Raw genomic sequence first — 57,490 nt, 5'->3', positions numbered from 1 at the left:
CTGAATAATGAAATTACATGGCAGATGGTGATAATGCTCGATCCGATCATAAACAAGGCGCTTTCGATGATCGAAGCAGCGCTCAGTATACTACAGTTGTTCGTGATGATCAGGTTGATTTTTAGGTTTCGAAATTTGGGCGACAATTGGGCGATAACTTCAATGTAGTGGAATTTGGAATGCAGGAAAATCCTTGCTGCGCAAGGCCTTAACATAAAAATCGGGCGTCCCTTTCGGGACGCCCTTTTCATGGGAGAGGAGAAACCGGACGAAGAGCTTATGGGGAAACGTAAGTCTTCTCCGCGGTTGTCTACGGCATCTCGCGACGCCGATGATTTTATCATGTCCGCTTTATGGGGAAATATACATGGGATGAATAAGAAAAATTTTGATGGCGGCCCGAGGGCTATGCAACGCATATGTTTCGACAGTTATCGGCTTTATTATTAAAGGGTTTATATGGTACGATAGGCGGGAACGAGTGTGAAGGGGGCAATTGCAGTGAGAGTCATTGCGGGCGAGGCCAAGGGCCGCACGCTTAAGGCTGTGCCCGGCACGAATACGAGGCCGACAACGGATAAAGTGAAAGAAGCTATTTTCAGCATGATCGGACCTTATTTCGACGGGGGAATGGCGCTTGATCTGTTCGCGGGAACGGGCGGGCTCGGCATCGAGGCCTGGAGCAGAGGCGTAGAACGAACGGTGTTCATTGACCGGGAGAAGATCAGCATCGACATCATTCGCCAAAACGTACAAACGGCGAACATGGGCAGCGCGGCGGAAATTTATCGTAATGATGCAGAGCGGGCTTTGAAAGCGTTAGCGAAGCGGGGACAGCGGTTCCGGCTTGTTTTTCTTGACCCGCCGTACATAATGACGTCCATGGACAGCCTGATGGGTCAACTGGCGGAGAACGAGCTGCTTGAGCCGGAAGCGACCATCGTCGTGGAGCATGACGCCGCTCACCGGTATGCAGAGGAAATGGACGGTTTTAAGCAAATCAAGCATGCCAAATACGGGGACACAGCCGTATCGATTTATAAATACGACAACGAAGACAGCCCCGACGGGAGAGAAACCGATGACAACGAATAAACAAGAGAGAGTCGCCGTGTATCCAGGCACTTTCGATCCGGTGACTTATGGGCACCTGGACATTATCAGCAGGTCCGCCAAGCAGTTTGATCGGCTGATCGTAGCTGTTCTTAATAACACAAGCAAAAATCCGCTGTTTTCGGTCGAAGAAAGAAAGGAATTGCTAGCAGAGGTTACGCGCGGCATCCCGAATGTGGAGATTGACAGCTTCCGCGATCTGCTAGTCCGTTTTATGAAATCCAAACAGGCCAACGTCATTATAAGGGGCATTCGCTCCGTCACCGATTTTGAATATGAGCTGCAGCTCGCCTCGACGAATCATTTGCTGGATAATGAAATCGATACGATGTTCATGATGACAAATCCGAAATATTCCTACTTAAGCTCAAGTATCGTCAAGGAAATCGCTCAGTTTAACGGAGCCGTTCATGAGCTGGTTCCGCCGGCTGTCGAGCGGCGCTTAAGAGAGAAATATAACCCGCGTACATAACTGCAGCATGCATCGTTAGACGGACCGTCCCGTCCGCCTATAAGGAATGAGAACGGCTGAGATCATAAGTCCGATGAAGGCGAGCATAAAGCAGGCTGTCACGGAATACGGCCACAATAACGGCAAATCGCCGGCTTTTACGGTGACGGCAGCTGCCGCTTCCAGTTCGTATCCGTCTCCAGGTAGGAAGGCGGGTGCTGTTCCGGGAGGCAGAATCATACGCAGCAGGAGCGTGACCGGCTTCCACAACAGCAGCATGAACGCGAAGGCGTGCAGAGCATGCGCTGTCCGTATGGCGATGAACGGAAGCAGCTTCAGGTCTGTTCCCGCAATCGCGTATCCCGCCTGCAAAATACCGCTAAGCCCGCTCCATGCGAGCACGCCTGCTATAGCGGCGGCGTTGATGAGGCTGCCGGATCCCGGTCCGTCCCAGACGGCGGCGGCATAAGCGCCCAAATGGCCTTCGAAGAAAGCTTGAGTCAGGAAACTTAATCCGGAGACGGAGAGCAGCGGTCCGAAGACGGGCTCGGATAATTTTGCGATCACGGCTGCAAATATCATAAATCCGCCAATCATCATCAGCTTCTGAAAGCTTGCCGATACCGAATCGCCCAGCGCCTTGCCGAAGCTGCGCCCATCCTGTTCTCTTCCCCGCTGGAGCGCCTCAGCCGCTCGCTCAAGCAATCTCCGAATAGGCTCGTCTTCCTTGGCTGCCGGCGACTCCCGTTCAATCCGATCGCGGCTAAACAGTGTGACTGCCAGCATAAGCCAAAGCGACGATAACCAGACGGCTGCCGCAATCATGCTGCCGACAATAGGCTTATGCAGGAAGCCGGCGCCGATGACGACGAGCATGAACAGGGGATTAGGCATGTGGGCAAGGGCCAGCATCCGCTGGCCCTGTTGTTTGGTGACGAGCTTTCGCTTGCGAAGGGAAGCGGCAGCTTCCGCGCCGGCGGGATACCCGCCTAACCACCCAAGCACGATGCCAAGCGCAGCTTCGCCGGGCAGCTTGAATAGCCGGCCCATTGCCGGCTGCAGGAGAGTGCTCACGGCATGCGCCAGCCCGAAAGCGGCCATCAATTCAAATAAGACAAGAAACGGAAGCAGACCGGGGAATATGATATTCCACCAGACCGTCAGACCCTGCAGCGAGGATTGAAAAGCGGCATCCGGCTGGAGGATAATCGCCGTGACAAGCAGGATGGAAATAATAGCCAACATTACCGTTTTAGCCAATTCCGCTCAACTCCTGAATCCGTATAGGAGAATAATAATCTATCCTGCGATTACATGAATCGTGACTGGGAGAAACGGACAACCGTTTACGTTTATAGTACGCATGAGAGACGGCGGATAGACCAAGCATGTCCTTCCGCCCGTCATCGTTCATAGGAAACGCGGCATACCTTCATTGAATTCGGATTCGTAAGGGGGAGAATGGATGATGCGATCGAACCGTACGGAAGCGCGCCGGATTATTCTTATTATCGTGTTAACCGCTGCGGCGATGTGGGGTCTCTTGTATGCACCGACGCCTTACGTTGTATATGAGCCCGGCCTGGCCGTTCCCGTTCGGACGATGATTTCCGTCAACGGCGGCGACAGTCTGGGGGAAGGGGATTTTTTGCTTACGGCCGTTAAGCTGACGGAGCCGAATTTTGTCCATGCGATCCAGTCGATGTGGAGCGCGAGCAAGGACGTCTATTTGAAGCGGGATGTGTTCAGAGGATACTCCGGGCGGCAATATGCGGAACGGTTAAATGTCATTATGCAGGGTTCGCAAAATAATGCGGTCGAGGCGGCGTATCGTTACGCCGGGGTTTCCTACGCGAGCAAGGTTCAATCGATCGTCGTATCGGACGTCGCTTCTAGCGGGAATGCGCTTGTGAAGTCGTTTAAGCCGGGTGATAAGCTTCTTGGATTTAGCGGCGGCGATCGATTCGGAAGCATGAATGAGATGCAGAAGCTGCTGGAAGGCTTGGATCGGGGGAGAAAAGCTGCGTTCGAGGTTGATCGGGATGGAGCGGTGATTACGGTTCCGATCTATCCGGGCGCGTTCACTACCGCGATGGATGCGGAGCAGATGCTGAAGGCGCTCGGCATTATAAGCTTGACCGAGCTGCGCAGCCTGGAGCCGGCTGACGGCCGCAACCGGCTGACGATCGCGGCAGGGGAGATCGGCGGTCCTTCCGCCGGACTCGTCTTTGCGCTGCAGGCGCTGGATCTGATGACCGAGGGCGATTTGTCCGGCGGCCATCGGATAGCTGCGACCGGGACGATCACGGCGGACGGCAAGGTCGGGGCGATCGGCGGCATAAAGCAGAAGATCGTGATCGCAAACGAAGAAGGCGCACAGCTCTTTCTCGCGCCTTCGGACAATTATGAGGAAGCGCGTTCGCAGGCAAAATCGATCGGCTCGTCCATGCAGGTGGAGAGCGTCGATACGCTGCAGCAAGCTCTGGATCGCATTAAGCAATTTAATACAAAGCAGAAGCCATAGCAATGGAAATCGATCTCTAAGGGTGCGTCACCGGCTTATCCGTATAATCGCGGAACAGGCTGGCGGGATCGGCTTCTCGTGAACGCCCGAGCATAAAAACGCTGCTGGCTTGCACATCGAGCTCGAGGTACGCAAAAGGGCGGGGAGCCCTGGCTGCGCTCAGCAGCACGGGCAGCTTCGCAGAAACGCGCATACGTCGGAGAAGCTGCCTCCCCTTATCGGTAAAGCCGAGTACCCTTATATATTCAATGCCGGATGCGAGCTTCTCCGCCGTAAAATCCGCTTTCGCATGTCCAAGCAGGATGGCCAGAAGAGCGCGCTGCAGCTTTGTTCTTGTATAACGCTTTGTTTTCAGAGTTTGAAGCAGCTTCTCGAATAGCAAGCTGTCCAGCTTCGGCAGCGTCTGCAGGATACGGTGCTCCAACCCTTCATTAATCTCATGCAGTTCGGAGAGCATGGGCGCGGAACGGGTTACAATAGCATGGAGGAGAGGGTTCGTAAATTGTTCCCAGCTTACCGGACAACGGCCGGCAGCCCATTCCTCCTGAAGGATCCGGAAGGTCGATTCGGGAACAAACGAACGGACGGCATCCAGCTCGCGCTCCTCGAGCAGGAGCTTGCGGATCGCGGTCGCGCTTGCAATTTGGCTGTCGGTAACCTCGGCTTGATTATACTGCGCTTTCTCGCGAGCGATGGTATAGGGTCTCATTTTGCCGCCGATCCGGTTCAAGGCGAGTAAATAATGAAGCGCTAACGTATGATTTGGGAGCGCAAACGGGAAATTAGCCGCAGAGGCATATCCTTGCTCAGACAGATGAGCAGATATGGCTGCGCTGTATGCGCCCGGGTAGCTGATCCCCGACTGAAGTTCCCGCTTCAGGAGAGCTTTGAAACCCGGCGACTCGTGCGCCGTCAATTCGGCAGCCTGCAGAAGCGGCTGAAGCTCGCCGCTTTCCGTTCCGAAGCAGAAGCTGTCTACGACGCCCGTGGCTTCCAGCAGCGAGACGGCACCGTAGGCGAACCATTCGGCGGCTTGCGTCGCATAAGCGACGGGGAGCTCGATGACAAGATCGCAGCCGCCGCGCAGCGCCATCCTGGTTCTTGACCATTTATCCAGAAGGGCCGGCTCGCCCCGCTGCAGAAAATGACCGCTCATGACGGCTACAACGGCGTCGGCTTCCGTTATTTTGCGCGATTGTTGTAAATGATACAAATGTCCGTTATGAAACGGATTATATTCGACGATGAGCCCGACGGTGCGCATATGCCGCATCCTCTCCTTGTAAAATGTTGGCTGTTTTACTATAGCACAGGACGAGGCGCGTTTCATCGATTGCTTCCGGGTTGAAGGAAAACCGTGTGAAAATGTTGACAAAACGGTATTCTGGTAGATATAATAATCTTTGTTTGTTTGGGGTGATCAGATGCAGTTTCATATGCAAGAAACAATGTCCAAGGGTCTTAAAGCTGAAGTTAACGAACAGTTGGACGTCAGCGCCCTTTTCAAGGGACGACAAGATGTTTACCGTACAGGACCGCTTCATGTATCTCTTCAAGTAGCGGGGCACGAAGGTTTTATCGAAGTCGATGGCAAGCTTGCCGTCGATTTGGAGCTTGCCTGCTCGCGTTGTCTTGAACCGGTGCATGATCATATCGTCATTCCGTTCTCCGAGAAGTTCAAAGCCGCGACGTCCGTCGTTGAGAGCGACGAGTTCACGGAGGAAGAGATCAGTGACTTTATTGAAGTGAAGGCGGACAGACTGGACATGAAGCCTTATGTGGAAGAAGCGCTTCAGCTGTTCATGCCTTTTGCCCCGCTTTGCAGCGACGATTGTAACGGTCTCTGTCCGAATTGCGGACAGAATTTAAATGAGCACTCATGCAGCTGTGATACCGCGAAGGTTGATGTGCGTTTCGCAGCGCTCAAGGATTTGTTTAAGGAATAAGCGAATCGCCGATTGATTTTTTGAAGGAGGTGGGAAATATGGCAGTACCTCAACGTAGAACATCCAAAACTCGCCGCGACAAACGTCGTACGCATTTTAAGCTTGCAGTACCGGGCATGGTGAAATGCGAGCAGTGTGGAGAGCTTAAGCTGGCTCACCACGTGTGCAAAGTGTGCGGATATTACAAAACAAAAGAGATCATTTCCCAATAATGAGATGGTTTCAACAATAGCACTTCATCACGCGATGAGGTGCTATTTTTATGCCGCGGCGATGAAAGGGCGAGATCGCGGAAAGCCAAGCGCCGCATAGCTTTATGTTTCCGCATGACGCTTCGTTGCGTTTGCGCCTATTTTTTTATATACTTTATTAGTACCAGGTGATAATATCAAGCGATATACATATACTATCCGTATGCCAGGCGAATGCCGCACGCGGGGTTAAAATAATCCAACGGTCACAATACTGTAAAAGGCGGTGCCGATCATCGAACGAATGCAAAAGAGACAGCGGCATCAGCAGCTGGCCCGGTTAATTGAAGAGAATCCTTTTATAACGGATCGGGAGCTTACCCGGCTGCTTAAGGTAAGCATCCAGACCATTCGTCTGGACCGGATGGAGCTCGGCATTCCTGAGCTGAGGGAACGGCTGAAGCTGATGGCGGAGCGTTCTTACGACTCCGTTCGCTCGCTGCCGCTTCATGAAGTGATAGGCGATATTATCGATCTGGAATTGGACAAAAGCGGGATATCGGTATTTGAAATCCGGGAAGAGCATGTGTTCTCCAGGACAGGCATTGCACGGGGACATCATGTATTCGCTCAGGCTAACTCGCTCGCAGTTGCTGTTATAGATGATGAAATAGCGCTCACCGTGACGGCGGATATCCGCTTTATACGTCCGGTTCAGCTGGGAGAGAAGTGTATTGCCAAAGCTTACGTGAGGTCGATCTCCGGAGAGCGGAGCAAAGCGAAGGTTGAGCTCTTCACTTACGTAGGCGATGAAATGGTGTTCCAGGGCAACTTTGTGATTTACCGGTCCGCTGGAGACAATGGCAGTGGAGGAGGAGACGAACATGCGGATCGCTATTGATGCGATGGGCGGGGATCACGCCCCGGCCTTAATCGTGCAGGGAGCGCTCGAAGCTGCGGCGCAGTGGCCGGATACGGAACTGCTGCTGGTAGGCGATACGGCTGCGATCGAGCCGCTGATGAAAGGCCAACGGCCTGCCAACGTGAAGATTTGCCATGCCGATGAGGTGATTGGGCCTGACGATGAGCCTGTTAAGGCGGTGCGCCGCAAGAAGGGGGCATCTATGGTTATTGCCGGGCAGCTCGTTCGCGAGAAGCAGGCGGATGCGATGCTTTCCGCAGGCAATACCGGGGCGCTTATGGCAACCGGGCTTCTCGTCGTAGGGAGAATGGAGGGCATAGAGCGCCCGGCGCTTGCGCCGATGATGCCGACGATGGATGATATCGGCGTGCTCGCGCTTGACCTCGGGGCCAACATGGACGCAAAGGCCGAGCATCTTCAGCAGTATGCGATCATGGGCAGCATTTACCGCACGAAGGTGCACGGGCTGGAGAAGCCCCGCGTCGGTCTGCTGAACGTGGGAACGGAAGCGAAGAAAGGCAATGAAATGACGAAAAGCGCTTATGAGCTGCTGGAGCGGGCGCCGGTTCATTTTATCGGCAACGTGGAAGCGAGAGACGTGCTGACGCGGAATTGCGACGTGCTCGTATGCGACGGTTTTGCGGGCAACATTATGCTGAAGGCAATGGAAGGCGCGGCAGGCATGATTTTCTCATCGCTGAAGGGCGCTTTCGGCCAATCGCTGTTGACGAAGCTTGCAGCCGCGATAATGCTGCCTAAGCTCCGGACATTGAAGAAAAAGATGGATTACAAGGAGCACGGCGGAGCGCCCCTTCTAGGCTTGAACGGTCTTGTCGTGAAATGTCACGGTTCTTCCGATGCGGTAGCCGTGAAAAACGCGGTGCGTCAAGCGCGTATCGCGATCCAGGGGCAATTGATCGAATCGATCGCAGCTGAAATTAACGGGAAGTGAGTGTGTGAAATGAGTTTACATCCTGTAGGTATTATTGGAACGGGCAAATATGTCCCTGAACGTATTCTAACGAATCATGATCTGGAGCAAATGGTTGAGACCAACGACGAGTGGATTGTTACCCGTACGGGCATCAAGGAGCGCAGGCTCGCTTCATCCCAGCAAGCGACATCGGATCTGGCCTATCAGGCGTCGCTCAAAGCGATCGAGTCGGCCGGCATAACGGTCGAGGACATCGACCTCATCATTGTAGCGACCATTACGCCGGACATGTACTTCCCGTCTACGGCCTGCCTGCTTCAAGATAAGCTCGGGGCGAAGAAGGCCGCCGCATTTGATTTGTCCGCAGCCTGCTCCGGCTTCATCTACGGACTTGCGACTGGCTCGAACATGATTGCAGCAGGCATGTACAAGCATGTCCTGGTTGTCGGAGCCGAGACGCTATCCCGCATAACGGATTACACGGACCGCAACACCTGTATTTTGTTCGGAGACGGCGCCGGCGCCGTGGTACTTGGACAAGTGCCCGAAGGCAGAGGCTTCCGTTCGTTCGAGCTGGGCGCGGACGGCAGCGGCGGGGAGCTGCTTAAGGTTCACGGAGGCGGCTCGCGCGTGCCCGCATCGGAGGAAAGCGTACAAGGCAAGCAGCATTATATTCATATGGCGGGCAACGACGTTTTCAAGTTCGCCGTGCGCATTATGGGAAGCGCGGCTGAGGATGCTTTGCAGAAGGCCGGCATTTCGAAGGATGAAATCGACCTTCTTGTTCCGCATCAAGCGAATATCCGCATTATTCAATCGGCGCTTAACCGGTTGAGTCTGTCCGAAGAAAAAGCGATGATCAATCTGGATAAGTATGGCAACATGTCGGCGGCTTCGATTCCGGTCGCACTTGCCGAAGCAGCTGAGCAGGGCCGGTTGAAAGAAGGGGATTGCATCGTGCTTGTCGGCTTTGGAGGCGGCTTGACTTGGGGCGCTTCGGTCATCATTTGGTAAAATCATTACGTTTGCTTTTATGGAGGGGGAAGCTCGGTGAGTAAGACAGCTTTTGTTTTTCCGGGGCAAGGAGCCCAGGCCGTCGGCATGGGCAAGGATGCGTACGAAACATTCGACCGCTCGCGCCTGATCTTCGATAAGGCGGACGAGGCGCTCGGATTTTCACTCAGCAGCATTATATTTGAAGGGCCTGACGAAGCTCTTAAACAAACGGCCAATACGCAGCCTGCGCTTCTGACCGTCAGCATAGCGCTGCTAGAGGCGCTTGAAGGACGAGGACTGAAGCCGGATTTCGTAGCGGGCCACAGCCTAGGCGAATACAGCGCTCTCGTAGCGGCAGGCGTCATTTCGTTCGAGGATGCCGTTCGTACGGTTCGCGCGCGCGGACAGTTTATGGAACAAGCGGTTCCGAGCGGGCAAGGAGCGATGGCTGCGGTTCTGGGCGCTGAGCGCGAAGCGCTGGCGGCGCTGTGCTTAGCGATATCGGAAGGCGGCTCTGCCGTCGAGCTCGCGAATGTCAATTGTCCGGGGCAAATCGTCGTATCGGGCACGGCCGCAGGCGTGCAAGCTGTTGTAGAGCGCGGCAAGGATGAAGCGGGTGCAAAGCGGGTAATTCCGCTCGAGGTCAGCGGGCCGTTCCATTCCTCGCTGATGAAGCCCGCTGCTGACAATCTGCGGGCCGCGCTTTCCGGCCTTCAACTGAAGGATGCATCTATTCCCGTCGTTGCGAACGTAACGGCTAGGGTCGCGACAGCGGCGGACGAGATTCGAGGCTTGCTGGTGGAACAAGTATTTTCGCCGGTATTATGGGAAGACAGCGTTCGTTATTTGATCGAGCAGGGCGTGGATACGTTTGTGGAGATCGGTTCTGGAACGGTGCTTGCCGGCTTGATCAAGAAGATTGACAAAAATATTCGCGTCATTTCAATAAACAGCATCTCCGCGCTGGAAGCGCTGCAGATGAATTAACGCTAACTGGAGGGATTACGATGTTTGCCAGTCTGGAAGGAAAGAAAGCGCTAGTAACCGGCGCGTCGCGCGGAATCGGCAGAGCGATTGCGATTGCTCTGGCGGAAGCGGGAGCGGATGTTGCCATCAATTATTCCGGCAGCGAAGCGGCTGCGGCCGAAACGGCGCAAGCCGTTGAAGCGCTCGGAAAGCGCGCGCTTGTACTGAAAGCGAATGTCGGGAAAGCGGATGAATTTGACGCGATGGTGAAGGAAGTCGTCGACCAATTCGGCGCGCTTGATATTTTGGTGAATAACGCGGGCATTACAAGAGATAATTTAATTATGCGTATGAAAGAGGACGAGTTTGACCAGGTCATTGAGACAAACCTCAAAGGCGTGTTCAACGGCATTAAAGCGGTCACTCGTACGATGATGAAACAGCGCTCCGGCCGGATCATCAACATTTCATCGGTTGTCGGCGTGCTCGGAAATCCGGGACAAGCAAACTATGTCGCCGCGAAGGCTGGTGTTATCGGCTTAACGAAAGCCAGTGCGCGCGAGCTTGCCTCCAGAGGCATTACCGTTAACTGCGTGGCTCCCGGATTCATTCAGACCGACATGACGGACAAGCTTCCGGAGGAGATGCGTCAGAGCTTGTCCGGCCAAATCCCGCTTGCCCGTCTCGGCGATCCGGGCGATATCGCGAACGCCGTCCGATTCCTTGCATCGGGTGCTTCGGCCTACATGACCGGGCAGACGATCCACGTGGACGGCGGCATGTATATGTAATTGCCCAATTATTCCGCGCTTTGGAATTAAAACGGTTGCGTATGGCATTTTATCTTCAATTCTCGTATAATACCATGGAGGAGGTGAACCGGATGTCCGACGTAGTAGATCGCGTAAAACGTATCGTCATCGACCGACTTGGCGTGGACGAAGCGGAAGTAACACTTGAAGCTTCATTTAAAGATGACCTCGGCGCTGACTCTCTTGATGTCGTTGAATTGGTCATGGAGCTGGAAGACGAGTTTGATATGGAAATTTCTGATGAAGATGCAGAGACAATCACCACTGTGGGAGAAGTAGTTAAATACATACAATCTCATACGTAAGAAGGACAAGTCCCGTTCTAATCAACGGGACTTCTCTCCATCCAGAACGTTTTCATTAATTGGATTATGCAAAGCATGTAAGCTTTAATATAAAAGGAAGTACGGTTTCTATATTGCAGTCCGTTGAGGTGAATCGAATGAAACAAAGAGTTGTTGTGACCGGCATGGGGGTTATTACCTCGCTTGGCTCAGATCTGGAGCAGTTTTGGAGCAATCTGTTGGATGGCAAATCCGGCGTATCCCATATTGAGGCGTTCGATGTATCTGAATATCCGACACACATCGCCGCAGAAATCAAAAACTTTAATCCGGAAGATTACGGCTTGGATAAGAAAGAAGCCCGCAGAATGGATCGCTTCGTACAATTTGCATCGGTAGCCAGCCTGCTTGCGGTGAAGGATGCCGATTTGAAAATCGGAGAAAATGCCGACGCTGAACGCGTAGGCGTAATGGTCGGCTCCGGCATCGGAGGACTTGGCACGTGGGAGGATCAGCATAATATTTTGCTGGAGAAAGGCCCGAAGCGCGTCAGCCCGTTCTTCATTCCGATGATGATTGCGAATATGGCATCCGGTCAGATCTCGATGCTGACTGGGGCGAAAGGCCCGAACAGCACGGCGGTTACCGCTTGCGCGACGGGTACCCATTCCATTGGCGATTCGTTCAAAATGATTCAACGCGGCGATGCCGACGTCATGATTGCCGGCGGAGCGGAAGCGACGATCCGGCCGACAGGTATGGCCGGCTTCTGCTCGATGCGCGCCATGTCCGTCCGCAACGACGAGCCGGAGAAGGCCAGCCGCCCTTTCGATATGGACCGCGACGGCTTCGTCATGGGCGAAGGTTCGGGCATTCTCGTGCTTGAATCGCTTGAGCATGCGCAGGCGCGCGGCGCGAAGATCTACGCCGAGGTGATCGGCTACGGCATGAGCGGCGACGCCCACCATATGACGGAGCCGGATCCGGACGGCGCTGCCCGCTGCATGGCGAAGGCGATCAAGGATGCAGGCCTTGAGCCGTCCGATATCGACTACATTAACGCTCACGGCACTTCGACGCCGGTCGGAGACCGCTCGGAGACCACAGCGATCAAGAAAGCGTTCGGCGAGCATGCCTACAAAGTGGCTGTCAGCTCGACGAAGTCGATGACAGGTCACCTTCTCGGCGCCGCCGGCGGCGTAGAGGCCGTCATTCTCGGCCTGACGCTTAAGAGAGGCGTAATCGTTCCGACGATTAACTTGGATAATCCGGATCCGGAATGCGATCTTGATTATGTTCCCAACAAACCTCGCGAAGCCAACGTACAGACGGCTTTGTCCAATTCATTCGGGTTTGGCGGGCATAATGCGACGATCGTGATGAAAGTATATGAAGCCTGATTCCTTCATGGAGCTGCAGCAGCGGCTGCAGCTTAACTTTAAGCGGACGAAGCTGCTGAAGCAGGCCTTCACCCATACCTCATATGTCAATGAGCATAAGAGGGGGTCCGCGCAGGACAACGAACGGCTGGAGTTTCTAGGCGATGCGGTGCTTCAGCTTCTCGTTTCGGAATATTTGTTCGGAGCGTATCCGCAGCGGCCGGAAGGCGAGTTGACGCGAATGCGCGCTTCCATTGTTTGCGAGCCGTCGCTTGCCCAATTTGCCGAAAGGCTGGATCTGGGCGCACATGTCCTGCTAGGACGGGGCGAGGAGCAGCTGGGTGGCAGGCAGAGACAAGCGCTGCTGGCCGATTTGTTCGAATCGTTTGTCGGCGCGATCTTTCTGGATGCCGGCATTGAACGGACCAGGCAGTTTTTGAAGGAGCATATGTTCCCGTTCGTGAACTCGAATGATTTTGGCCTTCTCATGAAGGATTCGAAATCGAAGCTGCAGGAACGGTCGCAGCATCATGGGCTTGGTCCGGTCGAATACCGCATTCTCGAGGAGAGAGGGCCGGCGCATGACCGGGAGTTCGTCGTCGAGGTCTACCTTGGCGACGAACGCTTCGGCGTCGGCAGCGGCAGGACGAAGAAGGAAGCCGAGCAGCGGGCTGCCGCTGAGGCGTGGCGGACGCTATCGCAGGAGCAAGTATAAACGCTGGAGAGAGAGTATCCTGAGAGGCCTGACGGTCTGCGGGATGCTCTCTTTATTTTTGCGGATTGCCGCCGGCGGAATGGTTATCAAGGCCTATGAGTTGTGGTACAATGAGGGGTGAGGTGAAAACCAAGACATGTTTCTGAAACGTATTGAATTATCAGGCTTTAAATCATTCGCCGACAAGACGGAAATGGAGTTTGTAACCGGGATTACAGCCGTGGTTGGACCTAACGGCAGCGGTAAGAGCAACATTTCGGACGGGATCAGGTGGGTGCTTGGCGAGCAGAGCGCCAAGAGCCTGCGGGGCGGCAAGATGGAAGATATCATTTTTGCCGGCAGCGACGCCCGTAAAGCGGTGAACTACAGCGAGGTTTCGCTGACGCTCGACAACGGCGACGGCGCGCTTCCGCTTGAATATAACGAGGTTACCGTTACCCGCCGCGTGCATCGAAGCGGCGACAGCGAATATTTAATCAATAAGCAGCCGTGCAGGCTGAAGGATATTACGGAATTGTTCATGGATACGGGCATCGGGAAGGAAGCCTACTCCATTATCGGACAAGGCCGAATCGAAGAGATTTTGAGTACGCGCTCGGAGGACCGGCGCGGTATTTTTGAGGAAGCGTCAGGCATTGTGAAATATAAATCGCGCAAGCGCGAAGCGCAGAAGAAGCTGGACGAAACGGAGCAGAATTTGCTGCGCATCCACGATCTCGTGACGGAGCTTGACGATCAGGTGGGACCGCTTCGGAAGCAATCGGAGAAAGCGGTTCACTTCAAGGCGCTCAAAGAACAGCTGACGACCAAAGAGATCTCGATGTACGTACATAACATTGAACAGATACACACCTCTTGGACGGAGGCAAGCGGCAAGCTGGAGCGGCTGCAGCAGGAGCAGCTCCAGCTTTCGACCGTTGTCAGCAAGCATGACGCCCATTTGGAGAAGGACCGCCAGCAGCTCCGCGAGCTGGAGCTTGAGCTGGATCGGCTCCATGAGTCGATGCTGCAAATTAGCGAGGACTTCGAGAAATGCGAGGGCTACGGTGAGGTGCTCAAAGAGCGCAAGCGCAATCTGGAGCAAAACAAACGCCAGCTCGAGGAGTCTATCGCCCTGCAGGATGCCCGCATCGTGACGCTGACGCAGGAGGAAGCGGAATTCCGCAGCAAGGCGGCATCGCTTGAGCTGCAGCTCGCCGATATGAGAGCGAAGATCGCGGATGAAGAATCGAAGCTATTGGGCGTTGCCGGCGGCGCAGTTGCCGATGCGGAAGAGACGCTTAAGAGCGAGCTTCTGGACGTGCTCAGCGCAATGGCGCAGCATCGCAACGAGATTCGTTATGCAGCCCAGCAGCAAGAAACGCTGCTGAGGCGGATGGAGCGGATAAGCGAGGACGAGTCGAAATGGATGGAGCAGCAAACCCGTCTGGAAGAGAGGCGAACGGATCTCACCGAGAGTCTGGAGGCGGCGTTAGCCCGGCTTGAACAGGCGAGGAGCCGTACGCTTGCCGAATCGGAGCAGGCAAAAGCGGTAGCTCAGAGTCTCGATGAGGTAACCTTGGCGATCCGCAAGTGGGAACAGAAGCTCGACAGTCATGTCTCCCGCCGGGATACGATGAAGGAAATGCAGGATGCGCTGGACGGCTTCATGCAGGGCGTTAAGGAAGTGCTGAAAGCGTCTCGGCGCGGCAACGGCGGGATAAGCGGCGTACACGGCGCCGTCGCCGAGCTGATGCGGGTGCCGGAGCGGATCGAGACCGCGGTTGAGACCGCGCTGGGAGGCGCGCTGCAGCATATCGTCATGGAAGACGAGAAGTCCGCGCGCGCGGCGATCGGATTCCTGAAACAGCGTCAGTTGGGCCGTGCTACGTTCCTGCCGCTGGATGTCATTCGCGGCCGGCAGGTGCCGGAGCAAGATAAACGGATGGCTGAATCCGTAGAGGGCTTCGTCGGTGTAGCTGCTGATTTAGTCAGCTCGGAGAGCCGTTATTCGGCGATCGTAAACAATCTTCTTGGAAATGTTCTGCTAGCCGAAACGCTTGAACAAGCGAATCGTATTGCATCGAAATGTCAATATCGCTACCGGGTCGTTACGCTCGAAGGGGATGTCGTCAACGCAGGCGGTTCGATGACGGGCGGCAGCTTGCAGAAGAAAGGCGCAAGCCTGCTTGGCCGTCAGCGTCAGATTGACGCGCTCGATCAGGAAATCGCAAGCGCGGAGAAAATGGTCGGGCAGCTGCGTGATAAGCTCAGCGATCTGCGAAAGGAACATTCGATACGCAGCCATAATATCGAAGAGCTGAGGGCGCAGGGCGAGCAAAGCCGAATCGAAGAGCAGCAGCTGAAAGCGGAGCTGCAGCAGCTTCACAATGAAGCGAAGCATCTGGAAGAGCAGAAGCAGCTTCATACGACGGACCGGAGCGTGCATTTGAACGAGCAGAAGGATTTGCAGGCTGCCGCGGCTGCCGCGGAGCTGCGATTGGAGCAGCTGGTTCAAGACGAAGCGCGTCTTCAGGAGGCGATTCGAATGGCCGAAGAGCGCCGCAAAGCAAGCGAGTCGGCGAAGGAAGAATTACAGGGTCAGCTTACCGATATTAAAATATTGGCAGCCAAAACCGATCAGGAGAAGCTCTCCATTGAAGACCAGGCGGCTCGTGTCCGCGCTGATATTCAGCGGGGAAAGCAAGAGCTGGCTAACCTTCGTTCCTTATCCGCCCAGCAGGAAGAAGAGCTGGCGCGTCATTCCGAGGAAGCTGTGCAGCAGATCGAGCAGTTGAACCATCTTCGCCTGAAGAAGCAGGACTGCGCGGAACAGACCGATCTGAAGAGAGCGGCCAGGGCGCAGCGGATTGCCGAGCTCGATCAAGGGGAGAGCGAGACGAAGGAGCAGCGGGCTGAGCTGAGACAGGTCGAAGAACAGCTTCGGCAGACGGAAATCGCGGCGAACCGGCTTGATGTGGAGCTGGATAACCTGCTTCGCAAGCTAAGCGAGGAATATGAGCTTAGCTACGAGCTGGCGAAGGAGAAGTACCCGGTACCGGAAGACGTAACAGGCACGCAGAATGCTGTTCGAGATCTGAAGCGTCAAATAACGGCGCTTGGCGATGTGAACCTGGGCGCGATTGAGGAATATGAACGCGTGAAGGAACGCTTTGAATTTTTGTCCGCGCAGAAGGATGATCTAATCGAAGCGAAGACGACGCTGTACCAGGTCATCCGGGAAATGGACGAGGAGATGTCCAAGCGGTTTAAATTAACGTTCGAAGCGATAAGAGGTCACTTCGTCGTCGTATTCGCCAAGCTGTTCGGCGGAGGGCGGGCCGATCTTGTCCTCGCCGAGCCCGATAACGTGCTCGAGACCGGCATAGATATCGTTGCGCAGCCTCCGGGCAAGAAGCTGCAGAATCTGCAGCTGCTGTCGGGCGGCGAGCGGGCGTTGACCGCTATTGCGCTTCTGTTCGCCATCCTGCAGGTGAAGCCCGTCCCATTCTGCGTGCTCGATGAGGTTGAGGCTGCGCTTGATGAAGCGAACGTCTCGCGCTTTGCCCAATATTTGCGCGAATTCTCCGGGCTTACGCAATTTATCGTCGTGACGCACCGCAAAGGCACGATGGAGGAAGCCGACGTGCTTTACGGCGTAACGATGGAGGAAGGCGGCGTATCGAAGCTCGTGTCCGTACGGTTGGAGGAAGACGAGTCCGTGTCCGCATAAATATAGACGAGCCGGAAACGAACGGCTGGAGGAGCTGGAAGAATGAGTTTTTTTAAGAGGCTGAAGGAAAGCATCGCGACAAAAACAGAAGCGGTAACGAATGTTTTCAAGGACGGTTTGGCGAAGACGCGCACGGCGTTCGTTGAGAAGGTCGAAGAGCTGATTACGCGCCGCAAAAAAATCGACGAGCAATTTTATGAGGAGCTTGAGGAAATTCTGATCGGCGCAGACGTCGGAGTTACGACCGTCATGCAGCTGATCGATGACCTTCGAGCCGAGGTGAAGAAACGCAAAATCGAGGATGCCGCCGATCTGCAGCCGGTTCTCTCCGAGAAGCTGATTCAGCTTATGAAAGGCGATGACGAGGCGGGGCTTCGGATGGCTTCCAGCGGTATTACCGTTATCCTGTTCGTCGGCGTCAACGGCGTCGGCAAGACAACGACGATCGGCAAGCTTGCCCATAAATTCAAGAGCGAAGGAAAAAGCGTGCTGCTTGCGGCAGGCGATACGTTCCGCGCAGGAGCGATCGAGCAGCTCGAGGTTTGGGGACAACGGGTTGGCGTCGATGTCATTAAGCAGCAGTCGGGCTCCGATCCGGCTGCCGTTATGTTCGACGCGGTTCAGGCGGCCAAGCAGCGGGGCGTAGATGTGCTGCTGTGCGATACGGCAGGCCGATTGCAGAACAAAACGAATTTGATGGAAGAGCTCAATAAAATATTCCGCGTCATTCAGCGCGAGCTTCCGGATGCGCCGCATGAAGTATTGCTGGTGCTTGACGCAACGACGGGGCAAAACGCGCTCAGCCAGGCAAAGCTGTTCGGCGAGAAAAGCGGCGTTACCGGTTTGGTGCTGACGAAGCTCGACGGCACGGCAAAGGGCGGAATCGTTATTGCAATCCGGAACGAGCTCAGCTTGCCTGTGAAGCTTGTAGGCCTCGGCGAGAAGATGGGCGATTTGCAGCAATTCGATTCCGAGCAGTTCATCCACGCTTTGTTCGCCGGATTGATCCAGCGCGAGGAAGCCGAGGAAGCTGGAAATTCAGCCGAATAATCGGTTATTTTGTCTTCGCCGGGACGATTTGAGCATCAGGAAAAGGTGACAAGGACAAATGCTTGACAGTAGGCGGCTTTCTCCTGTATGATAAGAGACGTTGTCAGCTGTAAAGGTGTTTTACTTGACGGTTACAAATGGATATCGAGCAGGAGGGCTTGCGTGATGAAAGCGAATGAGCCGGACGCCTTATCCAAGACGACTCGGATTAACTTATTGTTCGATTTTTACGAGCCGCTCTTGACAGAGAAGCAGCGGACGTTTCTTAAATATTATTTTCACGACGATTTCTCGCTTGGTGAAATTTCTGCGGAATTCGGCATAAGCCGGCAAGCGGTATATGAGCATATTAAGCGCGCGGAGCAAGTGCTGGAAGGCTACGAGAGCAAGCTAAGCCTGCTTGCAAGGCACGAATCGCTGCAGAAGCTGACGGAACAGCTCGTCGACAGCTTGAATGAGCTTCCCATTGCCGAGCAGGACAGGCAGGCGTTAATGAAGGTTATTGGGCAGTTAGTATGACGGAATAAAAGAAGAATGGAGGTGACGGTGCATGGCAGCATTTGAGAGCTTATCAAACCGGCTTCAAAATGTGTTCAGCAAGCTGCGGGGCAAGGGCAAGGTGTCCGAAGAGGATGTCAACGAAGCGATGCGCGAAGTTAGGCTGGCGCTACTGGAAGCAGACGTTAACTTCAAGGTTGTTAAGGACTTTATCGCGAAGGTGAAGGAACGCGCAATCGGCCTTGACGTTTCCAAGAGCTTTACGCCTGGCATGGTCGTCATCGATATCGTAAATAAAGAGCTCACCGAGCTTATGGGCGGAACGCAAAGCAAGCTGGTCAAAGCAAACAAACCGCCGACGGTCATTATGATGGCCGGCTTGCAGGGTGCCGGCAAGACGACGACGACAGGCAAGCTGGCGAAGCTGCTTCAGAAGAGCAACAATAAGCCGCTTCTGATCGCCTGTGATATTTACCGTCCCGCAGCGATTAAGCAGCTGCAGGTTCTAGGCGAGCAAATTAATGCGCCGGTATTCTCCATGGGCGACCAGACGTCGCCGGTCGAGATCGCGCGCGCCGGTCTCCAGCATGCGAAGGAGAACGGCAATGATTACATCATTATCGATACCGCGGGCCGTCTGCATATCGATGAAGAGCTGATGGAAGAGCTGAAGCAAATCCATCAGACGACGAAGCCGGACGAGGTGCTGCTGGTTGTCGATGCGATGACCGGTCAGGATGCGGTTAACGTTGCAAAGAGCTTCCATGAGCAGCTCGAGCTGACGGGCGTTGTGCTCACGAAGCTTGACGGAGATACGCGCGGCGGCGCCGCGCTTTCCGTTAAAGCGGTCACCGGCTGCCCGATTAAGTTCGCGGCGATGGGCGAGAAGATTGATTCGCTGGAGCCCTTCCATCCGGAACGTATGGCTTCGCGGATTCTCGGCATGGGCGATATGCTCTCGCTCATTGAGAAGGCGCAATCGAACATCGATGCCGATAAGGCCAAGGAAATGGAACGTAAGATGCGTACGGCGGAGTTTACGTTCGACGATTTCCTGGAGCAGATGGAGCAGGTCCGAAACCTCGGCCCGCTCGATCAGATTATGGATATGCTGCCCGGCATGAACAAGATGAAGGGCTTAAAGGACATGAAGGTCGACGAGAAGCAGATCGGCCGCGTCGAAGCCATCGTCCGCTCGATGACGAAGGAAGAGAAGCAGAAGCCCGAACTTCTCAACCACAGCCGGCGCAAGCGGGTTGCGGCAGGCAGCGGAACGACGGTCGTTGAAGTGAATCGCCTGATTAAGCAATTCGACGATATGAAGAAGATGATGAAGCAATTCTCGTCGATGATGGGTCCGAAGGGGCCGAAGGGCGGCAAGAAGGGGCTCAAAGGCATGCTCGGCAAAAATATGAAGTTCCCGTTTTAATCGCATTTATCACTTGAAGGAGGTGAATTTCCATGGCAGTACGTATTCGTTTGAAAAGAATCGGTGCTCACAAAGCTCCTTTCTACCGCGTAGTCGTATCGGATTCCCGTTCGCCGCGTGACGGACGTTTTATCGAAGAGATCGGTACTTACAACCCGGTTGCACAACCGGCTCAAGTTAAGATCGACGAAGAAAAAGCGTTGAAATGGCTTCAAACAGGAGCTCAAGCTTCTGATACCGTTCGCGACTTGCTTTCCAAAGCTGGCGTTATGAAAAAGTTCCATGAGCTTAGGCAACAGAAATAACTGTTGAACAGCGGAGGGCCTTGAGATGAAAGAATTGATTCTTGTCATAGCGAAGGCATTGGTCGATCACCCGGATCAGGTGCAAGTGAACGTGAAGGACGATGACCGAGGCACGATATACGAGCTTTCGGTTCACCCCGAGGATATCGGTAAAATCATCGGTAAACAAGGACGCATAGCGAAGGCGATGCGCACGGTAGTTACTTCTGCCGCTGTCAAATCGCAAAAGCGCGTCATTGTCGACATTATGTCATAATGTACGCAAACGGGAAGGGCCGGGATAAATATCCTGGCCTTTTTTCAATCCAGCATGCATATAAGTTTTACACTTAAATGCGCTTAGAATTCTCTGCGATACCGTTTTTTGGTGAGCTTGCTTGATGAACAAATCTCCGCAGGACGTCAATTGAAGTTAATCACATAAGCGGCTGCGATTTCCCGCGTGGATTGCAGTCTTTTTTGTATGTATAATAGGGGTATACGCAAAAGAAGGGCTGGTTATCATGAGTGAAAAATGGTTCACGGTCGGGAAGGTTGTTAATACGCACGGCTTGCGCGGAGAGCTGAAGGTGCTGTCACAGACAGACTTTGCCGATATCCGCTTCGCGCCGGGCAGCAAGCTGCTCATGCTGAATGAGGAGAGCGGCGCTTCGTTAGAAGTGAAGGTCATTAGCTCTCGAGCGCACAAAAATGTATACATAGTGAAGCTGGAAGGCTTTCATGATATTAACCTGGTCGAAAAATATAAGGGCTGGGTGCTGAAAGTATCCGAGTCGGATTTAATCGAGCTGGATGACGGCGAATATTATTACCACGAAATAATCGGCTGCCGCGTCGTAACCGAAGAAGGCGAAGAGCTGGGCGTCATATCCGAAATTTTGAGTCCGGGCGCGAATGACGTATGGGTTGTGGATCGGCCAAAGGGTGCCGGCAAACCAATATTAATTCCGGTAATCGATGATGTGTTGATTAACGTCGATAAGCAGGAAAAGGTCGTCACGGTCCGCTTGATGGAAGGATTGGTTTAATGAAAATCGATGTGCTGACGCTGTTTCCGGAGATGTTCGAAGGCGTGTTCGGCGCGAGCATTCTGGGCAAAGCGAAGGAGAAGGGGATCGTATCGCTAGAGGCGATTAATTTCCGCGCTTACTCCACGAATAAGCATAATACGGTCGACGACTATCCATACGGGGGCGGAGGCGGGATGGTATTAAAGCCGGAGCCCGTATTCGCCGCGGTTGAGGATGTCAAGATGGATGAAAATGTGCGCCCGCGCGTCATACTGATGTGTCCGCAAGGGGAGAAGTTCACTCAGCGAAAAGCGGAGGAGCTTGCCAAGGAGCAGCATCTCGTCCTTATTTGCGGCCATTACGAGGGCTATGATGAACGGATTCGCGAATATCTTGTCACGGACGAGCTTTCGATCGGCGACTATGTGCTGACCGGCGGGGAGCTGCCGGCAATGGTTATCATTGACAGCGTCGTCAGACTGCTGCCAGGCGTACTGGGCAATGAAACTTCAGCAGTGACCGATTCATACAGCACTGGTCTGCTGGAGCATCCGCATTATACGAGGCCTGCTGAGTTTCGGGGCTGGCAGGTTCCGGAGGTGCTTATTTCCGGCCATCATGCTAATATTGATGTATGGCGGCGGGAGCAATCGCTTCTACGGACGCTGCAGCGCCGTCCTGACCTGCTGGACAAGGCGGGTCTAACGGAAAAGGAACGGAAATGGATCGCTGAGAAGAGACGCGGGGACGGGCACAGCTCATCTGAATAAGAGGCAGAAGGTTCGAATGGAACTCAATATGAAAAGCAGGTGCGGCGTTGATGCCGCACCTGCTTTTTTTTGACATGATAAGAGCTGCTTGATTATGGCGTATAAAAGTTTTGGGTATAATAGATTTGATAGCTGCCGCCAAAAGCAATGCCTGTGCCTAACCGCTTAAGCTTGCCGTTAAGCAGGGATTCGCGATGTCCAGTCGTTGAGTTCATCCAGCCGTAGTGCGCGTATATGCTGTTCAAATAGCCGGCTGCAATATTTTCGGCCGCCGTGGTATAGATAACGCCTTCCTGACTCATACGATCAAAGGGAGAAATGCCATCGGGATTGTTATGGTCGAAGAAGTCGCGCAGCTTCATATCGTTGCTGTGCTTGCGTGCAGCAGCCGCAGCCAGCTTGTCCCATTGCAGCGCCGATATTCCTCGTGCGGCTCGCTCCGCATTCACCAAATCGAACATCTGCAGTTCGAAACCCGACTGCAGCGTATTCGAATAAGCGGGTTGGGAGGTTGCGGTGGAGGATTGATTCATCCGGATCATGCCGATGATTTTATCGTTATCATGCCGGTCAATAAACAACGTGACTCGTTCATTGGCGCTTGTGTAAGCGTAATAATCGTCTTCTTCTTCCCGGTCGGCGAAGGAATTCGTCAGCTTCTTGGCTTCGGCGAGCGATTGACCGATCTCTATTCCGGTTCCGCTTCGCCAGCTGCCGCCGGAATTCGAGAACAGGGCGGTCACCTGATTGTCAATTACACCGAACATCATATAATTCGAATAGCTGCCGTTATATACATACCATGAGAAACCATATTCACTCTGATCGATTCTGAGCGGCTTCCCAAGCAGCTGCGTCAGCTCTTGCAAGCTGTCGTTCAACGCAATGCCGCCGAGAGTCGTTTCTTTAGACGCGATTTTAGCGGCGGACAACGACGTTGTATGTTCTTTTAGGTTATAAAAGAAGGTCAACGCCTCGGCGCGCGTAAGCTTGCCGTCAGGAACGAACCCGCTGACCGTAGCGGATGTCCGGCCGCTTGAAATGTTCTCATCGAGCAGCCATTGGATGGCTCCTTGCTCGGTGAAGGCTTTACCGTTAGCAGCCGTTGCCAGCAGCTGCGCAGCTTGTCCGCGCCGAAACGCTCCGCCGGCATTGTTATGCGTCAAAGGCCAGCCGTGCTCGTCGGCGTACTCATAATAAGGCTTCGACCAATCGCCCCCGGGTGGCGCATCCGAGACGAGTCCGTACGCGCGCAGCAGCATCGCAAGAAATTCGGCTTCGCTTACGAGCTTGTTCGGTTGGAAGGAACCGTCGCTGTAGCCGTTAGCCAGCTTCTGGTCGACTGCCCACGTGATATAGGATTTTGCCCAATGTCCGGTCGTGTCGTTGAAAGTCGAAGGCGCGGCGGACGCTTGAAATGGAGCCGCAGCTGCGAAAATGAGCAATACAGCGCTTACGCTCGCTTTCCTGCAGTTGACGCGAATGGTTTCGAAGTCTAGCATTGGAGCCACCTCACTTTTTTGTCGGAGTTTGTCACTTCAGTATACATGAATGTTGGCAATAAAAAACGTGTTGTGTTATTGGGCTTCGTATGGTAAAATTTCTAATGTTGTTTGTTAAGTCGGACGGTCCGCTATCAGTGATGAACCTATTCAGTGGAATATGGCGAGCTCATAAGAACGTCTATGGTGGAAGGAGTGAATCAAATGAATCTTTTGCAAACTATTGCGCAAGAAAATCTGCGCCAAGATCTACCGAACTTTCGTCCTGGTGACACTTTGAAAGTTCACGTAAAGGTTATCGAGGGAACTCGTGAGCGTATCCAATTGTTCGAAGGCGTTGTTATTAAACGTCGCGGCGGCGGGATCAGCGAAACTTTTACAGTACGTAAAATTTCCTACGGTGTTGGCGTGGAAAGAACTTTCCCGCTTAACTCGCCTAAAATCGAAAAAATCGAAGTGGCTCGCCGTGGTAAAGTACGTCGTGCGAAACTGTACTACCTTCGCAGTCTTCGCGGTAAAGCTGCTAGAATTAAAGAAATTCGTTAAGATCCAACGACAAGAGGGGCTTGCTCAAACAAGCTCCTTTTCGTATTTTCTACATACTACTGCATATCGAAAGAAGGCGAAAGAGTGGACTCACAGCAGCGTAATGACGGGCTGAACGGCGGCACTGAAGATGAAACGAAGGAACATAACACACATACAGACAATCAGCAGCAAATTCCGGAACGTGCAGTTACTCATTCTACCGGCTCGAGAAAGCAGAGCGGCGCTTATAAGGAAATCGTGGAATGGATTAAGGCGCTGGTCATCGCGGTCGTTCTTGTCTTTCTTATCCGCCAATTTCTGTTTTCGCCGTTTATCGTGGACGGGCCTTCCATGCAGCCTAATTTCGAGACCGGCGAGAGGCTGATCGTTAATAAAATCCTTTACGTGATCCGAGAGCCGAAATTTGGCGAAGTCGTCGTATTCGACGTGCCCGAACAGGGAAGAAAGTTTATTAAGCGAGTAATTGGCGTGCCTGGCGATACAATAAGGCTTGAAGGCGACGATTTGTTTATTAATGAAAAGAAAATCGAGGAGCCGTATTTGAAGGAAGCGATAGAAGCTGCGCATGCTAGAGGCGAGCTTTACAACGGCGTGGGGTTGGATTACAACTATCCAAACTCGAGATTTACGGAGATGACGGTTCCTGAAGGCAATATTTTCGCGTTGGGCGACAATCGGAGCGACAGCACGGACAGCCGCGCAATCGGATTTATAGACGATGATGAATTGGTCGGACGCGCGGATATTATTTTTTGGCCGCTGGACAAGCTGGAGTTTATTAAGCACTGGACAAAATGAGGTGAGTAAATGACCATTCAATGGTTCCCTGGTCATATGACCAGAGCAAAACGGCAAATACAAGACAAGCTGAAACTAATCGATCTTGCCATCGAACTGTTGGATGCGCGGCTTCCGCTTTCGAGCCGAAATCCGATGATAGAGGACATTTTGAGCGGCAAGCCCCGCTTAATCGTGCTCAATAAATCGGATCTGGCCGACCCCAGAACGACAGAAAAGTGGATGGCTTATTTCACGAACGAGGGTCATGAATGCGTCTCGGTCGATTCGTCAACAGGAACCCGCGTCGGCGAAATTCCGTTAAAAGCAAAGCAAATACTGCATGAGAAAATTGCGAGGCAAATTTCAAAAGGAATTAACCCGCGTGCCGTCCGGGGACTTATCGTAGGCATACCGAACGTCGGGAAATCGACGCTGATCAACCGCCTTGCCGGGCGCAACATAGCTTTGACGGGCGATCGACCCGGCGTTACGAAAGGACAGCAGTGGATAAAGGTCGGCACAGAGATGGAGCTGCTTGATACGCCGGGCATATTGTGGCCGAAGTTTGAAGATGAGCTCGTCGGCTATCGGCTAGCGATGATCGGCTCCATCAGAGAGCAGATTCTGAATATCGATGACATTGCGTTTTTTGCCGTGCGCGAGCTGGCTGACAGGTACTGGCCTGCGCTCTCAGAGCGGTATGAGGTGGATACGCCTCCTAAGGATGCTTCGGATTCCGATGAAATCGTGCGCGTCATGGAAGACATCGGACGTCGCAGAGGCTGTCTTGTCAGCGGCGGCCGCGTTGATTTGGAGAAAACGTCCGGCATTATTCTGCGCGATTTGCGTGCGGGCAAGCTGGGCCGGATTACGCTAGAAGCGCCTCCTTATTAATTATCGGGCAAGGGGGATTTAAAATTGCTGCAATATGAACAATCATTATGGCAAGAGGGCTATACTTCCATAGCTGGTGTAGATGAAGTCGGCCGCGGCTGTCTGTTCGGCGACGTCGTGGCCGCAGCCGTTATTTTACCGCCGGGCCTAGTGATCGACGGAGTGGATGATTCGAAGAAGCTGTCGGAGAAGAAACGGGATCAGCTTTACGATATCATTGTGCGGGAATGCGTGGCGTGGTCGGCTGCGCGCGTCGCAGCGGAGACGATAGACCGGATTAATATTAAGCAGGCCTCCAGGCTGGCGATGAAGCTTGCCGTAGAATCGCTGCAAATCCCTTCCGATTATTTGCTGGTGGACGCGGAGAAGGTGGACGTGCGCCTTCCGCAGCTTTCCATTATTAAAGGGGACGCGACCAGCCAATCCATTGCGGCGGCTTCGATCGTGGCTAAGGTGACGCGGGACCGCCTTTGCGCAGAGGAATGGGAACGGCAATATCCCGCATATGGGATTGCGATACATAAAGGCTATGCAACGAAGCTGCACAGGGAACGTTTGCTGGCAAACGGCCCGAGTCCGCTTCACCGCAAATCGTTTCTCGGCAAGCTGTTTCCTGAAGAGCAGCTGCAGCTATTTTAACGTATGACAAGCATGCTCGATTGATTGTAGGAGTTAGGAGGAGATTCCTCTACTACAATGAATGGAGCATTTTTTTTGTTTACCGGGGAAGAGGCTTAAGGGATGGGAGGTAACAGCCGATATAAGGGATAAAGGTTTGGGTGATGCGCTCAGGCGACGGAGGCGAAGATAGAGATGAATATAAATCAGATGATGAGAAGCTTCCTGGGCGAACCGTCAAGCGGTGATGCGCGGGCTATGGAGCTAAGGCCGGGACAAATCGTCCGCGGCGTCATCCTCCAGGTCATGGAAAACAACGAAGCCCTCGTGCAAATTAATGGCGTTCAGGTCAGAGCGAAGCTGGAGCTGCCGCTGCAGGCCGGACAAACGGCGATGCTTCAAGTGCAGCCCCAATCGAGCGGGGCGCTTATTATGCTGAAGCAGGTAGATCCCGGGGCTGTAGGTTTGCCTGAGGATACGTTTAAGGAATGGGCGAAGCAGTTGGGCTTACCCGAACAAAAGTGGGCGGTTGAGATCGTCAAGGATCTGCGCAGGGAAGGCGTTATTCTGAGCCGCGAGGTCGCGCAGGCCTTCCAGCAGGCCGCCTCTGCTATGCCTGTCAGCGGGAATAACGAGGAGTGGATAAGGGCCTCTGCCGCGGCGTATAAAAGAGGGCTTCCGATGACGGAAAACGTCGTAGGAGCTCTCCGCCAGGTAATGTTCGGCAGAAGTACGGACGAGCTTCTCGATGCGCTGAAGCAGCAATTGATGGATAACCGCGGGAACCCGGTGAGTGAAGCCGGGCAGAACACGCAGTCAAAGGCTGCTTCACGGATTCTGGCGCTGCTTGCAGGCGGCGAGACGCTGCTTAGAGCAGCGGCGGCTGGAAGCGAGGCCCCTGTCGGAAACGCAGGCAACGGCAAGCATGCGGGAGCTGCCGAACCGAATCGGATGAACGCTTCGCAATCAGATAGGCCCAATGCAGCTGCAGCTCCTTTATCAAACGCAGGCGATGGATCAACTGAGCCTGCCATTACGTCGGTCTCAGCGCGTTCCGCGGCTGCGGGCTCAACCCATTGGCTCGGACAAATGATGAAATGGCTCGGCGTGGATCATGAGCTGCGGTTGACGAAGGCGTTGGCTGCGGAAGAGACTCAACCGATTAGCCTTTCTTCTGCGCAGTCTGCTGCACAAGCGGAAGCTGGAACGGAAGCCGGGGGATCCGCGGATCGTTCGAGGGCTGCGTTTCCTTTGCAGGCGGTTACTGCGCATGCGGCTGATTCGAAAGCGGGACAAACCTCGTTCGTGCAAGGAAAGGCAGAAGGGCAAGAAGAACAGCATGTCAGGCTGCTGGAAGTCAGGCATCACATCGACCGTACGGCAACATTGACCGGGACGCAACCGATCGGCGCTGACGGAAGCTTGAGTGCCGATCCCCTTCAGCCCGCCCAACAGACGGAATCGTTAAAGAGCGCTTTGCTCTCGCTGATTGCCGCGGATAATGCTCCCGCTGCCGTCAAAGAGACGGCGCAGCAGCTCGTCCAGCAAATAACCGGACAGCAGCTGCTGTTAACGCCCGAGCGTAACAGCTCCTTGCTGACGCATGTAACGATGTTTATCCCGATTCACGGGCAAGAGGGGAACCAAACGGCATCTGTCCATATTCAAACTCGCCGGGGGCACAAGGGGGAGCTGGATGCATCCAACTGCCGATTATTATTCAATTTGTCGATGCATACGCTTGGGAATACGATGGTTGACGTCAATGTAACAGACAAAATCGTAAGCTTGAACTTATGGAATGACCATCCCGCGATCGCGGCGCTAACTGAATCTTCGAAAGGCGAAATTGCAAGAAGCCTTCAGCAAGCAGGATATCAGCTGCTCTCGTTGCGTACGACTCCGCTTCCAAAGGCGTCCAACCAAAGCGCTGTGCTGGAGAATGTCTTCGCAGCGACATCCAAAGCGCCGCAGCCTCCCGATTTGTCACAATTTGAATCTACGCGCTATAAAGGAGTCGATTACCGGGTATGAGCAGCCGACAAGAGTTTCCCCCCGAGTCAAAAAAAATGAAAAAAGCGGTCGCTCTCAAATATAAACCGGGCGAACTATCCGCTCCTGTCATGATCGCAAAGGGAAAGGGGCATTTGGCGGATCTGATCCTCGAACGGGCGAAGGAGAACGGTATCCCGGTACAGGAGGATTCATCGCTCGTTGAAGTGCTCTCGAAGCTGGACATCGACCAGGAAATTCCCCCCGAGCTTTATACATTGGTTGCTGAAATATTAAGTTTTGTTTACCGGTCTGACCGAAGAGCGAGGGTTATGGCGCATGAGTGAAAACGAACGAAAGCTAAGCAGGGTCTCAACGCGCAGACAGACAGGGATGCTGGGCGAAGCTGCGGCTTGCCTGTACTTGCAGGATTCGAACTATCGGATCATTGAACGGAATTGGCGATGCCGCAGCGGAGAGATTGATATTATTGCAGAATATGAGAACAGGCTTGTATTCGTTGAGGTTCGGACGCGCAGATCGGGCGGCAGATTCGGCACTGCGGCCGAGTCGGTAGACCGGCGCAAGCAGCAGCAGGTACGAGAAACGGCGCAGGTTTATTTGAAAAGCAGAACGGCCGCAGCGGATATCTCCATTCAATTTGACGTCGTTGCAATCGAGATCAACCGTCAAGACGACTCGATTGCAGCTTGTAAGCATTATAAGAGCGTGTTTTGATTTGAAATTCATAAGAGTAACGAAGTGTCTGAGTAAATCTATGCTCAGACGCTTCGTTATTGGCGAAGATAGCAGAACCTTGGGCTTACGGCTGCTGGTTGTCAAAGCTGCGGTATTGTATGGCTTCGGCAACATGCTCCGCTTCAACCGCATCGCTTGAGCCGAGATCCGCAATCGTCCTGGAAAGCTTTAGAATCCGGTCGTAAGCCCGCATACTGATCCCAAGCGCGTTAAACGCATTCTCGAGCAGGTTTAAAGCTTCAGGCTTCATATTTACCGTTTTGCGAAGCACCGCTCCGGATAATTCACCATTGAACAAAGCGCCATGGTCTGCCAAGCGGGCTTGCTGAAACGCCTTCGCTCCCAAAACCATTTGTCGCATTTGATCGGAGGTGAGGGATGGGCCAACCTTCGCGTTATCAAGCGAAATGGGCCGCGGAACCTCGACATGAAGATCGATTCGGTCAAGAAGCGGTCCGGAGATTTTCGAGCGGTAACGGCTGATGACCGTCGAGCTGCACGAACAGCGTTTATCGCCGTACTCGTGGCCGTGGTAACCGCAAGGACAAGGATTAAAGGAAGCGGCCAGCATCAAGCTTGCCGGAAATTGAAAGACGGCTTTGGAGCGGGAGATTGTCACGATGCGGTCTTCAAGAGGCTGCCGCATAACCTCCAGCACTTGCCTGGGAAATTCGGGAAGTTCATCAAGAAAGAGCACGCCGCGATGGGCGAGCGTCACCTCGCCAGGCTTCGGAATAGTGCCGCCGCCGATAAGCCCGCCAGTCGATATCGTATGATGCGGCGCGCGAAACGGCGGAAATCTGATAAGGCCCGAAGAGCTGTCGTTCAGCTTTCCCGCGACACTGTAAATTTTCGTAACCTCCAGCGCCTCCTGTTCATTCAGTAACGGGAGGATGCTGGGCAGTCGCCGTATCATCATGGTTTTTCCTGTGCCCGGCGGTCCATTCAACAGAATGTTATGTTTGCCGGCGGCGGCGATCAGCATAGCTCGCTTCGCTTGATGCTGTCCGATGACATCTCTATAGTCGCCGACTTCTTGTTGGCTCATTGCCGCAAGACCGTCTTGGTCATTCTGTTCGTACATGTTATCGTCTGAAGCCGCGCGAATGTGATTCCAGTCGTTCTGCTTAGCGGAATCCGGGCTCAGCTCCTTCAAGTGGGATAGCGCGAACAGCTCCATTCCGGAAATCCAGGCGGCTTCCTTCACGTTGCCATACGGCAGAAGCACGCGGGTGAAGCCGCAGTGCTTCGCTTGTTCGAGCATAGCGAGCACGCCCGTGACGGGTTGAACGCTGCCGTCGAGCGACAGTTCGCCGATCAGAAGCGTTTGTTGAAACGGTGCGGCATGAATTTGTCCGCTCGCTGTCAAAATACCCGCAGCGATCGCTAAATCGAAGGAGGTCCCCTCCTTGCGCAGCACAGCGGGAGCCAGATTTACCGTGATACGGTCCATCGGGAAGGTGAAACCGCTGTTCTTGAGCGCCGCTCTGACTCGTTCCACCGATTCCCGGACAGCCGGGTCCGGAAGCCCTACAATATTGACTTGCGGAAGGCCGCTGGCAATATCCACCTCTACGGAAATTCTTTTACCGTCAACGCCGTATACGCTTGCGCTGTGAATTAAGCTGAACACGACAAAAAACACCTCCATCTATGAATGTAGGTGCTTCCTCACAATCCGAACTTTTTGCTATTGAAAATATCATAGTGCAGCAATTTGCCGTTTGTCAATTATTAATACATGACCGGCGTATTAAAAAAGACATTTGGACATAATAATCGGCGTAGTTTATTGGGATATTACCGTTTAATCTCAAAACGAGATGAAACCCATATCAAAAAAGCCGTATTAATTATGAATGAAAATAAGGTAACAAGCGGGGAAAGATGCTACAATAATAAATGTTTGTGTACATATGACTGATTTCAGTCTGTGAAATGGAGGATTTCAACAATGAATATCCATGAGTATCAAGGGAAAGCGGTCCTTAAACAGTATGGCGTAGTCGTACCGGAAGGTAAAGTAGCCTTCTCCGTCGACGAAGCTGTTGAAGCCGCTAAGGAGCTCGGAACGAAGGTCGTTGTCGTGAAAGCGCAAATTCACGCAGGCGGACGCGGCAAAGCGGGCGGAGTTAAAGTAGCTAAAAATTTGGACGAGGTTCGCGCATATGCAAGCGAGATTCTCGGCAAAGTGCTGGTAACGCACCAAACGGGTCCTGAAGGCAAAGAAGTAAAACGCCTTCTGATCGAGCAAGGCTGCGATATTAAGAAGGAGTATTATATCGGCGTTGTTCTCGACCGCGGTACGGGCCGCGTCGTTATGATGGCTTCGGAAGAGGGCGGCACGGAGATCGAGGAAGTTGCCGAGCACTCCCCGGAGAAAATTTTTAAAGAAATCGTTGATCCGGCAGTCGGACTGCAAGCTTTCCAAGCCCGCAAATTGGCGTACTCGATTAACATTCCGGGCGAGCTTGTAAACAAAGCGGTAAAATTCATGATTTCGCTGTACACGGCTTTCGTAGAGAAGGATGCTTCGATTGCGGAAATTAACCCGCTCGTGGTGACCGGAGACGGACAGGTCATCGCGCTTGATGCAAAGCTGAACTTTGATTCCAACGCTTTGTATCGCCATAAAGATATCATCGAACTGCGCGATCTGGAAGAAGAAGATGCGAAGGAAATCGAAGCTTCCAAATTCGACCTCAGCTACATCGCTCTTGACGGCAACATCGGCTGTCTCGTTAACGGTGCAGGCCTTGCGATGGCGACGATGGATATTATCAAATACTACGGCGGCGACCCGGCTAACTTCCTTGATGTAGGGGGCGGTGCGACGGCGGAGAAGGTTACGGAAGCATTCAAAATCATTTTGTCCGATGAAAAGGTTAAAGGCATCTTCGTTAATATCTTCGGCGGCATAATGCGCTGCGATGTTATTGCTAACGGCGTTGTAGAAGCGGCGAAGCAGGTTGGACTTGACCGTCCGCTTGTCGTGCGTCTTGAAGGCACGAACGTGGACCTCGGCAAAACTATTTTGAAAGAATCGGGATTGAACATTGTGGCTGCGGATTCCATGGCGGACGGCGCGCAGAAGATTGTCGCTCTCGTGAAATAAGATAACTTGCTGTGCGGGACGCCCGCATACGAATTCATTCAGGGGATGTGAGTTAAGAGTGAGCATTTTGGTCAATAAAGATACAAAGGTCATTACGCAGGGCATTACCGGCGCTACTGGCTTGTTCCATACAAAAGGCGCTTTGGAATACGGTACGCAAATGGTTGGCGGCGTGACGCCGGGCAAAGGCGGCACTAACGTTGACATTACTCTTGATAACGGATCGCTTGTATCCCTTCCCGTTTTTAATACGGTTGCTCAAGCGGTAGCGGCTACAGGAGCTAACGCTTCAGTGATCTACGTACCGCCTGCTTTCGCGGCGGATGCGATTATGGAAGCGGTGGATGCCGAGCTTGATCTTGTTATTTGTATTACGGAAGGCATTCCGGTGCTCGACATGGTTAAAGTAAAACGTTACATGGACGGCAGCAAAACGACGTTGATCGGACCGAACTGCCCTGGCGTTATTACGCCTGGCGAGTGCAAGATCGGCATTATGCCGGGCTATATTCACACCCCGGGCCATGTCGGCGTTATCTCGCGCTCCGGAACATTGACTTATGAAGCGGTTCATCAGCTGACGACACGCGGCATCGGCCAATCGTCTGCAGTCGGTATCGGCGGCGATCCGGTTAAGGGCTCCGAGTTCATCGACATCCTGAGCCGTTTCAACGACGATCCGGATACTTATGCCGTTATTATGATCGGCGAAATCGGCGGTACGGCTGAGGAAGAAGCGGCTGAGTGGATCAAAGCGAACATGAAGAAGCCGGTTGTCGGCTTTATCGGCGGCGCAACGGCGCCTCCGGGCAAACGTATGGGCCATGCCGGCGCCATTATTTCCGGCGGCAAAGGTACGGCTGCCGAGAAAATCGCAACGCTTGAGGCATGCGGCATTAAAGTGGCTCCAACTCCTTCCGAAATGGGCTCTACGCTGGTAAGCGTGCTGGAAGAGCAGGACTTGCTTGCGAAATGCATCACGCATAAATAATAAAATTAACCTATACAAGGTAAGCAACCTTTCAATGACCCGGTTACGGGAATTGAGAGGTTGTTTTTTTTTTCTCTTTAGTCACAATTTATTCGGTTGACTTGCATTCTTATGCCGTGTAACGCACAATAGATAAGAATGCAGGCCAGCCCGATCCATGAAGGGGTTGGATAAAATGACAGCAATACATGATATTCGCAGACAAATGATCATCACCTTACATGAAACACCGGGCATTGGGTGGCATGCGATCCATAAAGCGTTAAATCATCAATTATGGCAGAAGTCATTTTGGAGTCTGGATGACTTGTTAGCGATTGGTTTGCGGCAAAACCAAGCCCAATCGATCGTCGGACGGAATACCGGACGTCCATGGATAGAGTCCGAGGGTTTATCTGAATCTGTAGGCAGGGTTAATGCGGTTGTATTAACGCCCTATGATCCTGAATACCCGCGGGCGCTGAGGGAGATTGCGCAGCCGCCGTGGGTACTTTATGCGCGTGGCAGACTGGAACTGCTGCAGCGCCCCGGTATCGCGGTAGTCGGTACAAGAGTGCCAACCGCGTATGGGAGGCATTCCGCAACCGAGCTTGTTCAGGAGCTGTCGGCCGCCGGCTTAACCGTCGTCAGCGGGCTGGCCCGGGGGATCGATAGTAAAGCGCATGAAGCCGCGCTGTTCGGCAAGGGAGGCACGATTGCCGTATTACCTACGCCGATCGATACCTGTTATCCGTCAGAAAATTTATCTTTGTTTCATAAAATAGCCGAGCATGGCTTGCTCATAACCGAGACGCCGATCGGAACGCCTCTGCATCCCGGACAATTCCCTCTTCGAAACCGAATCATTGCAGGCTTGACGATAGGCACCGTTGTTGTGGAAGGGGCAAAGCGCAGCGGTTCATTAATAACGGCGCAGCATGCGCTGGAAATGAACAGGGAGCTATTTGCCATTCCCGGTCCGATCTCATCCCCGAAGAGCGAGGGACCGAATGATCTGATTAAAAGAGGGGAAGCCAAGCTGATCAGCGGAGTAAGCGACATCATTGATGAGCTGAATTGGCTGCCGGCTGCTTTGGACGTTTACGCGGGAATGGATGCGGCGGGATCATCCGAACCGGCCAAAAACGAAGCTTTACTAACCGACGAAGAGAGAAAAATCATTGCTTTTTTACGCGATCAGCCCTTATCCATTAATGAGTTGCATGAGTTGTCAGCTATTCCGTTTGGACATTTGAACTCAGTTCTGCTAAATTTATGTATAAAACGAAAAATTGAACTGCAGCCTGGGTCGATATATATGGCATTATAGTTTGCAGTACAGAGAGGAGGCGCCCCACATGGCAGATTCATTAGTTATCGTCGAATCACCGGCCAAAGCGAAGACGATCGGTAAATATTTAGGCAGCAAATATATCGTTAAAGCTTCGATGGGCCATATTCGCGATTTGCCAAAAAGCCAGATCGGCGTCGAGGTTGAAAATGATTTTAATCCAAAATACATAACCATACGCGGCAAAGGCAGCGTCTTAAAGGAATTAAAGGATGCCAGCAAAAAAGTGAAACATGTCTTTCTCGCAGCCGATCCGGATCGCGAAGGCGAAGCAATTGCTTGGCATTTGGCGCATTATCTGGAACTGGACGAGAAGGACCCGTGCCGTGTTGTTTTTAACGAAATAACAAAGCAAGCGGTGAAGGATGCGTTTAAAACGCCCCGTAAAATAAACATGGATCTCGTAAATGCGCAGCAGGCCCGTCGTATTTTGGATCGGCTGGTCGGCTACAAGATCAGTCCGCTGCTATGGAAAAAAGTGAAGAAGGGTCTTTCGGCCGGACGCGTGCAATCCGTTGCTGTGAAGCTTATTATCGACCGCGATAATGAAATTGACGCTTTCGTGGCTGAAGAGTACTGGTCGATTACGGCTAAGCTGATACAATCGGGTATTCCTTTCGATGCAAAGTATTATTCCTTGAAAGGGGATAAACGTGAACTAGGCAAGGAAGCGGAAGTTCAAGAAGTGCTCCAAGCGATGAAGGACAACCAGTTCACCGTGTCTGAGGTAAAAGAGAAGGAACGTATGCGTCATCCTGCTCCGCCGTTCATTACAAGCTCCCTGCAGCAGGAGGCTGCCCGCAAGCTTGGTTTCAGGGCATCGAAGACCATGTCTGTGGCGCAGCAGCTGTATGAAGGCGTTGAGCTGGGCAAAGAGGGTACCGTTGGTTTGATTACCTATATGAGAACCGATTCGACCCGGATTTCGCCCGTTGCCCAAGAGGAAGCGAAAGAATATATAACGGACAAATACGGTGAGGCCTTCTTCCCGGAGCAGCCTCGCATTTATACGAAAAAGAACAGCAACGCCCAAGACGCGCATGAAGCGATCCGTCCCACGTCGATATTACGCGACCCGGAATCGATGAAGCCTTTCTTGAGCCGGGATCAGCACCGGTTGTATAAGCTGGTTTGGGAGCGTTTTGTCTCAAGTCAAATGCAATCGGCGGTTTTGGATACGATGACCGTAGACATGCAATCAGGTGATACCGTCTTTCGGGCTGCCGGCTCGAAAGTGAAGTTTGCCGGATTTATGAAGGTTTACGTGGAAGGCAATGATGACGGCACGGTGGAGGAGCATAAGTTTTTGCCGCCGCTGGTCGTTGGCGACGTTATTCAATCGGAATCGATTGAGCCGAAGCAGCATTTCACGCAGCCGCCTCCAAGATATTCGGAAGCAAGGCTTGTGAAGACGCTTGAGGAGCTGGGCATAGGACGGCCAAGTACGTATGCGCCAACGCTTGAGACGATTCAGAAACGCGGCTATGTGGCCATGGAAGAGAAGAAGTTTTTTCCGACGGAATTAGGCGAGCTAGTCATTCAGCTGATGGAGGAATTTTTCCCGGAAATTCTCGATGCCGAATTTACGGCGAATATGGAGGGCAATCTCGACCATGTAGAGGAAGGCACGGAGGACTGGGTCAAGGTGCTTTCCACTTTCTATGAATCGTTCGAGAAGCGTCTTGAGGTTGCCGAAGACGAGATGAAGGAAATCGAAATTCAGGATGAGGTTTCCGATGAGCTGTGCGAGAAGTGCGGACGTCACTTGGTGTTCAAGATGGGACGTTTCGGCAAGTTTCTGGCTTGTTCGGGCTTCCCCGATTGCCGGAATACGAAGCCGATCGTTAAGGACATCGGGGTGACTTGCCCGAAATGCGCAGAAGGAAAAATCATTGAGCGCCGCAGCAAAAAAGGACGTATCTTCTACGGCTGCGATCAATACCCGGGCTGCGATTACGTATCCTGGGACAAACCGACCAACAAGCCTTGTCCGCAATGCGAGACCAAGCTTGTTGAGAAGCGTAACCGAAGCGGCGTAAAGCTTCTGTGTCCTTCCTGTGATTACTCCGAAGAAGTGCCTGATGAGGAAGAACAAGACATCGAGAACGGATAGACAGAAACAGTAAAGAAATTACACACCAGTAACCTCCTTCTGCACAGGGAGGACTCGTTGTAAGTACAGCACGCTCAGCTTTACTGGCGCAGACGACCCTTCCAAACAAACCGGAAGGGTTTAGCCATTCCTGACGGTCGTAAATCGGAAGCCGGTATCATTGTTGTTCAATCATTGGAGAGGCTAATGAGGTTCGAGCTATAGCGCGCAGGATGATCCTAAATTGGATTTCTGCAGTAACTCTGTCATGAAATCCATATGATGGATGTCTATCCTGTATATCATACAGTGAAAAAAACCAATACAGACGAAAAAGTCCTGATTGAAGCCAATTCGCTGGATCAAATCCAATATAGCCGAGAAAATCGCTGAAAGTAACGATTTTGATAGGATGAAATCCACTAAAGATATCACTAAACGGTGCTAAGAAATCACAGAAGTATCTCTAAGGGCCAGAGCACCATGTCCCATACGTAACGAATGCCGTCATTAGCATTCGCCACTCGACCAACCCAGCACCGCTAACGTATCGGATATGGTAGTAAAGAAATCTCTGGCGCACCAAAAGTAAAGCGTGTCCCGCAGTGACGAGAGCGATATTAGCAAAAGTTGCTCATAGCCGTCTTGGGGCCGCCAACTTTTCTTAGAGACTGTTAATATAGGCTTCTCTGGCGCACCAAAAGTTAAGCGTGTCCCGATGGGACGAAAGCGATCATTAACAAAACGCAGCTTTCAACCGTCACATTCACGCCAACGTTAGTCCAATTGCGGGTGTCCAGAGGGTGCAACCCTTGGGGCCCTCCCTTGGAAGGGAGGGGTTGGGTGGGTTCGAAACGCTTTAAAGGCTTTGGGTAGAGGTTTGTCGATGTCTTTGAAGGTTTGGGTAGAAGCCTTTGAAGGTTCGGTAGAAGCCTTTTAAGGTTTGGTTTGAATAGATCTTGAAGGAAGCCTTTGAAGGCCGGGTAGAGACCCTCCAAGAGGGCTAGGGAGTATTTTAATCGAAAGGATTGACCCAACTTGTCACAAACGCAGAAAGTAACAGTCATCGGAGCAGGTCTTGCGGGAAGCGAGGCAGCATGGCAAATCGCTTCGCAAGGAGTGCCAGTCGTTTTATACGAAATGCGTCCGGCAACTAAAACGCCGGCTCATCACACGAACCAATTCGCTGAACTCGTATGCAGCAACAGCTTGCGCGCAAATGGTTTGACCAATGCTGTCGGCGTTTTAAAAGAAGAGATGCGCAGGCTGGATTCCCTTATATTGAGCTGCGCGGATCAGCACGCCGTACCGGCGGGCGGAGCGCTTGCCGTTGACCGCGATGGCTTCTCCGGCGAGGTAACGCGCAGGCTGCAGGAGCATCCGCTAGTGGAGGTGCGCAACGAGGAAGTGACGGAAATACCGTCTGAGGGCATCGTCGTCATTGCGACGGGCCCATTGACGGCCCCCGGTCTGTCCTCCCAAATTCGCGAATTGCTTGGCGAGGAATATTTTTATTTTTATGACGCTGCCGCGCCGATTGTTGAAAAAGACTCTATTGATATGAATAAAGTGTACTTGGCTTCAAGATATGATAAAGGCGAGGCCGCTTATTTGAACTGCCCGATGACGGAAGAGGAGTTCAATATTTTCCATGAAGCGCTTACGACCGCAGAGACGGCGGAGCTGAAGGAATTCGAGAAAGAAGTTTATTTTGAAGGATGTATGCCGATTGAGGTCATGGCGAGCCGTGGAAAGCAAACCGTGCTGTTTGGTCCAATGAAGCCGGTCGGGCTGGTTAATCCGCATACCGGCACGCTCCCTCATGCCGTCATTCAGCTTCGTCAGGATAATGCGGCAGGGACGCTTTATAATCTCGTCGGATTCCAGACCCATTTGAAATGGGGAGAGCAGAAGCGAGTATTCTCGCTTATCCCGGGTTTGGAAAATGCCGAATTCGTCCGCTATGGCGTTATGCATCGAAATACGTTCATTAACTCGCCCCGGCTGTTAAAGCCGACTTATCAGCTGAACAACCGAGAGTCGCTGTTTTTTGCCGGTCAAATGACCGGTGTCGAAGGTTACGTAGAGTCGGCGGCATCGGGCTTAATCGCCGGCATTAATGCCGCAAGACTCGCTCGCGGCCTGGAACCGGTCGTATTGCCGGAGCAAACGACGCTTGGCAGCATGGCGAACTATATTACAACGGCTGATTTTAAACATTTTCAACCGATGAATGCGAATTTCGGGCTGTTCCCTCCTCTCGAGAAGAGGATCCGCAATAAAAAAGAAAAGAATGAAATGATTGCGAATCGCGCTTTGGACGGCATCGAGCAATTTAAACGGGAACATTTGCGCTAGAAATCCGTAATGTACATATCCGTTTGATTTCCAAATCAATTTTAGAGGAGGCAAAGCGATGGAAATGCAATTTCACGCGACTACGATCTGCGCTGTCCGGCATGAAGGGAAGGGCGCAATTGCAGGGGATGGACAGGTAACTTTCGGGAACAGCATGGTGATGAAGCATCAAGCCAAGAAGGTCAGGAGACTGTATCGCGGACAAGTCATTGCCGGCTTTGCCGGTTCGGTTGCCGACGCGATTACTTTGTTCGAGAAGTTTGAAGCCAAGCTGGAGGAGCATCACGGCAATTTGCAGCGCTCGGCTGTTGAGCTAGCCAAGGATTGGCGCTCGGACCGCGTTCTTCGCAGGCTTGAGGCTATGATGCTAGTGATGGACCAAACCGGGCTGCTGCTCATATCCGGCAACGGCGAGATTATAGAGCCGGATGACGGGATTCTGGCCATAGGTTCAGGAGGCAGCTTCGCGCTGTCGGCAGCGAGGGCGCTCAAGCGTCATACAAAAGACATGGAAGCGAAGGACATCGCTCGTTCAGCTCTGGAGATTGCGTCGGAAATTTGCGTATTCACGAACAATAATATAATCGTAGAAGAAATCGTATAGATCTATTACAGCGTTTATCGTAACGAAACAGCTTCGAGCGGTCATATAGGACGAAACGAAATCGGAGGGATTTTATTATGGGAAATGATGCAATGACACCCCGTCAGATCGTAGCGGAACTCGATAAATATATTGTCGGACAAAAGCAAGCCAAACGTTCAGTCGCTATCGCGCTGCGCAATCGTTACCGCAGAAGCTTGCTTGATGAAGCTTTGCGCGATGAAATCGTTCCGAAAAATATTTTGATGATCGGACCGACGGGCGTCGGCAAAACGGAGATTGCCCGCCGTTTGGCGAAGCTTGTGAAAGCTCCATTCGTCAAGCTGGAGGCCACCAAGTTTACCGAAGTCGGTTATGTTGGCCGGGACGTCGAATCGATGGTTCGCGACTTGGTAGAAACGGCAATCCGAATGGTGAAGTCCGAACGGACGGAGAAGGTAAAGGATAAAGCGGAAAAGCTCGCGAATGAACGGATCGTAACCTTGCTCGCGCCTTCCGCCGCCAAAGCGAAGACGCAGAAAAATCCGTTCGAAATGCTGTTTGGGAACCAACAGCAAACGCAGGAGCCAACGCAGGACTCCGACGCTGATCAGGGGCTATCGCAAAGGAGAGCCCAGCTTAGGGAGCAATTGGCCGCCGGCAAGCTGGAGAACGAGGTCATCGAAATTGAAGTCGAAGATACGACTCCGAACGTAATGGATATGCTGTCAGGCCAAGGGCCTGAAGGAATGGGCATGAATATGCAGGAGCTGTTCGGACAGCTAATGCCGAAGAAGCCGAAGAAACGCAAGCTTCCGGTTAAGGAAGCGCGCAAAGCGCTCATCGCCGAAGAAGCGAATAAACTCATTGATATGGATGATGTCATTTCCGAATCGGTAATCCGCGCAGAGCAATCAGGCATTATTTTCATAGATGAGATTGATAAAATCGCGAGTCCGTCGCGCGGCACGGGGCCGGATGTGTCTCGAGAAGGCGTACAACGGGATATTCTGCCGATCGTTGAAGGCTCGACTGTCATGACAAAGTACGGCCCGGTCAAGACGGATTATGTTCTGTTCATAGCCGCAGGCGCCTTTCATGTGGCAAAGCCATCGGATCTCATACCGGAGCTGCAGGGCAGGTTCCCGATTCGCGTGGAGCTGACCAGCCTAAGCCTGGAGGACTTTGTCAGTATTTTAAAGGAACCCAAAAATGCGTTAACCAAGCAGTATTCTGCTCTCCTGGAGACGGAAGGCATTCAAATCGAATTCTCGGACGAGGCCGTTCGCGAGCTGGCATCAATTGCCGCAGATGTGAACCGGAATACGGAGAACATAGGTGCGCGCAGGCTGCATACGATATTAGAAAAGCTGCTGGAGGATTTATCATTCGAAGCGCCCGAGCTGTCTCTCGAAAAAATGCTGATTACTCCTGAATATGTGAGGGAAAAGCTGGAAACCATTGCACAAAATCGAGATTTGAGTCAATATATATTGTAGTTGTTAAGAGTTTTGGGAGGCATTGGAATGACTTTACTTACAAAGACAAGGACGCTCAACCGGTTGCTGCAGCGCGCTGCCGGCAAAGCGCTCAGCTTCAGGGAGATGGCGGAGGTGCTTTGCGCAACCATTCAGACGAATGTGTTTGTCGTCAGCCGGAAGGGGAAAATACTTGGATGCGCGGCTGTTAATGTGTATGACCATGATTTTATCCGCAACCTTACCGCCGATGAGCTAAGATTTCCCCAAGAGAGCAATGAACGATTCCTGGACACGCAGGAATCGATGACTAACGTGAAGCCTGACCCGGGGGTCTTCGAGTCCTTTCACAAACTTGGCGATCAGGAGATCATGACAGTCGTGCCTATTATCGGCGGCGGAGACCGTCTGGGTACGCTTGTGCTTACCCGTCTCTCAGGCGCATTCGATGATGATGATCTCGTTTTGGCCGAATACGGCTCAACGATTGTCGGGATGGAAATATTGCGAGAGCGTACGGAGGAAATCGAACAAGAGGTCCGCAGCCGTGCCGTCGTATCCGTTGCGGTCGGATCATTATCCTTCAGCGAGCTGGAAGCCGTCGAACACATCTTCGAAGAGCTGGAAGGAAAGGAAGGACTGCTTGTCGCTTCCAAAATCGCGGATAGAGTCGGGATTACCCGTTCGGTTATCGTCAATGCGCTGCGCAAGCTGGAGAGCGCGGGCGTGATCGAAACGAGGTCACTTGGGATGAAAGGCACATATATTAAAATACTAAATCATCAGCTGCTTCAGGAGCTGGATAAAATCAAATCCTGAATCAGGAGATTTTTGCAACTTTTGCCCTATCTTTATAAAAAGATAGGGCTTTTTTCTCATTGTAATAATTTAGGAAATTGTTGAATATTATCATGTCGGCAAAAATCGACACACAAATCTCATTTTTTTAATTTTTATTGTCGAATGCAGCAGGAATGAGAAAAAATCTGTTGAATACTAGAAAAAGAAAATCTCTAAGTGGAAAGTGGTGAAACTACGTGAATTTGTTGAATGGCGCTGCATTTACAAGAATGGAAGGTGCTCTGCAAGCAGCTGAAATGCGGCAACGCGTCATTTCTAACAATGTGGCTAACGCTGATACGCCGCATTTCAAAAGGTCAGAGGTTTTGTTTGAAGAACTGTTGGAGCAAGCGATTGGTAATAATCAGCTAGGTCAATTGACTGGTAAAAGAACGAATTCGAAGCATATCGTAATCGGAAACAGTTCAAGGACAGCATTATTACCTGAGCCTAAAGTCATAACCGATGATGCGACATCAATGAGCAATAGCCAAAACAATGTCGACATCGATCGAGAAATGTCTTTATTGGCCAAAAACCAGTTAAGCTATAATCTTTATGTCCAGCAAATAAATCATGACGTTAGAATGATGCGCACAGCAATTGAAGGGAGAGCTTAACAGTGAAATTGTCAACAGGGTTTGATATAAGCGCTTCTGCTTTAACTGCACAGCGTCTTCGGATGGATGTGATTTCATCCAATATAGCCAATGCTGAAACGACCCGCGGTAGCTTCGTTAACGGACAATTCCAGCCTTACAAGCGGAAGGTAGTCGTTATGGAGCCGATGCGGCAGTCGTTTTCGAATGTGCTCTCAAAGGAGCTTGGCAGCGATTCTGCAGCGCAAGGCGTTAAGGTCACGAAAATTAAAGAGGACCACTCCCCGAATAAGCTTGTTTATAACCCTACGCACCCCGATGCGGACGCAAACGGCTATGTCAATATGCCCAACGTCGACGTGACGAAGGAAATGGTTGACATGATTGCGGCATCCCGTTCTTACGAAGCGAACGTAACAGCACTGAATGCAACGAAAGCCTTATTCGTTAAAGCGTTGGAAATTGGCAGATAATTGCATGAAGATAAATCGCATAATGTATTGGAGTGATTTTGGTGATACAGTCGTTATCGCTCGGTCAAGTTCAACCGGCCAAGCTAATCGAATCGAAACCGATTCAGCAGTCTACGCCTGCTGAATTAACACAATCTTTTGGACAGTTTTTACAGACCGCCATCGACAACGTCAATGCCCAAGAAAAAAGCGTACATAAGCTAAACGATCAATATTTAGTCGGCCAAGTGGATGTCACGAAGGTTCTGATTGCCTCGGAGCAAGCACAGTTAAGCTTGCAGCTTACCTCGCAGATCCGCAATAAAGTGGTTGAAGCATATCAGGAAATGATGCGGATGCAAGTTTAATCATACGTTTGGCCTAGCATAGTATTTGGGTGAGGTGACAATGTGAGCGAGAAATTCGCCCAGTATCGAGAGAGGCTTGCTTCGTTTTGGAGCCAGATGGGCAGAAAACAAAAAATATGGCTGGGGGCATCCATTGCTGGACTTCTGTTAGCGGTTATTTTGTTGACAATCGTATTTACAAGAACGGAATACGAAATTGCTTTTCAAAATTTAGATACGACAGATGCGGCAGCCATTATGAATTATTTGGATGGCAGCGGAATTCCTTACGAGCTCAGCAATAATGGGAAGAGCATTTCGGTGCCGAGCGCCGTTGCTTCCCGAATAAAAGTAGATGTCGGTTCGCAAGGGCTTGTGCAGAACGGTTCGATTGGATTTGAAGCATTCAATTCCAGTTCCTCCACATTCGGCACTACGGAGAACGAATTTAATGTCAAATACTTGAATGCTTTGAACGGCGAGGTTCAACAGCTTCTAAATGCCATGCAGGGTGTGGATAGTTCAAAGGTATTGATTAATTTGCCCGAAGAAAGCGTGTTCCTTTCACCGGAAGATGCGCAAACGGCTTCCGCTTCGATTATGATACAGTTCACTGCGGGTTATCGTCCGAGTCAAAAGGAAATTGACGGGTATTACAACCTCGTAAAGACGGCGGTTCCGAAATTAGCCGTACAGGATATTACGATTTCCAGTCCGCAAGGCGAATTGATGTTCTCCGAAACGGATGGCGCAGCGATTGGAAGTACGGACGCCGTTGAGGCACAGTTCCAAATTCAGAGAAAATATGAAGCGGAGCTCAAGAAAAATATTCAGCAGTTTCTAGGGACGATCGTCGGGCCGGAAAATTTGGTCGTCCAGGTTTCCAGCACGATGAACTTCGACAAGAAACAGACAGAGGAAATGCTGGTTAAACCGCTGGAGGATAACAATAACAACGGGATTATTATTAGCGAGCAGATTAACAACAGCGCATCAACGGGTACTTCCGGACTGGCTGGCGGCGTGGCAGGAACAGGCGAGACGGATGTGCCGGGTTACGAATCAGCAGCGCAAGGCGGAAATTCCTCGGAATCCAATGAACAAATTCGCAACTATGAAGTGAACCGGATCAACAACAGTATTATATCCGGGCCGTTTGTTCTAAAGGATCTTACTATTAGTATCGGCATCGAGCAGTCGGAATTAAGCGATGAAGCAAGCAGAACGGCAGTTATGACTTATTTGACTTCTCTTGTTCGTGCTCAGCTTGCAGATTCGGGTCAAAACGTGAACGACGATACGCTGATGGGCAAGAAGGTAGCGCTCATCGCTCGAGAATTTTCAGGCAGCGCTTCATCGGATCAGCCGGCCGGTCTATCGATGCCGTGGATCATTGGCATTGGAGCGGCGGCTTTGGCCGTAATCGGCGGTCTAGTCATCATGCTTGTCCGCAAACGCAAGAAGGCGGAAGATGAAGAGATGGAATTGGCTCAGCCCGCTAAGGTTGAATTCCCGTCTATTGATTTGGAAAGTATCAGCAATGACAGTCAAGCTCGCAAAAATCTTGAAACTCTTGCCAAACGGAAGCCGGATGAATTCGTTAATCTTCTTCGCACATGGCTTGTTGACGAATAGAGGTGGTTCAATTGTCCAAATCGATGCAAGGCTTATCGGGACGCCAGAAAGCGGCAATCCTGCTTATAACGCTCGGGCCGGAAGTGTCGTCACAGATTTTCAAACATTTGCGCGATGAAGAGATTGAACAATTAACGCTTGAAATCGCGAATGTAAGAAAGGTAGACAGCCTAGACCGTGAAACGATTCTAAGCGAATTTCATCAAATATGTATGGCGCAGGAGTACATTACCCAAGGCGGTATCTCTTATGCAAAAGATATTTTGGAGAAAGCGCTTGGCGAACAGAAGGCTCTTGAAGTCATAAACCGGTTGACGGCTACGCTGCAGGTAAGGCCGTTTGACTTTGCCAGAAAAGCGGATCCTACTCAAATTTTAAACTTTATCCAAAATGAAAACGCGCAGACGATTGCTCTCGTATTGTCGTATTTACAATCCGAACAATCCTCGCAAATATTATCTTCCCTCCCGCAGGAGAAGCAGGCAGACGTTGCAAGAAGAATCGCCTTGATGGACAGCACTTCTCCGGAAGTCATCTCGCAGGTTGAGCGAGTGCTTGAGCAGAAGCTGTCCGCTACCGTGACGCAGGACTACACGAATGCCGGCGGCATCGATTCGATCGTTCAGATTTTGAACGGCGTCGACCGGGGGACGGAGCGAACGATACTGGATGCGCTCGAAATTCAAGATCCGGAGCTTGCAGAGGAAATCAAGAAGCGGATGTTCGTATTCGAGGACATTGTCAATATCGACAACCGGTCCATCCAGCGTATTATTCGCGATATCGAAAATGCCGATCTTCAGCTTGCGCTCAAGGTTGCGAGCGAAGAGGTCCGAGAAGCGATATTCCGCAATATGTCGAAGCGTATGGCGGATACCTTCAAGGAAGAGATGGAATTTATGGGTCCCGTGCGGCTGCGTGACGTGGAAGAAGCGCAGACGCGTATCGTTGCTACGATTCGCCGTTTAGAAGAGTCCGGCGAGATCATTATTGCGCGCGGCGGAGGAGACGATATCATTGTCTAATCTGATTAAATCTTCAAGTGTTGTTTCTCTTGACCAGCTCAAGCAGCTGAAGTGGCTGCATGAGCGAAGCGGCTATGCCGATACGGAAGCGGAAGAGCCGATTGAACCAGAGCCCGTTCCCGATGAAGAAACGATTACGCTTCGCGATCAGATTTTGAAAGACGCCCAGCTATTCGCCGAAGAACGTCTTCGCGAAGCTGCCGAGGCCAGTGAACAGCTGCTCTCCGATGCGGAACAGCAAATCGAAATTTGGTGGCTTCAGAAACGCGCTGAAGATGAAGAAGCTTCTGAAGCTTTCAGGCAATCCGGCTACGAGCTTGGATATGCCGAAGGATCCGCTCACTCGGAACGCGATATGAGAGAACAATGGGAGAACAAATTATCCGAAGCTTCTAATGTGCTCAAATCGGCCTATGAGATGCGAGAGCAGATTATTCAGGAAGCAGAGCCTTTTCTCGTGGAGCTCAGCTGTGCGATCGCCGAGAAAATCATTGGTCAACAGCTTACACTTGCGCCGGAAATGGCGATTGACCTCATTCGAAAATCTTTATCCAGAAGAAGAGAACAAGGCGTCATTACCTTATGCGTTGCTCCAGGACAGCTTGCGTTCGTTCAGGCGGCGAGAGAAGAGCTGCATATGTCGATTGACTCACAGGCTGAATTGCAAATATTGCCCGATTCGACGGTGAAGGACAACGGCTGTGTCATCCGTTCCGTATTCGGCAGCATCGACGCCCGCATCGATACCCAGTTAGCCGAGATTAAGCGCGAGTTGATCCATTTGGCGCATCATAGCGGCGAAGAACGAGGTTTTACCGATGACAATGAATAACCTGGATGTCCTAAAGTATATCGAGCATTTGCAGCCGCTTGACCCTGTAAGGGTAAACGGCAAAGTAACGCAGGTTATCGGTCTCACCGTCGAATCCGAAGGTCCGGACGCCAGCATTGGAGATGTATGCTTTATTTATCCTTCCAAAGGGGCAAAGCCGCTGAAAGCCGAGGTTGTCGGTTTTCGGGATAATAAAGTCATTCTAATGCCGCTTGGCGATCTTCATGCGATAAGCCCAGGCTGCGACGTCGTCGGTACAGGCAAGCCGTTATCGGTGCAGGTCGGTTCCGAGCTGCTCGGCAAAGTGCTGGACGGGCTTGGAAATCCGCTTGACGGGTCCTTCTTGCCTCGGCGGATGCCGCATTATTCAACGCATAACGAACCAAGCAACCCGTTGCTGAGGCCTCGCGTCGTAGAACCGCTTGGTATCGGCGTGCGCGCAATCGACGGACTGCTGACGGTAGGCCGCGGACAGAGAGTGGGCATTTTTGCCGGTTCCGGCGTCGGAAAGAGCACCTTGCTCGGCATGATCGCGCGCAACACCTCTGCCGATGTCAATGTGATCGCGTTAATCGGCGAGCGCGGCAGAGAAGTTCTTGAGTTTATCGAGAAGGATCTCGGTCCTGAAGGTTTGGCGCGTTCCGTCGTTATTGTAGCTACGTCTGACCAGCCTGCGCTCATTCGGATGAAAGGCGCGCTGATCGCAACGTCGATTGCCGAATATTTTCGCGACCGCGGCTTAAACGTCATGCTCATGATGGATTCCGTTACGCGTTATGCAATGGCGCTTCGCGAGGTTGGACTCGCGATAGGCGAGCCTCCCGCAACCCGAGGTTATACGCCTTCGGTCTTCGCTGCATTGCCTAAGCTGCTGGAACGCGCGGGTACCGGTCTAACCGGTTCCATTACCGCCTTCTACACGGTTCTGGTTGACGGCGATGACATGAATGAGCCGATCGCGGATGCCGTTCGGGGCATCCTGGACGGGCATATCGTGTTAAGCAGGCATTTGGCGCAAAAAGGACATTTTCCGGCGATTGACGTTCTTGCATCCGTAAGCCGCGTCATGAAGGAAATCGTGACGGAGGAACAGCAGGACGCTGCGAACGAAATGAAAAAGTTGCTTGCTATTTATAAAGATTCGGAAGACTTGATCAATATCGGGGCGTACCAGCGCGGTTCAAATGCAGAAATTGATACGGCGCTCCAAAATATGGATTCCATTCACAGCTACACGAGGCAGAAGACGAATGAAAAGGTAAGCTTAGATGAAGCGCAACAGCGTTTAATTACCGATTTCTACAGGAGTTGAACCGATAAATGGCATCGTTTCGATATTCATTCCAAAGAGTCGTCGATCTGAAATCAAGCGAGAAGACGCAAGCGGAATGGCTTCTATCATCGGCGATCGGCGTGTTAACGGCCGAGGAGCTGTCGCTGGAGCAGCTCCAGGCCGAGAAGAATGAATGGGAGTTTAAGCTCCTCGAAGCATCCCAATCCGCGATTTCGTTGTCAGAGCTGCAGGTCATTCAACATTATGTTGAGTACTTAAGCAGCAGCATTTCAAGTAAAATGACGGATGTATTACATGCGCAAAAGGCGGTTGAGCAAAGCAGAGTAAAGCTTTCCGATAAAGTGAAAGACGAAAAGGTATGGCTTAAAGCAAAGGACCACGCGTTCGAGCGTTTCCGGTATGCCATGCAATTGAAGGAACAAAACGAGCTTGATGAGCTGGCTAGTGTCCGCTTCATGCTTTCAACCCCATGATACGTTATGTAATGCCGGCTGGAGGGAGTGAATGAAATTGGCAGGACCGGAAATAGAGAAGCAAGGCTACAGCGCACTCGAACGGCTTATGTTTTTAATGACACCGATCTTATTTGCCATAGTTTTGCTCGGCGTGCTGTACACCCTTTTCAATAATGATTTTCGAAATAAAATGCTTGAAGCCGGGAATTCCGTTCCCTTCTTAAAAGACGTGCTGCCTGAACCAAATGTTGCAGGCGGAAATGTAAACGATGAAGAATTAAAGGCGGCTAATATGTCTGCGAAGATAGCCGATCTGCAGGCGCAGCTTACTGCCATTGAAACCGAGCTGTCGACCGCCAATCAACACAAAGCTGATCTTGAGAAAAAGGTTAATGATCTCCAAACCGATAATACGCAGCTAAAGGCTTCGGGAGAGAAGCAGTTGCTGGAGGACGAGCAATATCAAGCGAAGATTCAAGAGCTTTCCGGTATGTTTTCTAAAATAACGCCAAGTAAAGCCGCTCCGATCCTGCAAAGTATGACGCTGGAGGAAATGGTGCTCGTCTTCGCCAATATGAGAGCGGATGACCGCGTCCGCATCATGGAGAAGATGAATCCGCGAACGGCGGCCGACGCCGCTATGATGCTCAAAGATCATGTAACGGCTAAAGATCTGCAGATCGCGGCGCTCCAAGCAAGACTGAACAAACATACGCCGACGGAAACGAAGTCTGTTTCATCCGTCCTGGATCAAGAACAGCTAGGCGCCACGTTCACGGCAATGGACGCCAAGAGCGCTGCCGAGCTGCTGATCAAAATGGCGGATGTAAGCCCCAGCAAGGTTCTGCGCATTCTGAATGCGGTTAACGATCAAACCCGTTCAACGATCCTGGCGGAAATGTCCGGTATTAACGATACGATTACGGCACAACTTGTATCGAAATTAATGACCGGCAGCTAGATTATCGGAAGACATACGAAAGATTGCTTGAAAGGAGGTGAGAAATATGGAAATGATGATCCCGCAAATCGTTTCAAATCACACACCGATGCAATCCGCGGTTCCTTCTTCTGCTGCGGGTAAAAACTCGGGCAATACGGGATTCCAACAAACGTTGGTTCAACAAATTAATAACAGTTCCGCAGGGGGAGCGGAGAATACACAGCCCGTTCAATTAGCAGGCACCGCAGTCGTACCGGAAGCTGTTGCGGCAGAAGGCGGTCCGGCCGCTCCTTCACTATCGGATCTTCTAGCCATTATTGACGGTTTAATTGACAAGCTTGATGAACGGGTAACTGCTAACCAGGAAAGCGGAGTCTTGGAAGAGCAGGAGATAAGGCAGCTGGAAGCCGCGTTGGATCAAATGAACGCCCTTCTCGCCCTTGTTGGCGTTCAAGTGATGCCTAATCAGCCTCCGCTATCGTTAGCCACGATTGAAGCGGAAGGTCAGCCGGCGGAGGCAACCGTACTTCAGGCAGCCGCTCTGAAGAGCAGCCTGCAGGACACGCTTCTCCAATTGCAAGCCATGCTTCAGCAGGGCAGCGTTAAACTTGTGCAACAGCAAGAGCCGGCGGTGTTTGTGAATCAGCAACTCCAAGCGCTAACGGCAATTTTGGAAGGCGGACCGGCGGATACGATGAAATCGCAAACCAAATCGGCGGCTCATACTCAACAGCTGTTTACGGCGCAAGGCGTACGGCAAGCAGAGACCAGCACTTTGCTGCAGCGTCTATCGCAGCAGGCCGTTCATCCGGCATATCTGACCGCGATCGTACAGAGTAACGAGGCTTCCGTTCAAGCGGAACAAACCGGAACCGTTGTTGAGGCCGTACCGCAAGTACAGCCGGGAACGACACATGCCGAAACGTTGCGCGGATTTACGCCTCCGGTTCAAGCCGCAGCAGCGGCAGCCACATCCTTTGTCGTTGCGGATCAGTTTGCGGAGTCCATGACGGGGATGATTATCCAAAAATTTGACGTATCGACCTTAAACGGCGTCTCGGAAGCAAAGCTGATGCTTTTCCCTGAACATTTGGGTCAAGTGGATGTGCGCATTACGATGCAGAACGGATTGTTAACAGCCGTCTTCCAAACCGATACGGCTATGGCAAAAGATATGCTGGACAACCAGATGGCTCAGCTCCGATCAGCGCTTCAAGCACAGGGCTTAATGGTTGATAAACTTGAAGTTTCGCAAGGACAGACGGCCGCTCAGCTGTCTCATCAACAGCATGGGCAAGGAAGCAGCCAGCAGCAATCCGCTTCCCGGCAATCGTTTAACGGGGAAGACGCGGTAAACGAAACTGTTTTTGAAACCGAAATGATAGAGCAAGCGGCTGTACAGGGTCTTGGTTACGGGCGAGGCATCAATGTGAAGGCTTAATGAGGACATGACATGATTGATCGGAGGTGACAAGAAATGTCAGACAGCATTTCCACCAAAACGGTATGGCCAAATTACAGCAAGAGCAACGTCCAAGCAGCCGCATCCAAAAAAACAGACACCTTGGGAAAAGATCAATTTCTTAGCATTCTCGTTACGCAGCTGCGTAACCAGGATCCGATGCAGCCGCTTCAGGATAAGGATTTTATCGCCCAAATGGCGCAATTTACGTCAGTTGAACAGCTTATGAATATGGCATCGGAGCTTACGCTAATGCGGCAAAGCATCGGATCGGCTTCCAGTCTGATCGGCAAGACGATCGAATGGAACGAGTATGACGAATCAGGCGGTATTGTGAAATTAAGCGGCGTGGTTGATTCCATCGTCTCAAAGGATGGCATTCTATATGCTTCAGTCGGCGGATCCGAGATTGCGCTTGATTATGTGACGGCTATTTCAGAAACAAATGACGCAACGAACGAGACTGACGAATCCGGAGAAGAGACAAGTACGGCTTCAACGGGTAACGAGCCTTCTGATTCAGCTGACGCAGCAGAAGGGGGAACGGTCTAATGAATGAACGTATGAAGATCGGGCATTTATTTCCGCTAAAATCGACGCCTCTGCTGCCTAACAAGGCTCAGGAAAGCCGTTTGCCGAAATCAACAGAATTTCAGGACATGCTGGATGCTAAGGTGCTTAAATTCAGCCATCACGCGGAAGTTCGAATGCAGCAGCGCGGTATTCAATTACAGCCGGAATCATTAACGAAAATAATAAATGCCGTTGAAGAAGCCGCATCGAAGGGTGCGCAGGACTCTTTAATCGTGTACCGTGATATCGCGATGATCGTGAACGTGCCGAGCCGTACGGTTGTGACGGCGATGGACGGCGGACAAATGAGAAGCAACGTATTTACCCAGATCGACAGCGCTATTATCTTATCGTAAGGCTGGACCTAACTGGAAGCCTTAAGCTGTGGACCGAATGAAGCAGCTTATGATAGTGCGAGCATTGTATTATGCCAGGATGGAACTCATTCATTCATTTATTATTAGGGAGGAAATAAAATGCTAAGATCGATGTATTCTGGCGTGAGCGGCATGCGCGGATTTCAAACGAAGCTGGACGTCATTGGCAATAATATTGCGAATGTCAACACCGTGGGATTTAAGGCCGGACGCGTGATGTTCAAAGATATTTTAAGCCAAACGGTTGCCGGTGTTACCGCTCCGGAAGAAGGCGAACGCGGCGGTGTTAATGCGAAGCAAATCGGCCTCGGCGTATCCATCAGCGCCATTGATACGGTACATACTGCGGGAAGCGCAATGACGACGAATCAGCCAACGGATCTTCGGATTGACGGTGACGGATTTTTTGTAGTCAGAGCGAATGAAGACTCAGAGATGCTGCTTACGCGCGCAGGCAACTTCACGCTTGATTCGAACAGACAGCTGGTTACCGCTGACGGCTATTTCGTGTTATCGTCAGCCGGAGATATCATTACGCTGGGTGAAGAGGTGACGGCGTTCTCGATCGGTCAGGACGGAACGATCATGGGCGTTACCGCAGACGGAACAGAGCCGATCGAGCAGCTCGGAGTCGCAAAGGTCGTTAACCCAAGCGGTCTTGAGAAGCTAGGCGGCAACATGTACCGCGTTACGGCAAATGCAAACCCTGAAGCTGATATCGAGGGCTTCCTGACATTCGCAGGCGATCCTGAATTCGGCACGGGAGCCATCATCGCCGGACAGCTTGAAATGTCTAATGTGGATTTGACGGCCGAATTTACGGAAATGATCGTTGCCCAGCGAGGCTTCCAAGCGAATTCACGTATTATCACGACTTCCGACGAGATTCTGCAAGAGGTTGTAAACTTAAAACGATAGATAAGTCATAACCGGCGGGAGGCGTAACGTCTCCCCTTGGTGTGAAGGGGGTCAATGATGATTACCGTAACTCGACTTAACGGCACGAAAGTCATAATTAATGCTCTTCTAATCGAAGTGATCGAAGAGTCTGCCGATACGGTTATAACGCTAACGACGGGCAAGAAGCTGGTTGTGAAGGAAAAATCGGCAGAGCTGCTGCTGCTTAATCAGCAGTATCTTCGTACCATTGGCCTCATTGCGGCGGCCCAAAAGAGCGAGCTAACGGAGGGTCCTTCGACATGAAAAAGATGATTCCATGGTTAATCACCATACTTCTTGCCATTACGCTGATTGCGATTGTTTCGATCATTTTGTTTAAATCTTTTTTTTCAGATCCGAAAGAAATAAGCGCGGAGACGGAAACGATCGAAGTGAAAGTGTTGTCCGCCGATGAGCGGGTAGAGGTAACATCCGAACTTAAGGATTTCAGAAGAAACCTGAAGGATCAGGAATATGTTGTCGTGCTTAGCTTTGCCTTCCGGCTGGACAGCAAGAAGACGAAGGAAGAATTCGATAAGCTGCTGGAAATTGAAGTAAGACCGATCATTAATCGAACATTGGCTGATATGACGGCAGAAGAGCTTAACGGCTCACAAGGTGAAGACGCTTTGGAGTCGAAGCTTCTAAACCTGATTAACCCCATCATCCCGGAAGGGAAGCTGGTTAAAGTAGAGATTACGAACTTTATTATTACAGAGCTCTAACGGATAATGCCGACATTCCTCGAAGGAGGTGAGATATTTGGTTGATGTTTTATCGCAAAACGAAATTGACGCGCTGCTTGCCGCCTTAGACTCAGGTGAAATGGATGCCGAGGATTTAAAAAAGGAAGAAACGACACGGAAGGTCAGCGTGTATGACTTCAAGCGCGCGGTCCGGTTCTCGAAGGACCATATTCGAAGCTTGACACGCATTCACGAGAACTTCGCGCGATATTTGACAACCTATTTCTCTGCGCAACTCCGCACTTTTGTTCAAATTAATGTCGTGCAGGTCGAGCAATTGCCGTATGACGAATTTATTCGTTCCATTCCGAAAATGACGATCTTGAACGTTTTTGAAGCGGAGCCGCTGGAAGGGCGAATGGTGCTTGAGGTTCATCCGAATGTGGCCTACGCCATGGTGGATCGAATGTTGGGCGGTCAAGGATCTGCACCAAATAAGATAAGTAATTTAACCGAAATAGAAACGATTGTAATGGAGCGTATTTTTAGCCGTACGTTTGAGAGCCTGCAGGAGGCTTGGAAGACGATAATCGATATATCGCCGAGGCTTGAAGCTTTGGAGACGAACCCGCAATTCATGCAGATCGTATCGCCTAATGAGACGATTGCTTTAATCTCCTTCAGTACAAAAATCGGTGATACGACGGGGATGATTAACTTATGTATCCCGCATGTGGTCATCGAGCCGATCATGTCAAGACTATCCGTGCACCACTGGTTCGTATCGCAGAAGAAGGCGCGCGCGCCGGAAGAAAAAGAGATGTTGGAGCAACGGGTCAGTAAAGCCAAGCTTCCGATTGTGGCTGAGCTCGGCGAGTCGTCCATTACGATCAAGGAATTTCTCGGTTTAAATGTAGGCGATGTTATATCACTGAATAAGTCGCTTGACGAGGGTCTTAAGATTAAGGTTGGTGAGAAGCTTAAATTCATTGGCAGCCCAGGCTCCGTAAAGGACCGGTTGGCTGTGCAAGTGGACGAGGTCATAAGCGAGGGAGTGGAAGAAAACAATGATGAGTAAGGATTATTTATCGCAAGAGGAAATAGATGCATTGCTTCGTCAATCCTCCAATGAGCCGGAGTCTGAGCAATCAACCTCAAATAGCGAACAGCTTTCAGATTATTTATCATCCTTGGAACAAGATGCGCTTGGTGAAATCGGCAATATCACGTTCGGCAGCGCTGCTACTGCATTATCCACGCTTCTGGGGAAGAAGGTCGACATCACTACGCCTCAGGTCACGCTAGTCAAGAAGGACGAGCTGGCGGATGTATTCCCCAAGCCTCACGTAGCGGTAAGCGTTCAGTATGTTGACGGCTTCCAAGGCATTAATTCCTTGGTGATCAAAACGAAGGACGCGCAAATCATTGCGGATCTTATGCTCGGAGGCGATGGGGAAGTAACCCTGGAAGAGCTAAACGAAATTCATATTAGCGCCGTTCAGGAAGCAATGAATCAAATGATGGGTTCATCGGCTACATCGATGTCTACGATTTTTAATCGGTTCGTTAATATTTCACCGCCCGGAATCGATATTCTGGACGTTAACAACGGCGATGGCATGGATCATCTGCCACAGGTGGACGCGTTTATTAAAATCTCCTTCCGGTTAACGATTGGCGATCTTATTGATTCAACCATCATGCAGCTGCTTCCAATTGCATTCGCTAAGCAAATGGTAGACATATTGATGGGTGTCGTGGATGAAGAACCGGTACAGCAAGCCGTAACGGTTTCTCCGGCAGCAGCGCAGCAGGCTGCCGAAATGCAGCAAGCGGCAGCCATGCAGCAGACCGCGGCAGCGGCCCACTTGAATGTCGTGCCACCTCATGCGAATATGGCACCTCCGATGCAGCAATTGCCGCCAACGCAGGATCAGACGCCTGCAGCCGGTTTTGATTACGCGATGCAGCCGCCCGGACCGAATACTTATGGTCATGCAGCGAACCGGAACGTCAATGTTCAGCCTGTGCAATTTGCCAATTTTGGGAACGCGCCGTTCGTTCAAACCGAGGATTCAAATCTCAATTTGCTTCTCGACATACCGCTGAAGGTCACAGTAGAATTAGGAAGGACCCAGAAGCAAATAAAGGATATTTTAGAGCTGTCGCAAGGTTCGATTATCGAGTTGGACAAGCTGGCCGGCGAGCCGGTTGACATATTGGTTAACAACAAACTAATCGCCAAAGGCGAGGTTGTTGTCATAGATGAAAACTTTGGCGTCAGAGTAACGGATATCGTAAGCCAATGGGACCGAATTTCAAAACTACAATAACATCCTAGGAGGATAAAAAAGATGGCAAACCGCATTCTTATCGTAGACGACGCAGCATTCATGCGCATGATGATCCGTGACATTTTATCGAAGAACGGCTACGAGGTCGTCGGTGAAGCCCAAGACGGCGCACAAGCAGTTGAGAAGTACAAGGAATTAAAGCCGGATCTGACAACGATGGATATTACGATGCCTGAGATGGACGGCATATCCGCATTGAAAGAGATTAAAAAGCTGGACGGAAACGCAAAAGTCATTATGTGTTCGGCAATGGGGCAGCAAGCAATGGTTATCGATGCGATTCAAGCGGGCGCTAAAGATTTCATTGTAAAACCGTTTCAAGCCGATCGCGTTATTGAAGCGATTAAGAAAACGCTCGGATAACGGACGCGCCATGTTTAACATTTACTCGCGCATTTCAATGGTGTCTGCACTTGGGATGGCGATTTGTCCACGATTTGCAGCTGCTGCTGCAACAAATGGCAGCAGCGCGGAACGTGACGGACAGATGGCGTACACCGGATCCGCTAATGTTGCAGGCAGCTTGATATGGGTGATCATCTCTCTTGCACTGGTCATTGTCCTTATTATCTTCGTGATTAAATGGTTGTCCCAGCGCAACCGCGCATGGGGAACGAATCGTTCGCTTCGCTCGCTCGGCGGTATTGCGCTTGGACAGAACCATTCCCTTCAAGTAGTTGAAATAGCGGGCCGTATTTACATTGTCGGAGTCGGGGAAAGCATCACATTGATCGATAAGCTGGATGATCCCGAGCAAGCACGGGCTGTGATCGCCGCGCTTGAACGGCAGCAGGAATCGGTTTGGCCGCAAAATCTATTGACGCAGCTGTTAGACAAAGTGAAAAATCGCGGTGAACGTGCGGAAGCCGGTCAACCGTCAAATGAGCAATGGAACTCAGCGTCGTCATTCCAGCATATGCTCCAAAGCAAGCTTAACCAGCAGGCTGACCGCAAGCAGCAGCTGGAATCCTTGCTACATGACCCAAAAACAAATGAACGGTTGATGGATGATGAAAAATAAATGGTGGATATCAATCGTTGCTATACAGCTGCTTGCCATGTTGATTCATAATCAAGTGTTCGCTGAGCCGTTGCCCGATGTCTCTATTAACTTTGGTAACGGGAATGGCGAGGCACCTGGCACAAGCGCAATATCCATACTTCTGCTAATTACAGTTTTAAGCATTGCGCCTGCAATCATGGTGTTAATGACCAGCTTTACAAGGATCGTAATCGTGCTGGGCTTTGTAAGGACTTCGCTCGGCACGCAGCAAATGCCGCCTAATCAGGTTCTCATCGGTCTTGCTATGTTTTTGACCTTCTTCATCATGGCGCCAACCTTCTCGCAAGTGAATGAGGCTGCGCTACAGCCTTATTTGAAAGGTGAAATATCGCAAACCGAAGCCTTTGAGCAAGCAGCGGTCCCGATGAAGAAATTTATGTTCTCCCATACAAGGGAGAAGGATCTGCTTCTGTTTATGAACTATACCAAGACTGAAAAACCGGAATCGTACGAAGATATACCGATAACGGTATTAATTCCGGCTTATGCCATAAGCGAGCTGAAAACCGCCTTTCAAATGGGATTTATGATCTTTATCCCGTTTCTGGTCATCGATATGATCGTAG

60 protein-coding genes (1 of these 60 cut by a window edge) are annotated in these 57,490 nt (G+C 51.7%); 56 read left to right on the top strand and 4 right to left on the bottom strand.

Annotated elements, in window-relative coordinates; translation table 11 throughout:
- Nucleotides 1-501: 501 nt before the first annotated feature.
- Nucleotides 502-1,095, top strand: coding sequence for a 16S rRNA (guanine(966)-N(2))-methyltransferase RsmD (rsmD, locus tag H581_RS0117065; RefSeq protein WP_028611083.1), 594 nt, complete (start codon nucleotides 502-504; stop codon nucleotides 1,093-1,095).
- On the top strand, nucleotides 1,082-1,585 hold the full coding sequence (gene coaD / locus H581_RS0117060; RefSeq protein ID WP_028611082.1) for a pantetheine-phosphate adenylyltransferase: 504 nt from the start codon (nucleotides 1,082-1,084) through the stop codon (nucleotides 1,583-1,585). The genes rsmD and coaD overlap by 14 nt, the downstream gene beginning before the upstream one ends.
- 15 nt (nucleotides 1,586-1,600) lie before the next feature.
- On the opposite strand, the gene H581_RS0117055 is transcribed toward coaD, so the two are convergent.
- Nucleotides 1,601-2,824: a nucleoside recognition domain-containing protein gene (locus tag H581_RS0117055; RefSeq protein ID WP_028611081.1), complete on the bottom strand. Its 1,224-nt coding sequence runs from the start codon at nucleotides 2,822-2,824 to the stop codon at nucleotides 1,601-1,603.
- Nucleotides 2,825-3,029: 205 nt separating this feature from the next.
- Here H581_RS0117055 and H581_RS0117050 point away from each other — a divergent pair, with 205 nt between their 5' ends.
- Nucleotides 3,030-4,088, top strand: coding sequence for a S16 family serine protease (locus tag H581_RS0117050; RefSeq protein WP_028611080.1), 1,059 nt, complete (start codon nucleotides 3,030-3,032; stop codon nucleotides 4,086-4,088).
- A 16-nt stretch (nucleotides 4,089-4,104) separates the two neighbouring features.
- Here the strand turns inward: H581_RS0117050 and H581_RS0117045 are convergent, their stop codons facing one another.
- Entirely contained in the window at nucleotides 4,105-5,352 is a 1,248-nt protein-coding gene (locus H581_RS0117045) for a nucleotidyltransferase (RefSeq protein WP_028611079.1), read from the bottom strand.
- A 160-nt stretch (nucleotides 5,353-5,512) separates the two neighbouring features.
- Here H581_RS0117045 and H581_RS0117040 point away from each other — a divergent pair, with 160 nt between their 5' ends.
- From H581_RS0117040 to trmD, 18 genes are all read left to right on the top strand, one after another.
- Nucleotides 5,513-6,034: a YceD family protein gene (locus H581_RS0117040; protein ID WP_051250878.1), complete on the top strand. Its 522-nt coding sequence runs from the start codon at nucleotides 5,513-5,515 to the stop codon at nucleotides 6,032-6,034.
- Between the two features lie 38 nt (nucleotides 6,035-6,072).
- Nucleotides 6,073-6,246, top strand: coding sequence for a 50S ribosomal protein L32 (gene rpmF, locus H581_RS0117035; RefSeq protein WP_006036546.1), 174 nt, complete (start codon nucleotides 6,073-6,075; stop codon nucleotides 6,244-6,246).
- A 283-nt stretch (nucleotides 6,247-6,529) separates the two neighbouring features.
- A complete protein-coding gene (gene fapR, locus H581_RS0117030) occupies nucleotides 6,530-7,126 on the top strand; it encodes a transcription factor FapR (RefSeq protein WP_028611077.1) in 597 nt (198 codons plus the stop codon).
- Nucleotides 7,110-8,099 (top strand): phosphate acyltransferase PlsX, encoded by a 990-nt coding sequence (gene plsX / locus H581_RS0117025; RefSeq protein ID WP_028611076.1) that lies wholly within the window; start codon nucleotides 7,110-7,112, stop codon nucleotides 8,097-8,099. The genes fapR and plsX overlap by 17 nt, the downstream gene beginning before the upstream one ends.
- 9 nt (nucleotides 8,100-8,108) lie before the next feature.
- Nucleotides 8,109-9,095, top strand: a complete 987-nt coding sequence (locus H581_RS0117020; RefSeq protein ID WP_028611075.1) for a beta-ketoacyl-ACP synthase III — start codon at nucleotides 8,109-8,111, stop codon at nucleotides 9,093-9,095.
- Nucleotides 9,096-9,131: 36 nt separating this feature from the next.
- Nucleotides 9,132-10,064, top strand: coding sequence for an ACP S-malonyltransferase (gene fabD, locus H581_RS0117015; RefSeq protein WP_028611074.1), 933 nt, complete (start codon nucleotides 9,132-9,134; stop codon nucleotides 10,062-10,064).
- 20 nt (nucleotides 10,065-10,084) lie between these two features.
- Entirely contained in the window at nucleotides 10,085-10,834 is a 750-nt protein-coding gene (gene fabG, locus H581_RS0117010; protein WP_028611073.1) for a 3-oxoacyl-[acyl-carrier-protein] reductase, read from the top strand.
- A gap of 92 nt (nucleotides 10,835-10,926) precedes the next feature.
- Entirely contained in the window at nucleotides 10,927-11,160 is a 234-nt protein-coding gene (locus tag H581_RS0117005; protein WP_028611072.1) for an acyl carrier protein, read from the top strand.
- 137 nt (nucleotides 11,161-11,297) lie between these two features.
- Nucleotides 11,298-12,539: a beta-ketoacyl-ACP synthase II gene (fabF, locus tag H581_RS0117000; protein ID WP_028611071.1), complete on the top strand. Its 1,242-nt coding sequence runs from the start codon at nucleotides 11,298-11,300 to the stop codon at nucleotides 12,537-12,539.
- Nucleotides 12,529-13,233: a ribonuclease III gene (gene rnc, locus H581_RS0116995; RefSeq protein ID WP_028611070.1), complete on the top strand. Its 705-nt coding sequence runs from the start codon at nucleotides 12,529-12,531 to the stop codon at nucleotides 13,231-13,233. Before fabF ends, rnc begins: the two co-directional genes overlap by 11 nt.
- Before the next feature lie 136 nt (nucleotides 13,234-13,369).
- Nucleotides 13,370-16,945 (top strand): chromosome segregation protein SMC, encoded by a 3,576-nt coding sequence (gene smc / locus H581_RS0116990; RefSeq protein ID WP_028611069.1) that lies wholly within the window; start codon nucleotides 13,370-13,372, stop codon nucleotides 16,943-16,945.
- Nucleotides 16,946-16,987: 42 nt separating this feature from the next.
- Nucleotides 16,988-17,995, top strand: a complete 1,008-nt coding sequence (ftsY, locus tag H581_RS0116985) for a signal recognition particle-docking protein FtsY (RefSeq protein ID WP_028611068.1) — start codon at nucleotides 16,988-16,990, stop codon at nucleotides 17,993-17,995.
- A gap of 165 nt (nucleotides 17,996-18,160) precedes the next feature.
- On the top strand, nucleotides 18,161-18,514 hold the full coding sequence (locus H581_RS0116980) for a putative DNA-binding protein (RefSeq protein ID WP_028611067.1): 354 nt from the start codon (nucleotides 18,161-18,163) through the stop codon (nucleotides 18,512-18,514).
- Nucleotides 18,515-18,545: 31 nt separating this feature from the next.
- On the top strand, nucleotides 18,546-19,922 hold the full coding sequence (ffh, locus tag H581_RS0116975; protein WP_028611066.1) for a signal recognition particle protein: 1,377 nt from the start codon (nucleotides 18,546-18,548) through the stop codon (nucleotides 19,920-19,922).
- A gap of 32 nt (nucleotides 19,923-19,954) precedes the next feature.
- Complete coding sequence (gene rpsP / locus H581_RS0116970; protein WP_028611065.1) at nucleotides 19,955-20,227, top strand: 30S ribosomal protein S16; 273 nt, start codon at nucleotides 19,955-19,957, stop codon at nucleotides 20,225-20,227.
- Between the two features lie 25 nt (nucleotides 20,228-20,252).
- Nucleotides 20,253-20,483: a KH domain-containing protein gene (locus H581_RS0116965; RefSeq protein ID WP_028611064.1), complete on the top strand. Its 231-nt coding sequence runs from the start codon at nucleotides 20,253-20,255 to the stop codon at nucleotides 20,481-20,483.
- A gap of 247 nt (nucleotides 20,484-20,730) precedes the next feature.
- On the top strand, nucleotides 20,731-21,255 hold the full coding sequence (rimM, locus tag H581_RS0116960) for a ribosome maturation factor RimM (RefSeq protein WP_028611063.1): 525 nt from the start codon (nucleotides 20,731-20,733) through the stop codon (nucleotides 21,253-21,255).
- Nucleotides 21,255-22,007, top strand: coding sequence for a tRNA (guanosine(37)-N1)-methyltransferase TrmD (trmD, locus tag H581_RS0116955; protein WP_028611062.1), 753 nt, complete (start codon nucleotides 21,255-21,257; stop codon nucleotides 22,005-22,007). The genes rimM and trmD overlap by 1 nt, the downstream gene beginning before the upstream one ends.
- A gap of 92 nt (nucleotides 22,008-22,099) precedes the next feature.
- Here the strand turns inward: trmD and H581_RS0116950 are convergent, their stop codons facing one another.
- The gene (locus tag H581_RS0116950; protein ID WP_051250876.1) at nucleotides 22,100-23,509 is read right to left on the bottom strand and encodes a CAP domain-containing protein; all 1,410 of its coding nucleotides are present in this window, start codon (nucleotides 23,507-23,509) and stop codon (nucleotides 22,100-22,102) included.
- Between the two features lie 204 nt (nucleotides 23,510-23,713).
- Here H581_RS0116950 and rplS point away from each other — a divergent pair, with 204 nt between their 5' ends.
- The 7 genes from rplS (at nucleotide 23,714) to H581_RS0116915 (ending at nucleotide 29,080) form a co-directional block, all read left to right on the top strand.
- Nucleotides 23,714-24,055 (top strand): 50S ribosomal protein L19, encoded by a 342-nt coding sequence (gene rplS / locus H581_RS0116945; RefSeq protein WP_028611060.1) that lies wholly within the window; start codon nucleotides 23,714-23,716, stop codon nucleotides 24,053-24,055.
- Nucleotides 24,056-24,229: 174 nt separating this feature from the next.
- Complete coding sequence (gene lepB, locus H581_RS0116940; protein ID WP_028611059.1) at nucleotides 24,230-24,856, top strand: signal peptidase I; 627 nt, start codon at nucleotides 24,230-24,232, stop codon at nucleotides 24,854-24,856.
- Nucleotides 24,857-24,865: 9 nt separating this feature from the next.
- Nucleotides 24,866-25,732, top strand: coding sequence for a ribosome biogenesis GTPase YlqF (ylqF, locus tag H581_RS0116935; protein ID WP_028611058.1), 867 nt, complete (start codon nucleotides 24,866-24,868; stop codon nucleotides 25,730-25,732).
- A gap of 24 nt (nucleotides 25,733-25,756) precedes the next feature.
- A complete protein-coding gene (locus tag H581_RS0116930) occupies nucleotides 25,757-26,371 on the top strand; it encodes a ribonuclease HII (RefSeq protein ID WP_028611057.1) in 615 nt (204 codons plus the stop codon).
- Between the two features lie 174 nt (nucleotides 26,372-26,545).
- Nucleotides 26,546-28,384 carry a hypothetical protein gene (locus H581_RS0116925; RefSeq protein ID WP_028611056.1) on the top strand — a complete coding sequence of 613 codons (1,839 nt, stop codon included), beginning with the start codon at nucleotides 26,546-26,548 and terminating at the stop codon, nucleotides 28,382-28,384.
- Nucleotides 28,381-28,689 carry an EscU/YscU/HrcU family type III secretion system export apparatus switch protein gene (locus H581_RS0116920; protein ID WP_028611055.1) on the top strand — a complete coding sequence of 103 codons (309 nt, stop codon included), beginning with the start codon at nucleotides 28,381-28,383 and terminating at the stop codon, nucleotides 28,687-28,689. Before H581_RS0116925 ends, H581_RS0116920 begins: the two co-directional genes overlap by 4 nt.
- A complete protein-coding gene (locus H581_RS0116915) occupies nucleotides 28,682-29,080 on the top strand; it encodes a YraN family protein (RefSeq protein WP_028611054.1) in 399 nt (132 codons plus the stop codon). The genes H581_RS0116920 and H581_RS0116915 overlap by 8 nt, the downstream gene beginning before the upstream one ends.
- A gap of 85 nt (nucleotides 29,081-29,165) precedes the next feature.
- Here the strand turns inward: H581_RS0116915 and H581_RS0116910 are convergent, their stop codons facing one another.
- Nucleotides 29,166-30,734, bottom strand: coding sequence for a YifB family Mg chelatase-like AAA ATPase (locus tag H581_RS0116910; RefSeq protein ID WP_028611053.1), 1,569 nt, complete (start codon nucleotides 30,732-30,734; stop codon nucleotides 29,166-29,168).
- A gap of 321 nt (nucleotides 30,735-31,055) precedes the next feature.
- On the opposite strand from H581_RS0116910, the gene sucC reads away from it, so the two are divergent.
- From sucC to fliP, 28 genes are all read left to right on the top strand, one after another.
- A complete protein-coding gene (gene sucC / locus H581_RS0116905; protein ID WP_028611052.1) occupies nucleotides 31,056-32,216 on the top strand; it encodes an ADP-forming succinate--CoA ligase subunit beta in 1,161 nt (386 codons plus the stop codon).
- Nucleotides 32,217-32,274: 58 nt separating this feature from the next.
- Complete coding sequence (sucD, locus tag H581_RS0116900; RefSeq protein WP_028611051.1) at nucleotides 32,275-33,207, top strand: succinate--CoA ligase subunit alpha; 933 nt, start codon at nucleotides 32,275-32,277, stop codon at nucleotides 33,205-33,207.
- 175 nt (nucleotides 33,208-33,382) lie between these two features.
- Nucleotides 33,383-34,516: a DNA-processing protein DprA gene (dprA, locus tag H581_RS0116895; protein ID WP_028611050.1), complete on the top strand. Its 1,134-nt coding sequence runs from the start codon at nucleotides 33,383-33,385 to the stop codon at nucleotides 34,514-34,516.
- A gap of 28 nt (nucleotides 34,517-34,544) precedes the next feature.
- On the top strand, nucleotides 34,545-36,650 hold the full coding sequence (gene topA / locus H581_RS0116890; protein WP_028611049.1) for a type I DNA topoisomerase: 2,106 nt from the start codon (nucleotides 34,545-34,547) through the stop codon (nucleotides 36,648-36,650).
- A 1,017-nt stretch (nucleotides 36,651-37,667) separates the two neighbouring features.
- A complete protein-coding gene (trmFO, locus tag H581_RS0116885) occupies nucleotides 37,668-38,987 on the top strand; it encodes an FADH(2)-oxidizing methylenetetrahydrofolate--tRNA-(uracil(54)-C(5))-methyltransferase TrmFO (protein ID WP_028611048.1) in 1,320 nt (439 codons plus the stop codon).
- Between the two features lie 58 nt (nucleotides 38,988-39,045).
- Nucleotides 39,046-39,591, top strand: a complete 546-nt coding sequence (hslV, locus tag H581_RS0116880; RefSeq protein WP_028611047.1) for an ATP-dependent protease subunit HslV — start codon at nucleotides 39,046-39,048, stop codon at nucleotides 39,589-39,591.
- 77 nt (nucleotides 39,592-39,668) lie between these two features.
- A complete protein-coding gene (hslU, locus tag H581_RS0116875) occupies nucleotides 39,669-41,069 on the top strand; it encodes an ATP-dependent protease ATPase subunit HslU (protein ID WP_028611046.1) in 1,401 nt (466 codons plus the stop codon).
- A gap of 27 nt (nucleotides 41,070-41,096) precedes the next feature.
- Nucleotides 41,097-41,867, top strand: coding sequence for a GTP-sensing pleiotropic transcriptional regulator CodY (codY, locus tag H581_RS0116870; RefSeq protein WP_028611045.1), 771 nt, complete (start codon nucleotides 41,097-41,099; stop codon nucleotides 41,865-41,867).
- Between the two features lie 218 nt (nucleotides 41,868-42,085).
- Nucleotides 42,086-42,508: a flagellar basal body rod protein FlgB gene (flgB, locus tag H581_RS0116865; protein ID WP_028611044.1), complete on the top strand. Its 423-nt coding sequence runs from the start codon at nucleotides 42,086-42,088 to the stop codon at nucleotides 42,506-42,508.
- 2 nt (nucleotides 42,509-42,510) lie between these two features.
- Nucleotides 42,511-42,960, top strand: coding sequence for a flagellar basal body rod protein FlgC (flgC, locus tag H581_RS0116860; protein ID WP_028611043.1), 450 nt, complete (start codon nucleotides 42,511-42,513; stop codon nucleotides 42,958-42,960).
- A 41-nt stretch (nucleotides 42,961-43,001) separates the two neighbouring features.
- Complete coding sequence (fliE, locus tag H581_RS0116855; protein WP_028611042.1) at nucleotides 43,002-43,307, top strand: flagellar hook-basal body complex protein FliE; 306 nt, start codon at nucleotides 43,002-43,004, stop codon at nucleotides 43,305-43,307.
- A gap of 42 nt (nucleotides 43,308-43,349) precedes the next feature.
- Nucleotides 43,350-44,921, top strand: coding sequence for a flagellar basal-body MS-ring/collar protein FliF (gene fliF / locus H581_RS0116850; protein ID WP_028611041.1), 1,572 nt, complete (start codon nucleotides 43,350-43,352; stop codon nucleotides 44,919-44,921).
- A gap of 23 nt (nucleotides 44,922-44,944) precedes the next feature.
- Complete coding sequence (gene fliG / locus H581_RS0116845) at nucleotides 44,945-45,946, top strand: flagellar motor switch protein FliG (RefSeq protein WP_211231487.1); 1,002 nt, start codon at nucleotides 44,945-44,947, stop codon at nucleotides 45,944-45,946.
- Nucleotides 45,939-46,778 (top strand): FliH/SctL family protein, encoded by an 840-nt coding sequence (locus tag H581_RS0116840; RefSeq protein ID WP_028611039.1) that lies wholly within the window; start codon nucleotides 45,939-45,941, stop codon nucleotides 46,776-46,778. The genes fliG and H581_RS0116840 overlap by 8 nt, the downstream gene beginning before the upstream one ends.
- The gene (gene fliI / locus H581_RS0116835) at nucleotides 46,771-48,090 is read left to right on the top strand and encodes a flagellar protein export ATPase FliI (protein WP_028611038.1); all 1,320 of its coding nucleotides are present in this window, start codon (nucleotides 46,771-46,773) and stop codon (nucleotides 48,088-48,090) included. Before H581_RS0116840 ends, fliI begins: the two co-directional genes overlap by 8 nt.
- An 8-nt stretch (nucleotides 48,091-48,098) precedes the next feature.
- On the top strand, nucleotides 48,099-48,545 hold the full coding sequence (gene fliJ / locus H581_RS0116830) for a flagellar export protein FliJ (protein WP_028611037.1): 447 nt from the start codon (nucleotides 48,099-48,101) through the stop codon (nucleotides 48,543-48,545).
- Between the two features lie 31 nt (nucleotides 48,546-48,576).
- Complete coding sequence (locus H581_RS0116825; RefSeq protein WP_245600054.1) at nucleotides 48,577-49,488, top strand: MotE family protein; 912 nt, start codon at nucleotides 48,577-48,579, stop codon at nucleotides 49,486-49,488.
- A gap of 46 nt (nucleotides 49,489-49,534) precedes the next feature.
- Nucleotides 49,535-50,911: a flagellar hook-length control protein FliK gene (locus H581_RS0116820; RefSeq protein ID WP_028611035.1), complete on the top strand. Its 1,377-nt coding sequence runs from the start codon at nucleotides 49,535-49,537 to the stop codon at nucleotides 50,909-50,911.
- A 36-nt stretch (nucleotides 50,912-50,947) separates the two neighbouring features.
- Nucleotides 50,948-51,484: a flagellar hook capping FlgD N-terminal domain-containing protein gene (locus tag H581_RS0116815; RefSeq protein WP_028611034.1), complete on the top strand. Its 537-nt coding sequence runs from the start codon at nucleotides 50,948-50,950 to the stop codon at nucleotides 51,482-51,484.
- Complete coding sequence (locus H581_RS0116810; RefSeq protein WP_028611033.1) at nucleotides 51,484-51,861, top strand: TIGR02530 family flagellar biosynthesis protein; 378 nt, start codon at nucleotides 51,484-51,486, stop codon at nucleotides 51,859-51,861. Before H581_RS0116815 ends, H581_RS0116810 begins: the two co-directional genes overlap by 1 nt.
- A 120-nt stretch (nucleotides 51,862-51,981) precedes the next feature.
- On the top strand, nucleotides 51,982-52,800 hold the full coding sequence (gene flgG, locus H581_RS0116805; protein WP_028611032.1) for a flagellar basal body rod protein FlgG: 819 nt from the start codon (nucleotides 51,982-51,984) through the stop codon (nucleotides 52,798-52,800).
- A 57-nt stretch (nucleotides 52,801-52,857) separates the two neighbouring features.
- Nucleotides 52,858-53,085: a flagellar FlbD family protein gene (locus H581_RS0116800; protein WP_028611031.1), complete on the top strand. Its 228-nt coding sequence runs from the start codon at nucleotides 52,858-52,860 to the stop codon at nucleotides 53,083-53,085.
- A complete protein-coding gene (locus H581_RS0116795; protein WP_028611030.1) occupies nucleotides 53,082-53,546 on the top strand; it encodes a flagellar basal body-associated FliL family protein in 465 nt (154 codons plus the stop codon). The genes H581_RS0116800 and H581_RS0116795 overlap by 4 nt, the downstream gene beginning before the upstream one ends.
- Nucleotides 53,547-53,583: 37 nt before the next feature.
- On the top strand, nucleotides 53,584-54,585 hold the full coding sequence (gene fliM / locus H581_RS0116790) for a flagellar motor switch protein FliM (protein WP_028611029.1): 1,002 nt from the start codon (nucleotides 53,584-53,586) through the stop codon (nucleotides 54,583-54,585).
- Nucleotides 54,575-55,840 carry a flagellar motor switch phosphatase FliY gene (gene fliY / locus H581_RS0116785; RefSeq protein ID WP_028611028.1) on the top strand — a complete coding sequence of 422 codons (1,266 nt, stop codon included), beginning with the start codon at nucleotides 54,575-54,577 and terminating at the stop codon, nucleotides 55,838-55,840. The genes fliM and fliY overlap by 11 nt, the downstream gene beginning before the upstream one ends.
- A 21-nt stretch (nucleotides 55,841-55,861) precedes the next feature.
- A complete protein-coding gene (locus tag H581_RS0116780; RefSeq protein ID WP_028611027.1) occupies nucleotides 55,862-56,224 on the top strand; it encodes a response regulator in 363 nt (120 codons plus the stop codon).
- A complete protein-coding gene (locus H581_RS0116775; protein WP_169507512.1) occupies nucleotides 56,196-56,882 on the top strand; it encodes a flagellar biosynthetic protein FliO in 687 nt (228 codons plus the stop codon). Before H581_RS0116780 ends, H581_RS0116775 begins: the two co-directional genes overlap by 29 nt.
- 37 nt (nucleotides 56,883-56,919) lie before the next feature.
- Nucleotides 56,920-57,490 carry the 5' portion of a flagellar type III secretion system pore protein FliP gene (gene fliP, locus H581_RS0116770; protein WP_245600088.1) on the top strand. The gene runs 137 nt beyond the window's last position, so only the first 571 of its 708 coding nucleotides appear in the window; its start codon is at nucleotides 56,920-56,922; its stop codon lies off the right edge, out of view.

Origin of the sequence: Paenibacillus harenae DSM 16969 (assembly GCF_000422465.1) — a bacterium.
In the GTDB taxonomy this organism is placed as follows: Bacteria; Bacillota; Bacilli; order Paenibacillales; family Paenibacillaceae; genus Pristimantibacillus; species Pristimantibacillus harenae.
The sequence above is the reverse complement of the archived record's forward strand: the minus strand, read 5'-3'. Positions and strand labels throughout refer to the sequence as shown.

Excerpts from the sequence above, each read along its gene's own strand:
- ftsY (WP_028611068.1), top strand. The coding sequence starts at position 16,988 with ATGAGTTTTTTTAAGAGGCTGAAGGAAAGCATCGCGACAAAAACAGAA.
- H581_RS0117020 (WP_028611075.1), top strand. The coding sequence starts at position 8,109 with ATGAGTTTACATCCTGTAGGTATTATTGGAACGGGCAAATATGTCCCT.
- fliI (WP_028611038.1), top strand. The coding sequence starts at position 46,771 with ATGAATAACCTGGATGTCCTAAAGTATATCGAGCATTTGCAGCCGCTT.
- sucC (WP_028611052.1), top strand. The coding sequence starts at position 31,056 with ATGAATATCCATGAGTATCAAGGGAAAGCGGTCCTTAAACAGTATGGC.
- fliY (WP_028611028.1), top strand. The coding sequence starts at position 54,575 with ATGATGAGTAAGGATTATTTATCGCAAGAGGAAATAGATGCATTGCTT.
- H581_RS0116965 (WP_028611064.1), top strand. The coding sequence starts at position 20,253 with ATGAAAGAATTGATTCTTGTCATAGCGAAGGCATTGGTCGATCACCCG.
- smc (WP_028611069.1), top strand. The coding sequence starts at position 13,370 with ATGTTTCTGAAACGTATTGAATTATCAGGCTTTAAATCATTCGCCGAC.
- H581_RS0116920 (WP_028611055.1), top strand. The coding sequence starts at position 28,381 with ATGAGCAGCCGACAAGAGTTTCCCCCCGAGTCAAAAAAAATGAAAAAA.
- H581_RS0117050 (WP_028611080.1), top strand. The coding sequence starts at position 3,030 with ATGATGCGATCGAACCGTACGGAAGCGCGCCGGATTATTCTTATTATC.
- H581_RS0116820 (WP_028611035.1), top strand. The coding sequence starts at position 49,535 with ATGGAAATGATGATCCCGCAAATCGTTTCAAATCACACACCGATGCAA.
- flgG (WP_028611032.1), top strand. The coding sequence starts at position 51,982 with ATGCTAAGATCGATGTATTCTGGCGTGAGCGGCATGCGCGGATTTCAA.
- fliJ (WP_028611037.1), top strand. The coding sequence starts at position 48,099 with ATGGCATCGTTTCGATATTCATTCCAAAGAGTCGTCGATCTGAAATCA.
- fabF (WP_028611071.1), top strand. The coding sequence starts at position 11,298 with ATGAAACAAAGAGTTGTTGTGACCGGCATGGGGGTTATTACCTCGCTT.
- ylqF (WP_028611058.1), top strand. The coding sequence starts at position 24,866 with ATGACCATTCAATGGTTCCCTGGTCATATGACCAGAGCAAAACGGCAA.
- codY (WP_028611045.1), top strand. The coding sequence starts at position 41,097 with ATGACTTTACTTACAAAGACAAGGACGCTCAACCGGTTGCTGCAGCGC.
- H581_RS0116950 (WP_051250876.1), bottom strand. The coding sequence starts at position 23,509 with ATGCTAGACTTCGAAACCATTCGCGTCAACTGCAGGAAAGCGAGCGTA.
- H581_RS0116810 (WP_028611033.1), top strand. The coding sequence starts at position 51,484 with ATGAATGAACGTATGAAGATCGGGCATTTATTTCCGCTAAAATCGACG.
- rpmF (WP_006036546.1), top strand. The coding sequence starts at position 6,073 with ATGGCAGTACCTCAACGTAGAACATCCAAAACTCGCCGCGACAAACGT.
- H581_RS0117045 (WP_028611079.1), bottom strand. The coding sequence starts at position 5,352 with ATGCGCACCGTCGGGCTCATCGTCGAATATAATCCGTTTCATAACGGA.
- H581_RS0116915 (WP_028611054.1), top strand. The coding sequence starts at position 28,682 with ATGAGTGAAAACGAACGAAAGCTAAGCAGGGTCTCAACGCGCAGACAG.
- fliG (WP_211231487.1), top strand. The coding sequence starts at position 44,945 with ATGCAAGGCTTATCGGGACGCCAGAAAGCGGCAATCCTGCTTATAACG.
- H581_RS0117040 (WP_051250878.1), top strand. The coding sequence starts at position 5,513 with ATGCAGTTTCATATGCAAGAAACAATGTCCAAGGGTCTTAAAGCTGAA.
- hslU (WP_028611046.1), top strand. The coding sequence starts at position 39,669 with ATGGGAAATGATGCAATGACACCCCGTCAGATCGTAGCGGAACTCGAT.
- H581_RS0116815 (WP_028611034.1), top strand. The coding sequence starts at position 50,948 with ATGTCAGACAGCATTTCCACCAAAACGGTATGGCCAAATTACAGCAAG.
- hslV (WP_028611047.1), top strand. The coding sequence starts at position 39,046 with ATGGAAATGCAATTTCACGCGACTACGATCTGCGCTGTCCGGCATGAA.
- H581_RS0116925 (WP_028611056.1), top strand. The coding sequence starts at position 26,546 with ATGAATATAAATCAGATGATGAGAAGCTTCCTGGGCGAACCGTCAAGC.
- H581_RS0116795 (WP_028611030.1), top strand. The coding sequence starts at position 53,082 with ATGAAAAAGATGATTCCATGGTTAATCACCATACTTCTTGCCATTACG.
- H581_RS0116825 (WP_245600054.1), top strand. The coding sequence starts at position 48,577 with ATGAAATTGGCAGGACCGGAAATAGAGAAGCAAGGCTACAGCGCACTC.
- H581_RS0117005 (WP_028611072.1), top strand. The coding sequence starts at position 10,927 with ATGTCCGACGTAGTAGATCGCGTAAAACGTATCGTCATCGACCGACTT.
- rpsP (WP_028611065.1), top strand. The coding sequence starts at position 19,955 with ATGGCAGTACGTATTCGTTTGAAAAGAATCGGTGCTCACAAAGCTCCT.
- trmD (WP_028611062.1), top strand. The coding sequence starts at position 21,255 with ATGAAAATCGATGTGCTGACGCTGTTTCCGGAGATGTTCGAAGGCGTG.
- rnc (WP_028611070.1), top strand. The coding sequence starts at position 12,529 with ATGAAGCCTGATTCCTTCATGGAGCTGCAGCAGCGGCTGCAGCTTAAC.
- rimM (WP_028611063.1), top strand. The coding sequence starts at position 20,731 with ATGAGTGAAAAATGGTTCACGGTCGGGAAGGTTGTTAATACGCACGGC.
- coaD (WP_028611082.1), top strand. The coding sequence starts at position 1,082 with ATGACAACGAATAAACAAGAGAGAGTCGCCGTGTATCCAGGCACTTTC.
- dprA (WP_028611050.1), top strand. The coding sequence starts at position 33,383 with ATGACAGCAATACATGATATTCGCAGACAAATGATCATCACCTTACAT.
- H581_RS0116800 (WP_028611031.1), top strand. The coding sequence starts at position 52,858 with ATGATTACCGTAACTCGACTTAACGGCACGAAAGTCATAATTAATGCT.
- fabG (WP_028611073.1), top strand. The coding sequence starts at position 10,085 with ATGTTTGCCAGTCTGGAAGGAAAGAAAGCGCTAGTAACCGGCGCGTCG.
- fapR (WP_028611077.1), top strand. The coding sequence starts at position 6,530 with ATGCAAAAGAGACAGCGGCATCAGCAGCTGGCCCGGTTAATTGAAGAG.
- H581_RS0116980 (WP_028611067.1), top strand. The coding sequence starts at position 18,161 with ATGAAAGCGAATGAGCCGGACGCCTTATCCAAGACGACTCGGATTAAC.
- topA (WP_028611049.1), top strand. The coding sequence starts at position 34,545 with ATGGCAGATTCATTAGTTATCGTCGAATCACCGGCCAAAGCGAAGACG.
- rplS (WP_028611060.1), top strand. The coding sequence starts at position 23,714 with ATGAATCTTTTGCAAACTATTGCGCAAGAAAATCTGCGCCAAGATCTA.
- plsX (WP_028611076.1), top strand. The coding sequence starts at position 7,110 with ATGCGGATCGCTATTGATGCGATGGGCGGGGATCACGCCCCGGCCTTA.
- ffh (WP_028611066.1), top strand. The coding sequence starts at position 18,546 with ATGGCAGCATTTGAGAGCTTATCAAACCGGCTTCAAAATGTGTTCAGC.
- H581_RS0116780 (WP_028611027.1), top strand. The coding sequence starts at position 55,862 with ATGGCAAACCGCATTCTTATCGTAGACGACGCAGCATTCATGCGCATG.